The sequence below is a fragment of the Streptomyces sp. HSS9-12 genome (assembly GCF_054963655.1).
On record NZ_JBUEGC010000003.1, the window covers coordinates 114,443 to 171,592 of the forward strand.

49 protein-coding genes, 2 tRNA genes and 1 pseudogene (1 of these 52 running past the window's edge) are annotated in these 57,150 nt (G+C 71.6%); 18 read left to right on the top strand and 34 right to left on the bottom strand.

All coding sequences use genetic code 11. The features are described from left to right. Positions 1-52: 52 nt before the first annotated feature. Positions 53-454, top strand: coding sequence for a CBS domain-containing protein (locus tag ACY34J_RS02575; RefSeq protein WP_462724623.1), 402 nt, complete (start codon positions 53-55; stop codon positions 452-454). A 172-nt stretch (positions 455-626) separates the two neighbouring features. Here the strand turns inward: ACY34J_RS02575 and ACY34J_RS02580 are convergent. Beyond that, a pseudogene (locus ACY34J_RS02580) lies at positions 627-833 on the bottom strand (catalase); the annotation flags it as partial. A 131-nt stretch (positions 834-964) separates the two neighbouring features. Here ACY34J_RS02580 and ACY34J_RS02585 point away from each other — a divergent pair. Then, entirely contained in the window at positions 965-1,384 is a 420-nt protein-coding gene (locus ACY34J_RS02585; protein WP_462724622.1) for a Fur family transcriptional regulator, read from the top strand. A gap of 170 nt (positions 1,385-1,554) precedes the next feature. Here the strand turns inward: ACY34J_RS02585 and ACY34J_RS02590 are convergent. The 4 genes from ACY34J_RS02590 to ACY34J_RS02605 form a co-directional block, all read right to left on the bottom strand. Beyond that, a tRNA-Met gene (locus ACY34J_RS02590) sits at positions 1,555-1,628 on the bottom strand. 146 nt (positions 1,629-1,774) lie between these two features. Then, positions 1,775-3,811: a tetratricopeptide repeat protein gene (locus ACY34J_RS02595; RefSeq protein WP_462724621.1), complete on the bottom strand. Its 2,037-nt coding sequence runs from the start codon at positions 3,809-3,811 to the stop codon at positions 1,775-1,777. A 165-nt stretch (positions 3,812-3,976) separates the two neighbouring features. After that, positions 3,977-4,050: transfer RNA gene (locus ACY34J_RS02600), tRNA-Met, on the bottom strand. Positions 4,051-4,121: 71 nt separating this feature from the next. After that, positions 4,122-7,001 carry a UPF0182 family membrane protein gene (locus ACY34J_RS02605; protein WP_462724724.1) on the bottom strand — a complete coding sequence of 960 codons (2,880 nt, stop codon included), beginning with the start codon at positions 6,999-7,001 and terminating at the stop codon, positions 4,122-4,124. Positions 7,002-7,136: 135 nt separating this feature from the next. Between ACY34J_RS02605 and ACY34J_RS02610 the strand changes: the two genes are divergently transcribed. Continuing rightward, entirely contained in the window at positions 7,137-7,697 is a 561-nt protein-coding gene (locus tag ACY34J_RS02610) for a PPA1309 family protein (protein ID WP_462724620.1), read from the top strand. 99 nt (positions 7,698-7,796) lie between these two features. On the opposite strand, the gene ACY34J_RS02615 is transcribed toward ACY34J_RS02610, so the two are convergent. The 4 genes from ACY34J_RS02615 to ACY34J_RS02630 form a co-directional block, all read right to left on the bottom strand. Further along, positions 7,797-8,888, bottom strand: a complete 1,092-nt coding sequence (locus tag ACY34J_RS02615; protein ID WP_462724619.1) for a YlbL family protein — start codon at positions 8,886-8,888, stop codon at positions 7,797-7,799. Positions 8,889-8,999: 111 nt separating this feature from the next. Next, positions 9,000-9,200: a hypothetical protein gene (locus tag ACY34J_RS02620; RefSeq protein ID WP_462724618.1), complete on the bottom strand. Its 201-nt coding sequence runs from the start codon at positions 9,198-9,200 to the stop codon at positions 9,000-9,002. Positions 9,201-9,481: 281 nt separating this feature from the next. After that, positions 9,482-9,940, bottom strand: a complete 459-nt coding sequence (locus ACY34J_RS02625) for a molybdenum cofactor biosynthesis protein MoaE (protein ID WP_462724617.1) — start codon at positions 9,938-9,940, stop codon at positions 9,482-9,484. A gap of 80 nt (positions 9,941-10,020) precedes the next feature. Beyond that, entirely contained in the window at positions 10,021-11,157 is a 1,137-nt protein-coding gene (locus ACY34J_RS02630; protein ID WP_462724616.1) for an SDR family oxidoreductase, read from the bottom strand. 190 nt (positions 11,158-11,347) lie between these two features. Between ACY34J_RS02630 and ACY34J_RS02635 the strand changes: the two genes are divergently transcribed. Continuing rightward, positions 11,348-12,793, top strand: a complete 1,446-nt coding sequence (locus tag ACY34J_RS02635; RefSeq protein ID WP_462724615.1) for a zinc-dependent metalloprotease — start codon at positions 11,348-11,350, stop codon at positions 12,791-12,793. After that, the gene (locus ACY34J_RS02640; RefSeq protein WP_462724614.1) at positions 12,790-13,320 is read left to right on the top strand and encodes an NUDIX hydrolase; all 531 of its coding nucleotides are present in this window, start codon (positions 12,790-12,792) and stop codon (positions 13,318-13,320) included. Before ACY34J_RS02635 ends, ACY34J_RS02640 begins: the two co-directional genes overlap by 4 nt. Before the next feature lie 30 nt (positions 13,321-13,350). Here the strand turns inward: ACY34J_RS02640 and ACY34J_RS02645 are convergent, their stop codons facing one another. Then, on the bottom strand, positions 13,351-13,947 hold the full coding sequence (locus ACY34J_RS02645) for a M48 metallopeptidase family protein (RefSeq protein WP_462724613.1): 597 nt from the start codon (positions 13,945-13,947) through the stop codon (positions 13,351-13,353). 180 nt (positions 13,948-14,127) lie between these two features. Between ACY34J_RS02645 and ACY34J_RS02650 the strand changes: the two genes are divergently transcribed. Both ACY34J_RS02650 and ACY34J_RS02655 read left to right on the top strand, forming a co-directional pair. Further along, the gene (locus tag ACY34J_RS02650) at positions 14,128-15,312 is read left to right on the top strand and encodes a TOMM precursor leader peptide-binding protein (RefSeq protein WP_462724612.1); all 1,185 of its coding nucleotides are present in this window, start codon (positions 14,128-14,130) and stop codon (positions 15,310-15,312) included. A 64-nt stretch (positions 15,313-15,376) separates the two neighbouring features. Continuing rightward, positions 15,377-16,774 carry an ABC1 kinase family protein gene (locus tag ACY34J_RS02655; RefSeq protein ID WP_462724611.1) on the top strand — a complete coding sequence of 466 codons (1,398 nt, stop codon included), beginning with the start codon at positions 15,377-15,379 and terminating at the stop codon, positions 16,772-16,774. A gap of 14 nt (positions 16,775-16,788) precedes the next feature. On the opposite strand, the gene ACY34J_RS02660 is transcribed toward ACY34J_RS02655, so the two are convergent. The 5 genes from ACY34J_RS02660 to ACY34J_RS02680 form a co-directional block, all read right to left on the bottom strand. Further along, positions 16,789-16,998 carry a hypothetical protein gene (locus ACY34J_RS02660; protein ID WP_462724736.1) on the bottom strand — a complete coding sequence of 70 codons (210 nt, stop codon included), beginning with the start codon at positions 16,996-16,998 and terminating at the stop codon, positions 16,789-16,791. A 118-nt stretch (positions 16,999-17,116) separates the two neighbouring features. After that, positions 17,117-17,437 carry a hypothetical protein gene (locus ACY34J_RS02665; protein WP_462724610.1) on the bottom strand — a complete coding sequence of 107 codons (321 nt, stop codon included), beginning with the start codon at positions 17,435-17,437 and terminating at the stop codon, positions 17,117-17,119. Then, positions 17,434-17,799, bottom strand: a complete 366-nt coding sequence (locus ACY34J_RS02670; RefSeq protein ID WP_462724609.1) for a WhiB family transcriptional regulator — start codon at positions 17,797-17,799, stop codon at positions 17,434-17,436. The genes ACY34J_RS02665 and ACY34J_RS02670 overlap by 4 nt, the downstream gene beginning before the upstream one ends. Before the next feature lie 174 nt (positions 17,800-17,973). Beyond that, positions 17,974-18,309, bottom strand: a complete 336-nt coding sequence (locus ACY34J_RS02675; protein ID WP_462724608.1) for a hypothetical protein — start codon at positions 18,307-18,309, stop codon at positions 17,974-17,976. Positions 18,310-18,535: 226 nt separating this feature from the next. Beyond that, complete coding sequence (locus ACY34J_RS02680; RefSeq protein ID WP_462724607.1) at positions 18,536-20,722, bottom strand: ATP-dependent DNA helicase UvrD2; 2,187 nt, start codon at positions 20,720-20,722, stop codon at positions 18,536-18,538. A gap of 276 nt (positions 20,723-20,998) precedes the next feature. On the opposite strand from ACY34J_RS02680, the gene ACY34J_RS02685 reads away from it, so the two are divergent. Then, positions 20,999-21,244: a mycoredoxin gene (locus ACY34J_RS02685; protein WP_462724723.1), complete on the top strand. Its 246-nt coding sequence runs from the start codon at positions 20,999-21,001 to the stop codon at positions 21,242-21,244. A 97-nt stretch (positions 21,245-21,341) separates the two neighbouring features. On the opposite strand, the gene nudC is transcribed toward ACY34J_RS02685, so the two are convergent. The 5 genes from nudC to ACY34J_RS02710 all read right to left on the bottom strand — a co-directional run bounded on the left by nudC (position 21,342) and on the right by ACY34J_RS02710 (position 31,510). Next, the gene (gene nudC / locus ACY34J_RS02690; RefSeq protein WP_462724606.1) at positions 21,342-22,295 is read right to left on the bottom strand and encodes an NAD(+) diphosphatase; all 954 of its coding nucleotides are present in this window, start codon (positions 22,293-22,295) and stop codon (positions 21,342-21,344) included. A 124-nt stretch (positions 22,296-22,419) separates the two neighbouring features. Then, positions 22,420-23,820, bottom strand: a complete 1,401-nt coding sequence (locus ACY34J_RS02695) for a dipeptidase (RefSeq protein ID WP_462724605.1) — start codon at positions 23,818-23,820, stop codon at positions 22,420-22,422. A 10-nt stretch (positions 23,821-23,830) separates the two neighbouring features. Next, positions 23,831-27,412, bottom strand: a complete 3,582-nt coding sequence (locus ACY34J_RS02700; protein ID WP_462724604.1) for an ATP-dependent helicase — start codon at positions 27,410-27,412, stop codon at positions 23,831-23,833. 62 nt (positions 27,413-27,474) lie between these two features. After that, positions 27,475-30,858: an ATP-dependent helicase gene (locus tag ACY34J_RS02705; RefSeq protein WP_462724603.1), complete on the bottom strand. Its 3,384-nt coding sequence runs from the start codon at positions 30,856-30,858 to the stop codon at positions 27,475-27,477. A gap of 244 nt (positions 30,859-31,102) precedes the next feature. Next, positions 31,103-31,510, bottom strand: coding sequence for an MGMT family protein (locus ACY34J_RS02710; protein WP_462724602.1), 408 nt, complete (start codon positions 31,508-31,510; stop codon positions 31,103-31,105). A 188-nt stretch (positions 31,511-31,698) separates the two neighbouring features. Here ACY34J_RS02710 and ACY34J_RS02715 point away from each other — a divergent pair, with 188 nt between their 5' ends. Next, positions 31,699-34,494 carry a lysylphosphatidylglycerol synthase transmembrane domain-containing protein gene (locus ACY34J_RS02715; protein ID WP_462724722.1) on the top strand — a complete coding sequence of 932 codons (2,796 nt, stop codon included), beginning with the start codon at positions 31,699-31,701 and terminating at the stop codon, positions 34,492-34,494. A 70-nt stretch (positions 34,495-34,564) separates the two neighbouring features. Here the strand turns inward: ACY34J_RS02715 and moeZ are convergent, their stop codons facing one another. The 7 genes from moeZ to ACY34J_RS02750 form a co-directional block, all read right to left on the bottom strand. Then, a complete protein-coding gene (gene moeZ, locus ACY34J_RS02720; RefSeq protein WP_462724601.1) occupies positions 34,565-35,743 on the bottom strand; it encodes an adenylyltransferase/sulfurtransferase MoeZ in 1,179 nt (392 codons plus the stop codon). 59 nt (positions 35,744-35,802) lie between these two features. Next, positions 35,803-36,558, bottom strand: a complete 756-nt coding sequence (locus tag ACY34J_RS02725; RefSeq protein WP_462724600.1) for a spherulation-specific family 4 protein — start codon at positions 36,556-36,558, stop codon at positions 35,803-35,805. Continuing rightward, positions 36,546-37,499 carry an NAD-dependent epimerase/dehydratase family protein gene (locus ACY34J_RS02730; RefSeq protein ID WP_462724599.1) on the bottom strand — a complete coding sequence of 318 codons (954 nt, stop codon included), beginning with the start codon at positions 37,497-37,499 and terminating at the stop codon, positions 36,546-36,548. Before ACY34J_RS02730 ends, ACY34J_RS02725 begins: the two co-directional genes overlap by 13 nt. A gap of 149 nt (positions 37,500-37,648) precedes the next feature. Then, positions 37,649-38,749, bottom strand: a complete 1,101-nt coding sequence (locus tag ACY34J_RS02735; RefSeq protein ID WP_462724598.1) for a hypothetical protein — start codon at positions 38,747-38,749, stop codon at positions 37,649-37,651. Between the two features lie 416 nt (positions 38,750-39,165). After that, on the bottom strand, positions 39,166-40,995 hold the full coding sequence (locus tag ACY34J_RS02740) for a DUF3492 domain-containing protein (protein WP_462724597.1): 1,830 nt from the start codon (positions 40,993-40,995) through the stop codon (positions 39,166-39,168). 162 nt (positions 40,996-41,157) lie between these two features. Then, positions 41,158-42,474 carry a DUF3152 domain-containing protein gene (locus ACY34J_RS02745; protein WP_462724721.1) on the bottom strand — a complete coding sequence of 439 codons (1,317 nt, stop codon included), beginning with the start codon at positions 42,472-42,474 and terminating at the stop codon, positions 41,158-41,160. 51 nt (positions 42,475-42,525) lie between these two features. Then, positions 42,526-43,551, bottom strand: coding sequence for an alpha/beta fold hydrolase (locus ACY34J_RS02750; RefSeq protein ID WP_462724596.1), 1,026 nt, complete (start codon positions 43,549-43,551; stop codon positions 42,526-42,528). A 175-nt stretch (positions 43,552-43,726) separates the two neighbouring features. On the opposite strand from ACY34J_RS02750, the gene ACY34J_RS02755 reads away from it, so the two are divergent. The 4 genes from ACY34J_RS02755 to ACY34J_RS02770 all read left to right on the top strand — a co-directional run bounded on the left by ACY34J_RS02755 (position 43,727) and on the right by ACY34J_RS02770 (position 45,606). Further along, positions 43,727-43,963 (top strand): hypothetical protein, encoded by a 237-nt coding sequence (locus tag ACY34J_RS02755; RefSeq protein ID WP_462724595.1) that lies wholly within the window; start codon positions 43,727-43,729, stop codon positions 43,961-43,963. 155 nt (positions 43,964-44,118) lie between these two features. Beyond that, positions 44,119-44,772 carry a TetR/AcrR family transcriptional regulator gene (locus ACY34J_RS02760; protein ID WP_462724594.1) on the top strand — a complete coding sequence of 218 codons (654 nt, stop codon included), beginning with the start codon at positions 44,119-44,121 and terminating at the stop codon, positions 44,770-44,772. Between the two features lie 118 nt (positions 44,773-44,890). Next, on the top strand, positions 44,891-45,118 hold the full coding sequence (locus tag ACY34J_RS02765) for a DUF3107 domain-containing protein (protein ID WP_462724593.1): 228 nt from the start codon (positions 44,891-44,893) through the stop codon (positions 45,116-45,118). 206 nt (positions 45,119-45,324) lie between these two features. Then, the gene (locus tag ACY34J_RS02770) at positions 45,325-45,606 is read left to right on the top strand and encodes a hypothetical protein (RefSeq protein WP_462724720.1); all 282 of its coding nucleotides are present in this window, start codon (positions 45,325-45,327) and stop codon (positions 45,604-45,606) included. Positions 45,607-45,745: 139 nt separating this feature from the next. Here ACY34J_RS02770 and ACY34J_RS02775 read toward each other — a convergent pair whose 3' ends face one another. Continuing rightward, positions 45,746-46,483, bottom strand: coding sequence for a ferritin-like fold-containing protein (locus ACY34J_RS02775; protein WP_462724592.1), 738 nt, complete (start codon positions 46,481-46,483; stop codon positions 45,746-45,748). A gap of 497 nt (positions 46,484-46,980) precedes the next feature. Between ACY34J_RS02775 and ACY34J_RS02780 the strand changes: the two genes are divergently transcribed. Both ACY34J_RS02780 and ACY34J_RS02785 read left to right on the top strand, forming a co-directional pair. Next, entirely contained in the window at positions 46,981-48,573 is a 1,593-nt protein-coding gene (locus ACY34J_RS02780) for a DEAD/DEAH box helicase (RefSeq protein WP_462724591.1), read from the top strand. Between the two features lie 117 nt (positions 48,574-48,690). After that, positions 48,691-49,554, top strand: a complete 864-nt coding sequence (locus ACY34J_RS02785; protein ID WP_462724590.1) for an alpha/beta fold hydrolase — start codon at positions 48,691-48,693, stop codon at positions 49,552-49,554. Positions 49,555-49,587: 33 nt separating this feature from the next. Here the strand turns inward: ACY34J_RS02785 and ACY34J_RS02790 are convergent, their stop codons facing one another. Beyond that, entirely contained in the window at positions 49,588-50,577 is a 990-nt protein-coding gene (locus ACY34J_RS02790) for an NYN domain-containing protein (protein WP_462724589.1), read from the bottom strand. 269 nt (positions 50,578-50,846) lie between these two features. On the opposite strand from ACY34J_RS02790, the gene ACY34J_RS02795 reads away from it, so the two are divergent. Next, a complete protein-coding gene (locus ACY34J_RS02795; protein ID WP_462724588.1) occupies positions 50,847-50,999 on the top strand; it encodes a hypothetical protein in 153 nt (50 codons plus the stop codon). Between the two features lie 63 nt (positions 51,000-51,062). Here ACY34J_RS02795 and ACY34J_RS02800 read toward each other — a convergent pair whose 3' ends face one another. The 3 genes from ACY34J_RS02800 to ACY34J_RS02810 form a co-directional block, all read right to left on the bottom strand. After that, on the bottom strand, positions 51,063-51,668 hold the full coding sequence (locus ACY34J_RS02800) for a MarC family protein (RefSeq protein ID WP_462724587.1): 606 nt from the start codon (positions 51,666-51,668) through the stop codon (positions 51,063-51,065). Between the two features lie 125 nt (positions 51,669-51,793). After that, a complete protein-coding gene (locus tag ACY34J_RS02805; RefSeq protein WP_462724586.1) occupies positions 51,794-52,696 on the bottom strand; it encodes a PHP domain-containing protein in 903 nt (300 codons plus the stop codon). 71 nt (positions 52,697-52,767) lie between these two features. After that, a complete protein-coding gene (locus tag ACY34J_RS02810; protein ID WP_462724585.1) occupies positions 52,768-53,406 on the bottom strand; it encodes a DUF6758 family protein in 639 nt (212 codons plus the stop codon). Positions 53,407-53,586: 180 nt separating this feature from the next. On the opposite strand from ACY34J_RS02810, the gene ACY34J_RS02815 reads away from it, so the two are divergent. After that, positions 53,587-54,846 carry an MFS transporter gene (locus ACY34J_RS02815; RefSeq protein ID WP_462724584.1) on the top strand — a complete coding sequence of 420 codons (1,260 nt, stop codon included), beginning with the start codon at positions 53,587-53,589 and terminating at the stop codon, positions 54,844-54,846. Positions 54,847-54,857: 11 nt separating this feature from the next. On the opposite strand, the gene ACY34J_RS02820 is transcribed toward ACY34J_RS02815, so the two are convergent. Beyond that, positions 54,858-55,457, bottom strand: a complete 600-nt coding sequence (locus ACY34J_RS02820) for a suppressor of fused domain protein (RefSeq protein ID WP_462724583.1) — start codon at positions 55,455-55,457, stop codon at positions 54,858-54,860. Between the two features lie 481 nt (positions 55,458-55,938). Here ACY34J_RS02820 and ACY34J_RS02825 point away from each other — a divergent pair, with 481 nt between their 5' ends. After that, positions 55,939-57,042, top strand: coding sequence for a magnesium and cobalt transport protein CorA (locus tag ACY34J_RS02825; RefSeq protein ID WP_462724582.1), 1,104 nt, complete (start codon positions 55,939-55,941; stop codon positions 57,040-57,042). A gap of 23 nt (positions 57,043-57,065) precedes the next feature. On the opposite strand, the gene ACY34J_RS02830 is transcribed toward ACY34J_RS02825, so the two are convergent. Next, positions 57,066-57,150 carry the 3' end of a DMT family transporter gene (locus ACY34J_RS02830; protein ID WP_462724581.1) on the bottom strand. 908 nt of this gene lie beyond the right edge of the window, so the window shows 85 of its 993 coding nt (coding positions 909-993); the start codon falls outside the window, past its right edge; the stop codon is at positions 57,066-57,068.

Consider the following 57,150-nt stretch of genomic DNA (forward strand, 5'->3'; position numbering starts at 1 on the left):
CCAGGCGCCTGCGCGCCGGGATTTCGCGAAGGGGGCCACACAGGAGGTGCACATGCTTGTTCGTGACGCCATGAGTTCGATGGTCCTCACCATCGGCCCCGAACACACCCTTCGGCAGGCCGCGCGGCTGATGTCCGCGCGCCGGGTCGGCGCAGCTGTCGTCCTCGACCCGGACACCAGCGGGCTCGGCATTCTCACCGAGCGCGACATACTCAACTCGATCGGAGCGGGACAGGACCCGGACCACGAGACCGCTCACCAGCACACGACGACCGACGTGGTGTTCGCCGCGCCGGAATGGACCCTGCAGGAGGCCGCGGAGGCAATGGCGCACGGCGGCTTCCGGCATCTGATCGTGCTCGACAACCTTGAGGCGGTGGGGGTGGTGTCGGTACGCGACATCATCCGCTGCTGGGCGCCCGCGCGCAGGCAGCAGCCCCTGCTCGCGGGCTGAGCGGCGGTACCGGCCCGGTCAGACCGGGTGGAGTGAACCTCGTGCGAAGGGGCCGGACCCCGTACGGGCCCGTATGGGATCCGGCCCCTTGTTTACGGCAAGCGGGGCATCAGCCGCGCAGGGCCTGGACCGCGGCCTCCAGCCGCTTGCCGTAGTCCTCGTCCGCGTTGCGGAAGTTGGCGATCGCACCGGCGCCACGCGCGTGCACGATCCGCTCCGGGATGCTCTCGCGGTTGAAGTGCGCGAGCTTCTCCAGCAGGTGCTGGTCCTGGCCAAGGACCGGGCCGCCGATGCCCGCAGTCTCGCTGTTCTGGTTGTCCGCGACCGGGGCACCGGACTCCGTCGTCAGCGGGCCCGTTGGCTCAGCCCGCACCGTCACGTGCGCCTCCTGCGTTGTGTCCTGCCGCTTGGCTAATGCCGAGATCCTACATTGGACTTAGTCCAAGTCAAGATGGATCCAAAGACAGTACCCGTTCGGGATCCTGTCCCCTCGCTGTTAGGCTGAATGGCATGAGTGACCTGCTGGAACGACTTCGAGCACGCGGCTGGCGCCTGACCGCACAGCGCCGGGTCGTGGCCGAGGTGCTCGACGGTGACCACGTCCATCTGACCGCCGACGAGGTCCACGCGCGCGCCGTCGAGCGGCTGCCCGAGATCTCCCGCGCGACCGTCTACAACACTCTGGGTGAGCTGGTCTCGCTCGGCGAGGTCATCGAGGTCAGCACGGACCGCCGTGCGATGCGGTACGACCCGAACGCGCACCGCCCCCACCAGCACCTGGTGTGCGCGAAGTGCGGCACGGTCCGTGACGTCCACCCCAGCGGGAACCCGCTCGCCGACCTCCCGGACTCGGAGCGCTTCGGCTTCACTGTGTCCGACGTCGAGGTCACCTACCGAGGGCTCTGCCCCTCCTGCTCGTCGGCCGCCTGACCGAAACCTTTCGGCACACCGTCGCCCCGGAACCCGGCCGCACTGCCTGCCCGGCGCTTGGCGCCGCGCTTCTGCGGTTACGGCGTGGCACGCTTCGAGGAGGACGGCGCCAATGTGGCGCCGAACATGCGATAGGCCCGGATCCGATGGATCCGGGCCTATCGCTCTAGTAGCGGGGACAGGATTTGAACCTGCGACCTCTGGGTTATGAGCCCAGCGAGCTACCGAGCTGCTCCACCCCGCGTCGGTATGCCCAACTCTAACCTCGGCCCGACGACCAGCGCAAATCCTTACGGGAGGCACCCTCCGAAAGCCGCACAGCCGCCACGGCGGGGGCGACGGGCCGTCCCGCACCCGCCTTGGGCGCGGGACGGCGTCACGACGGTCGTCTTACGCCGTGAGTTCCTGCTGCAGCGCCTCGCGGAGGCGGGCGGCACGCTCGGCGACCTCCGCCGGGCCCAGCTCGACCGCCCGCGAGCACCACTGCTGCCCCTCCGCCAGATCGCCGCGGCGCGCCGCGAGCAGGGCGAGCCGCAGCGCCGCCCTGCCGTGACCCGCCGCGGCAGCGCGGGTCCACCACAAAGCGGCCTCCGGCTCGCTGCCCTCGCGGGCGAGCAGCAGGCCGAGGTTGAAGGCGCCGTTGCGGCTGCCCGCCTCGGCGGCCGTGCGGTACCAGCGCGCAGCCGCGACCACATCACCGCGGTGCGCGGCGATCATCCCGACCCGCACCTGAGCGCGCCGGTGGCCCTGCTCGGCTGCCCGCGCGTACCACTCCTCGCACTCCGCTGCGCCGCTGTCGGCCTCCGCCAGGGACCCGAGCCGCTCGAGCAGCACCCCGAGCCGGAAGGCGGCTTCCGGACTGCCGCCGCCCGCCGCGCAGCGCAGATGGCGCTCCGCGGCCCGCTCGTCCCCCTCCCGCAGCAGTGCGATGGCGACCTGCAGTGCGGCTTCGGTGTGCCCGGCCGCCGCCGCACGCTCGTACCACTGCCGGGCCGTACGCTCATCGCCGCGCCCGGTGTACAGGATGCCGAGGTTGAACGCGGCGTCGACGCTGCCCGCCTCGGCGGCCTTCGAGAACCACGGCTCCGCCCCGGCGTTGTCGCCCTGCTGAAGCAGCAGGACGGCCAGGGCGTTGGCGGCCTCGCGGTGCCCGGCGTAGGCGGCACGGCGGTACCACTGCTCCGCCTGTGGCGTACGCCCCTGCTCCGCGCAGAGCAGGCCGAGGTTGTAGGCGCCGTTGACGTCGCCGGCGTCGAGCGCGGCGCGGTACCAGCGCTCGGCCGTCTGCGGCTCGCCACGGTCGGCGTGCAGCGCGCCAAGGGCGTTGGCGGCGTTGCCGTCGCCGGCCTGGGCGGCGCGCCGCCACCAGACCGCGGCGCTGTCGGTGTCGCCGGCGTCGCGCAGCAGGAAGCCGAGCGCGCAGGCGGCCCGGGGCTCGCCGCCCTTGGCCGCGGTCAGGTACCAGCGGCCGGCCTCCTGGGTCTCGCCGCGCTCTTCCAGGAGCATGCCCAGGTGCAGCGCAGCGCGGCGATGGCCGCGCGCGGAGGCCTGGCGGTACCACTGCTCGGCCTCGCCCCGCTCCTCGGACGCGCCAGGGGCGGCGTGGTCCGGGTCGTGCCCGTCAGCGCCACCGAATGCGTCCGCGCCAAGACGGCTTGGACCACGCCGGTCCCGGCCAAGTCGGTCCGGACCGCGCTGGTTCGGCCCGCACTGGTCCGGACGGCTGCCAGCCGAACCGCGCTCGTCCAGGATGCGGGCGAGCCGGTAGGCGGCCTCGCGGTGGCCCTGCTCGGCCGCGGCGCGGAACCAGCGCTCCGCACCGACGTCGCTGCGGTGTTCCAGCAGGTCCGCGAGTGCGTAGGCACCGAGCGCGTGCCCGGACTCGGCCGACTGGCGCAGCCAGTACTCCGCCGCGGGCTCGTCGCCACGCGCGCGAAAGTGCCGGCCCAGGGCGTGGGCGGCCGCGGCGGAGCCGGCCACGGCGGCGATCCGCCACCACCCGGCCGCCTCGTCGCTGTAGCCGCGCTGGTGCAGCAGCACGCCAAGGTTGTTGGCCGCGGCGCGGTCACCCGCCGCGGCGGCGCCACGGAGGAATGGCTCGGCGCCCTCGAGGTCACCTCGGCGCAGCAGCACGGCACCCATGACGCTCATCGAGTCGGTGTCGCCCGCCTCGGCGGCCAGGCGGTGCCGGGTCTCGTCCTCCGCCTCGGCACTGACAGTTGCGGTATCGGCGGTGCCGGTGACGCTGACGGCGCCTGTGCCGATGGCGGTGCCTGTGTCGATGGCGGTGTCAGCAGCCGAGTCGGTGGCTGTGCTGATGGTGCCGCAGCTCGCAGTAACCCCCAGTGCATCAGCGTCCAGCCCTGTGGGCGGATTCACAAACCGACCTGTAACCAACAGATTTGCCTTGTCCCCCATAAGGGCCATCGTCGCACCACCTGCAACCCGCGTACACCTGGTATACCGCAGCCAGTGAAGTCACTTCGGCGTTTTGTCGACTTCCCGACACAACTACTTGCCAAACGCCCGCTCCGCGGTGTCCCTCACACAAGTGAAGGGCCCGGAGTCTGTTGACTCCGGGCCCTTCTGCAGTAGCGGGGACAGGATTTGAACCTGCGACCTCTGGGTTATGAGCCCAGCGAGCTACCGAGCTGCTCCACCCCGCGTCGGTGTGTACCTACCGTACCACGGCGCGGGACGGAGCCTGCTCAGCTGCCCGCCTTGCCCACCAGCGCCCTTACCTGCTCTTCTCGCCCGGCTTCGCCTTCTGCTGTGCGGCCGCGGCCCGCTTCAGCGCATCCTCCAAGTCCCGCTGGGCCTTTCCGTACGCCACCCAGTCCTGCTGCTGCAGGGCCTTCTGACCCGCGTCGAAGGCAGCCTGCGCATCCTTCAGGGCATCCTGCAGCGTGGTTCCACCAGCTGACGGCGGGGGCTCGGGCGGGCTGGGGGGCTGCTCCACCCCAGGCTCACTGGGGCTGGGTGCCTTGGCCCCGAAGACCACGTCCAGCGCCTGGCCGAGGGTGTTCTCAAAGGCGGTCTTGTCGCCGTACGTCACCAGGACCTTGCGCAGCAGCGGGTAGTTCGTACCGGCGCCGCGGACGTAGACCGGCTCGACGTAGAGCAGTCCGCCGTTGAGCGGGACGGTGAGCAGGTTGCCGTACACGACCTCGGAGTCACCGCGCTTCAAGATGTTGATCTTGTTGGCGATCTCGGTGTCGGAGTTGAACTTGCTCTGCACCTGCTGCGGGCCCGACACCGTGGTGTTGGACGGCAGTTTGAGGATTCTGATGTCGCCGTAGCCCTCGCGCGTCGCATCCGCGTCGACGGCCATGAACGCGCCGAGGTTCTCGCGCCGGTTGGGCGTGAAGGTCGTGGTCAGCGAGAACGCCTGGGCCTTCTGGTCCGGCATCTTCATGCTCAGGTAGTACGGCGGGACCGCGTTGCCCTTGTTCGTCGGGTCGTCCGGCACCTGCCACACCTCACTGCCGCTGTAGAACTGCGCGGGGTTGGTGACGTGGTAGCGGGTGAGCAGCTCGCGCTGCACCTTGAACAGGTCCTGCGGATACCGCAGATGGGCCATCAGCCCGTCGCTGATCTCGCTCCGCGGCTTGACCGTGCCGGGGAACGCCTTCATCCAGGTCTTCAGCACCGGATCCTGCTGGTCCCACTGGTACAGCTTCACGGTGCCGTCGAAGGCGTCGACCGTCGCCTTCACCGAGTTACGGATGTAGTTGACCCGGTTCTGCTGGGTCACCACCGCCCGCTGCCCGTCGGTCAGCGCGTCGGCCGTGGTCTCACCGAGGGTCGTCCGGGAGGCGTACGGGTAGCCGTTGGAGGTGGTGTATGCGTCGACGATCCACTGGATGCGGCCGTTCACCACCGCCGGGTAGGCGTCACCGTCGATCGTCAGCCACGGGGCGACCGCCTCGACGCGCTCCTTGGGAGTGCGGTTGTACAGGATCCGCGAACCGTCCCCGATCGCACCGGAGTAGAGGATCTGCGGCTCGCTGAACGCCAGCGCGTACGCGGCCCGGTTGACCGGGTTGGACAGGCTCACTCCGCTCTTGCCGGTGTAGGTGTAGGTCTTCTCGCCGCGGTCGTCGGAGTAGTCCAGCTCCTTCTGCGGCCCGCCGACGATGGAGTACTGCGAGGTCTTCTCGCCGTAGTAGACCCGCTGCTCGAACTGGCCGAGCTCACCCTTCGCCGGCAGGTTCTTCTCGATGAAGTCCGGGGAGCCGTTGGACGCCGAGGTGGTGCCCCTGGCCGCGACCACTCCATAGCCGTGCGTGTACTTGAAGTGGTCGTTGATCCAGTTGCGCTCGGGGATGCCGTTGATGTTCAGCTCGCGCAGACCGATGACGGTGTCCTGCTCCGGCCGGTCCGTGGTCTTGTAGCGGTCGATGTCGAGGGTGGTCGGGAACCCGTAGTAGCCACGCACCTGCTGGAGCTGCTGGAAGGTCGGGGAGACGACGTTCGGGTCCAGCAGCCGGATACTGGCGGTGGTGTCGGCGTCCGCCCGCAGCTTGGCGTTCCCCGACGTGCTCTCGCCCGAGTAGTCCGTCACCTTGGCGTGGTCGATGCCGTACGCCTTGCGCGTGGCGTCGATGTTCTTCTTGATGTACGGAGTTTCCTTGGCCTGCTCGTTCGGCTGGACCTGGAACTTCTGGACGATCGCCGGGTAGAGCCCGCCGATGAGGATCGCCGACAGCACCATCAGGCCGAAGCCGATGACCGGCAGCTGCCAGGTGCGGCGCCACAGCGTGGCGAAGAAGAGCACGGCGCAGATGACGGCGATGCAGAAGAGGATCGTCTTCGCCGGGAGGTAGGCGTTGGCGTCGACGTAGCGCAGACCGGTCCAGTTGCCCGTGGCCTTGAAGTCACTGGACTTCAGGGCCAGTCCGTACCGGTCGAGCCAGTACGCGACCGCCTTGAGCGAGACGAAGATGCCCAGCAGCACGGACAGATGGCCGGTGGCCGCGGCGGTCGCCCGCGCGCCAGGGGTCGTGAGGCGCAGCCCGCCGTACAGGTAGTGCACGAGAGCGGCAGCGATCAGGCTGAGCACGGCCGCTGCGAAGCCGAATCCCAGCAGGAAGCGGTACCAGGGCAGGTCGAAGGCGTAGAACGACACGTCCTTGCCGAACTGCGCGTCCTTGCTGCCGAACGGCACGCCGTTGACCCACAGCAGCCAGGTGCGCCACTGGCTGGAGGCGGACGCGCCCGCGATCAGCCCGACCAGAGCTGTGATCCCGAGCAGCACCCACGTCTTGTACGGCGCGATGCTCATCCGGTACCGGTCCAGGCTCTGCTGCTCGACCGACATGGCACTCAGCGGCGGCCGCAGCCGGTGGGCCAGCCAGATGTTGACGCCGACGGCGACGGCCATCAGCAGGCCGAAGACGAAGAACAGACCGATCTTCGTCCACAGGGTGGTGGTGAAGACCGAGGAATAGTCGACCGAGCGATACCAGAGCCAATCCGTCCAGAACCCGGCAAACATGACAAAGAGCATGGCCAGCACAGCCAGTACGCCCAGTGTCATGAGGAGGGTCCGGGCACGCCGGGACGGTCGGCCGACTCTGATCCGTGGCCCGGTCGGGCCTCCGCCGCGGTCCGGCATCTGGAAAGCCAAGGTGCGCACCTCGAAGTTCGCTGTCGTATGGGCGGGCCTGGCGATAGTAGGCCCCACCCATGCAACTTACTGAAGCTTTACCCGGTTCCCGATTCCGGTCACGAACCAGGCAAGATACTGACCATGTCCAACCTCCCCAGCGGCACGCCCATGGCCGCGAGCCCTCTGACCCGCGCCGTCCTCGAGATCGACGAGTACGCCTCCGGGCTCGGCTGGGACCAGCCGCCCCGCCTCTTCGCCCTCGTCGACACCGACCGGCTGCGCGCCCAGGAGCCGGAGCTCGCCGCACAGCTGGGGCTCGGCGAGAGCACGGAGGCCACCGCCGCTTCTCTCACCCCCATCGAGCAGGACGAGCTTCCGGCCGGTCAGCCGCTCGATGAGTTCCTGGGCACGATCGCCTGGCCTGATGCCGTGGCGGGCTGCGCACTGACCGTTGAGCGGCTGATGCTGCCGCCGACCGCCGAGGCGTCCGTACCCGAGGGGCTGGACGAGGAGGCGCTGGCGAGGTGGGTGGCCGACCACCCGGAGAGCCAGGAGGTCCGGATGACGGTCGGCGTGCTGCGCGACGGATCGCGTGAGACGGCGCTGCGGCTGCGCGCCAAGGACACCTCGACCGAGGTGCTCACCGGGGCGGATCTGGTGCCGGGGCTTGCCGAGGCGCTTGCCGCCACCTTCGAGGACTGACCATGGCCGGTCCGGTCCGCGCCGGTTCGTTCCTGTCCACCCGCCGCTGAACAAGGGCGAGTGGACACCCGATGTGCTCAGCGCGCCGCGCTCTTGACATCAGCCGGTGGCGCACCGCGACAGGTGCGCCGTGTCGCCGGTGCGGATCTGCTTCATGGCCTTGACCGCGTCGTTGATGGTGTCGACCCTGACGAGGGTGAGGCCGGCCGGGATGTCCCGGGCCGCGGCGGCGCAGTTGTCCTTCGGGGTGAGGAAGTACTCGGCACCCTTGGCACGCGCGCCGACGATCTTCATCTGGATCCCGCCGATCGGTCCGACCTTGCCGCTGTCGTCGATCGTGCCGGTCCCGGCGACGAACTTCCCGCCGGTCATGTCGCCGGGAGTCAGCTTGTCGACGATGCCGAGGGCAAACATCAGCCCGGCGCTCGGTCCGCCCACGTCCGCCAGCTTGATGTCGATCTTGAACGGAAACGTGTGGTCGGTGCCGGCCTGGATGCCGACGATCGCGCGGTCGTCATCCGGCGCCTTCTTCGTGGTGATCGTGACCGGCTTGACGACGCCCGGCTCCGGCTTCCCCGACTTCTCCGCCGCGGCGGCTTCCTTGGCCGGGACGACGGTGAACCGCACCTTCTCCCCCGGCTTGTGGCGGGTCACGAACTCCGCGACGTCCGCGGGCTTCTTGATCTCGTTCCCGTCCACGGTCTTGATCACATCGCCCGCGTGCAGGGCGTTCTGGGCGGGACTGTTCTTGACGACGGAGGCCACGACCACCCGGGAACTGACCGGTACGTTCAGCGTCTTCAGCGCCGCGACCTTGGCGCTCTCCTGGGATTGGGTGAACTCCTCGGCGTTCTCCTGGTTGGCCTGCTCGGCCGTCTGGCCTGCCGGGTAGAGCGTGTTGTGCGGGACGACCGCGTCATCGTGCGACAGCCACCCGTAGACCGCTTCGACGAGGTTCATCCGGTAGTCGGCGCCGGTGACCCGGACCGTCGTCATATTGAGATGGCCACTCGCCGGATAGGTCTTGTGACCGGAAATCTGCAGCACCGGCTCACCGCCGTGCTCACCGAGGGTGTTCACCGTCGGGCCCGGAGACATCTCGGAGTAAGGCACCCGGATCAGCACCCCGACGCAGAGCAGCGCGATCAGCGTCAGGGTCGAAGCGAGCAACGTCGCGGTACGGCGTGGCATGGAACGACAGTACGGGACGCGTCCGACAGTGCACTCGTGGGGCCGGTCCGTCCGGGGCCCGATTGGCGATTGCGTACGTTGCGCCGACGAGCGCGGGCGGCCGCGCGGGGGTCAGGCGGCGTCGGACTCGGGCTCGGGCTCGGAAACGACGCGGGAGTCTGAGTGGGACTTCTCCATCGCCTCGCGGAAGCGCGCATACCCGGCGAGCTCGGCAACGTCGCCGACCTTACGGTTACGCCCGGCCCAGCGAGCCCACAGCGAGGCAACCATCGCCGCCACAACCGGAATCAGCAACCAAGTGAGCGCCGCCATACCGGCCTCCCGACCCCATTACAACCGCAACTGACCGATGAGCAGATTAACCATCCGCCCGATCAACGCTCCCTGCCGGGGCCGGGTTACGCAAACGGAAGGGGTCCGTCAGTGGCCGCAGGCCCCGACCCAATCCATCGGTGGTCGCAGGCCGTAACCCAATCCGTCAGGGGGCGCAGGCGCCGACCCGCCCTCCCGTCGCCCGACCACCACCCCTCAACGACAGCGCTACGCGCCGACCCCCCCTCCCGTCGCCCGACCACCACCCCTCAACGACAGCGCTACGCGCCGACCCACTCTTCTGTGCCGTCCGAAAACTTCTGATGCTTCCAGATCGGCACTTCCCGCTTGAGGTCGTCGATCAGGCGGCGGCATGCGGCAAAGGCCTCGGCGCGGTGCGGGCACGACACGGCCACGACCACGGCCAGGTCCCCCACGGCCAGTTCCCCCACCCGGTGCACGGCGGCCATGGCCCGCACCGGGAAGTCCGCGGCGACCTTCTCTGCGACGCGGCGCAGCTCGCCCACGGCGGTCGGGTGCGCCGAGTAACCCAGCTCGGCCACGTCGGCGCCACCGTCGTGATTCCGCACGGTGCCGACGAAGAGCGCCGTACCGCCGGCGGAGTCGTCCCCGACGGCCGTGAACACCTCATCGATGGACAGCGGGGTGTCGCGGATCGCGAGAAGGCGGATCGGATCGGCTGCCCCCGCTTCACCGGGGTGGTCGTACGTAGGTGCCATGGCGTACATCGTGCCGTACGAGCCCTGATTACGGAATCCCGAATTACGGAATTACATTTCCAAAAAATGAGCCCGCCCGCCTAGACCCCGCGGCGACGGGCCTTGCGAGCGCGGCGCACCAGCGCGGCGGTACCCACCAGGGCGACGGTCGCGCCGGCGGCGCCAAGCGTCGTGGCGTCCTTGCGGCCCAGCCTGCGGCCCGCGACCGTATGCCGGCCCGCGACCTCCTCCAGCAGCTCCGCCAGGACCTCCTCGTTCGTCCACTTCGGGCGCCAGCCGGCGTCATGCAGCCGACTGCCGCTGACCACCCAGGGGTACATCGTGTACGCCAGGTCCCCGGCCGGCGACGGCGTCAGGCCCAGCCGGTGCAGCCGGGACGCGGCGCCGAGCGCGACGGCGGACGGGAGCTCCATACGACGGATGCCGGTCAGCTCCTCGACCTCCTCCTGCTCCAGCCAGCCGTCGCACCCCACGGCCAGCTCGCCGTCGACCTTCTCCAGGGCCGCGTACTCCAGCGCACTGACCAGGTCCTCCACATGGCAGAACTGCCAGGCGGGGCGAGAGCCGGCGACCACCAGCAGGCGAGGTGACTCGAAGTAACGGGTGAGGGCGGTGTCAGTACCGCCGACCAGGACGGCGGGTCTTACCACGGTGACGTTCAGGCCCGGGTGCGCGCGGGGCGCGCGGCGGCCCAGCCGCTCGATCTCCAGCAGGTCGCCGACGCCGGTGGCCTCGGCGGTGGCCCGCAGCTCCGCGTCCTCGGCGAGCGGCACATCGTTGTCCGGGTGCGCGCCATAGACCATGGCCGAGGTGCACAGGACGACGCGGTGCACTCCCGCCGCCGCGGCGGCGGTCAGGACGGTCTGCGTGCCCCGCACGTTGTAGGCGGTCCGGGCCGTGGGATCCGTCTCGAGGTCCAGGTCGAGGGCGAGGTGCACCACCACATCGACCCCGCGCAGCCGCTCGGCGATCGCCGGATCCCGCACGTCGAGCAGCTGCCACTGCGCCTCGGCCACCTCGCCGCGACGCTCGTCGATGGCCACGACCTGCTTGACCTCGTCGGACGCGGCGAGCCGCCGGGTAAGCAGAGCGCCGACACCGGACGCGGCGCCCGTGACGGCGACGACGGGGCGCCGCGCAGCCGGGGCCGCGTTATTCCGCCCCTGGCGAACATCAGGGGTGCTCGCTGCACGAACGTTGGGTTCTGGGGAACTCACCGGGCGTCTCCAGCGGTTGTCTGCAGTACGTACGCGCGCGACACGTACGGACCAGGTGGCGTCCATCCTGCCGCAGACAGCCGCCCAGGGAAGCACCCGGCCCGCAGCGGCTCCAGGTGTCTAGGCTGGGTGTGTTGTCGGGCAGTCGCCGTCGGCCCCGGGCCGGCGGCCTTACGAGCCGAGGAAACCCGTGAGTGACACCCCATTCGGATTCGGCCTTCCGCCGGAGGAGCCGGAGGACGGCGACGACGGCAAGAAGAAGGGCAATCAGGGCGGCGGCCGGGGCCCGGCGAATCCGTTCGGGTTCGGCGGTGGCGGCGGGGCGGAGAATCCGCTCGCCGCGATGTTCGGTTCGCTGAACCCGAACGACCTGGGCGCGGCCTTCCAGCAGCTGGGCCAGATGCTCTCCTACGAGGGCGGGCCGGTGAACTGGGACCTGGCCAAGGACATCGCGCGGCAGACCGTCGCGCAGGGCACGGCCGACGGCACCAAGGACACGAGCGTCGGCCCGGCCGAGCGGTCGGCTGTCCGGGAGGCCGTGCGCCTTGCGGACCTGTGGCTGGACGGGGTCACCTCGCTCCCCTCCGGCTCTGGCACGGCCGTGGCATGGAGCCGCGCCGAGTGGGTGGAGACCACCCTTCCGGTGTGGAAGGACCTGGTCGATCCGGTCGCGGAGCGGGTCGGCGCCGCCATGGGCGATGTGCTGCCCGAGGAGATGCAGGCCATGGCCGGCCCGCTGCTCGGGATGATGCGCTCGATGGGCGGTGCGATGTTCGGCACCCAGATCGGGCAGGCGCTGGGCGTACTGGCGGGCGAGGTGGTCGGCTCCACCGACATCGGCCTGCCGCTCGGGCCTGTCGGCAAGGCGGCGCTGCTGCCGCTGAACATCGAGGCCTTCGGACGGGACCTGAGCGTGCCGCAGGACGAGGTGCGCCTCTACCTCGCTCTGCGCGAGGCCGCCCACCAGCGGCTTTTCGCGCACGTGCCGTGGCTGCGCTCGCATCTGTTCGGCGCGGTCGAGGGGTACGCGCGCGGGATCAAGGTCGACACCGCCAAGCTCGAGGACGTCGTCGGCCAGCTCGACCCCACGCACCCCGAGCAGCTTCAGGACGCCCTGCAGCAGGGGATGTTCCAGCCGGAGGACACCCCGGAGCAGAAGGCGGCGCTCGCCCGGCTGGAGACCGCCCTCGCGCTGGTGGAGGGCTGGGTGGACGCGGTGGTGCACGCGGCGGCCGCTCCGCACCTGCCGTCCGCCGACCGGCTGCGCGAGACGCTGCGCCGCCGGCGCGCCAGCGGCGGCCCCGCGGAGCAGACGTTCGCGACGCTCATCGGCCTGGAGTTGCGGCCCCGGCGGCTGCGGGACGCCGCACGGCTGTGGGCATCGCTGACCGATGCGCGCGGGCTCGACGGGCGCGACGCGCTGTGGGCGCACCCGGACATGCTGCCGACGGCGCAGGACCTGGACGACCCCGACGGCTTCGTGCACCGCGAGCAGCTGGACTTCTCCGAACTCGACAAGATGCTCGGCGAGGCCGCGGGCGGCGCGGACAAGCCGAAGCTCGACAAGGACAGCGGGGACGACCAGGGCGGCAAGGGGTCCGGCAAGGACTCCGGTGAGGACGACAGCGAGCGGTGAGTCTGCTCAAGGACGCGGCGCGGGCGCTTGAGGAGTGGCCCGCGCCGGACGCTGATCAGGAACGGCTGCGCCTGGCATACGGAGACCATCTGGCCGCGCACCCCGAGGACGGGATGTGGAAGGCGTGCCGGGACGGCCACATCACGGCGAGCGCCCTGGTGGTCGACCCGGCACGTGGGCGGGTGCTGCTCACCCTCCACCGCAAGCTGCGGATGTGGCTTCAGATGGGCGGGCACTGCGAGCCGCAGGACACGACCCTCGCGGGCGCGGCCCTGCGCGAGGCCACGGAGGAGTCCGGGATCGGCGGTTTGACGCTTCTGCCCGGCGGTCCCGTGCGCCTGGACCGCCACCACACGCCCTGCGCGTGGCACCTGGATGTGCAGTACGCGGCGCTCGCACCGGACGGCGCGGCGGCTGCGATCAGCGACGAGTCGCTGGACCTGCGCTGGTTCGGCTACGACGAGGTGGCCGCGGTGGCGGACGAGTCCGTCGTCCGGCTGGTCGACCGTACTCGCGCCCTGCTCTGAGCAAGGGCCGAGGAGGTCCGCCGCGATTGGTCATTCCTGCCGGGCGGCGGGCAGGTGCGGCAGCCGCTCCGCCGCGACCACGCCTTCGAGGTATCCGCGGGCCCGTTCGGTCCGCGGATAGGCCTCCAGCAGCCGCCAGAAGCGGGGGCCGTGCCCGGGCACCAGCAGATGTGCCAACTCGTGGACGAGCACGTAGTCGATGACGTAGTCGGGCATTCCCTGGAGCCGGTGTGACAGCCGGATGCTGCCCTCGGCCGGAGTGCACGAGCCCCAGCGGGTGTTCTGGTTGGTGACCCAGCGGACCGTCGCCGGCTGGGCGCGGCCGCCCAGGTACTGGTCGGACAGCTGCTCGGCCCGCCTGGCGAGCGCGCTGTCGTCCAGCATCCGCCTGCTCTCCTGCGCCGCCAGCTTGTCGAGCATGACGGTCACCCAGCGCTGCTCCTCGGCCTCGGACATACGGGCTGGAATCAGGACAACGGTGCGGTCCCCCTCGCGATAGGCGGAGACTGTCCGGCGCCGCCGAGCGCTCCTGCGGACCTCGACCGCGCTCGTCCCGGAGCCGCGAGTCGGCTGGCTGGATGTGCTGCGCCTCACATTTGCGGCGCGCTGCGGTGGGTCGGCTGGCACGCCCCGACGTTACCTGCTGGGGGCGCGGGAAGTCCTGCCCCTCGAACGGATCGCTGGGCATGTAGCCCGCGGGGTGCACCACTTGAATGACTAATGCCCGGTCCTGTGGACAACTTTCCGCGGCGGTCGGGCGGCGCGGGCATGCTGGGAACCGTTCGGATCGATCTACGGGGGGCGACCATGCATCCGATGCTCAAGCCCGCGCTGCGGCGCGGCTGGCGAAACCGACAGACCGTACAGTTCGGCGTGGCCGCGGCGCACGCCGTGGTGGTGGGCCCGGTCGACACCGCGACGGGCAGTTTTCTGAACCTGCTCGACGGTACGCGCGGCCTGCCACTGCTGCGTGAGGAGGCCAAGGCGATGGGCCTGCCGGCCAGCCATGCAGACGAGTTGGTGGAGCGGCTGGTCGCGGCCGGACTGCTGGACGATCCCACCGCGGACGCCGGGCCGCAGGCGGGAGACCGGCACCGCGCAGGGGACGGGGGCGGGGTACGGGACGGGGGCGAGGGCTGGGAGCGGCTCCGGCCGGATCTGGCATCGCTGTCCGTGGTGCATCCCGAACCCGGCGCCGCGATACGGCGGATGGCGGCCCGGGCGGCTGTGCGGGTGCAGGTGCGGGGAGCCGGCCGGGTGGGTGCGGCGGTCGCGGCGGCTCTGTCCGCGTCGGGGGTGGGGCAGGTCGATGTGATGGACGGCGGCTGCGTGGAGCCGTGGGATGTCGCGCCGGCCGGGCTGCCGCCCGAGTCCGTCGGGGAACGGCGGAATGTGGCGGCGCGCCGTCTGGTACGGGCAGCCACCACCGCTCCCCGTTCGCGCCGGCCTATGGAGGCCGCCGGGTCTGGCGAGCCTGGGGCGGCACTGGTGGTGCTGGCGCCGCGCGACGGTCTGGCGGCGTACGCCCCGGACCCGGTCCTCGCCGAGCCGCTTGTCGCGGCGGGGACACCTCATCTCTACGCGGGTGTGATCGAGGGCACTGGCGTCGTCGGGCCGCTGGTGTTGCCGGGGGTTTCGGCGTGTGCGGGCTGTCTGGAGCTGGACCGGGCAGAACGGGAGGCTGCATGGCCGCGGATGCTCGCCCAGTGGCGGTCGGGGCGCAGCGCGAGGGTGCCCGCGTGTGACACCGCGCTGGCGACGGTGGTCGCGGGGCTGGCTGCCGCGCATGCGGTGTCGCTCCTGGACGGGCGGGTTCCGGTGAGTGCCGGTGCGCGGCTGGAGTTGGTGCTTCCGGATCTGACCTGGGAAGCACGGCCGATCGCAGCACATCCTGACTGTGCCTGCGGCGCTGCCACCGCAGCGGCTTCGGCCGCGAACGATGAGGAATCTCTCTCGGTTGCGGAGGCATGGCACGGGACAATGACCGGGTGACCGCCGCCTGCGGCGCGGCCCTGAGGGGAACCCTTGGGGGGAATGCAGTGGAGTTGGAGGGCGAATGTCTGATCTTCCCCGCAAGGCGGTGACGCGTACCGCCAAGTTGGCTGCGCTGCCACTGGGGTTCGCCGGCCGGGCCACCTGGGGGCTCGGCAAGCGGATCGGCGGACGGTCGGCCGAGATCGTCGGCCGTGAACTGCAGCAGCGCACAGCTGAGCAACTCTTCCGAGTCTTGGGTGAGTTGAAGGGCGGTGCGATGAAGTTCGGGCAGGCCCTGTCGGTCTTCGAGTCGGCGCTGCCGGAAGAGATCGCGGGCCCGTACCGGGCGGCGCTGACCAAACTTCAGGAAGCCGCTCCGCCGATGCCGACGCGTACGGTCCACGGGGTGCTGGAGGAGAGCTTCGGCGAAGACTGGCACGATCTGTTCGAAGAGTTCGAGGACAAGCCCTCGGCCGCGGCCTCGATCGGCCAGGTCCATCGCGCGGTCTGGCACGACGGCCGTGAGGTGGCGGTCAAGGTGCAGTATCCGGGCGCGGGCGAGGCACTGCTGTCGGACCTCACCCAGTTGGGCCGGTTCGCCAGGCTGCTGGGGCCGCTGATCCCGGGGATGGACATCAAGCCCCTCATCACCGAATTGCGCGACAGGGTCTCGGAGGAACTGGACTACGCCTTGGAGGCGGAAGCCCAGCGGGCGCATGCGGCGGAGTTCGCGGGTGATCCGGCTGTGGTGGTGCCCGATGTGGTCCACCAGAGCGACCGGGTGCTGGTCACCGAGTGGATGGAGGGTGTGCCTCTCTCCGAGGTCATCACCCACGGCGGGCAGGCGGAGCGGGATCGCGCAGGCCAGTTGCTGGGCCACTTCCTTTTCTCCGGCACGGCGCGCACGGGGCTGCTGCACGCCGATCCGCACCCGGGGAACTTCCGGCTTCTGGTTGGCGACGCGCCCGACGGGCCGCCGGAGAAGTGGCGGCTGGGTGTCCTGGATTTCGGCACCGTGGACCGGCTGCCCGGAGGACTGCCGCCGACCATCGGTACCGCGCTGCGTATGACGCTCGACGGAGACGCCGACGCGGTGTACGCGATGTTGTGCGAGGAGGGGTTCGTCAAGCCGACGATCGAACTGGATCCGGATGCGGTGCTGGACTACCTGCTGCCCATCATCGAGCCCGCGCGCCTGGAGGAGTTCACCTTCACCCGGAGCTGGATGCGCACCCAGGCGGCGCGGATCGCCGATCCTCGGTCACCCGCGTACGAGTTGGGCCGCCAGCTCAATCTGCCCCCGGCCTATCTGCTGATACACCGGGTGACCCTGAGCACCATCGGCGTGCTGTGTCAGCTGGGAGCGACGGTCCGGCTGCGCGAGGAACTCACTGCCTGGCTGCCCGGGTTCGCGGAGTCCCAGGACACCGACGCCGTTCCGGAGCCGGCGGCCGAGGACGGCACCGCAGCGGACTCCTAGCCGTTTGCGAGGGCTCACCACCAGGAGGAGTCGAGCCGCCCCTCGATGGCCCTGATGTTGTCCCGGGCGCAGTTCTCGCAGAAGTACTGACGGCTGCCGTTCTCGACGGAGCAGGTCCAGGTCACGGGCGGGTTCGGTCCCGCCGCGGTGACGCCGCAGCGGGCGCACACCACGTACTGGTTACCCGCACCCCGTGGGGAAGCGTGATGGTTCTGGTGGTTCACCTGTCGACGATATCCCCGGCAGCCTCAGCAGCCGGGCCGCAACGCACACGGACGAGCCACGAAGGGCGGGGCCGTCCCCGCGAGGGACGGCCCCGCATGGTTCCGGACGCTGCCGCGTCTACTGCATAACGGCCATGGCCAGAGCGCGGCGGGCGCGCAGCGAGGCGCGCTCGGCACGGCGCTGCATGCGCCGGGCGGCGGCGAGGCGCACGGCCTTGCGCTCGGACTCGGCCTCGTACAGTCGTTGCTGCATATGGGCGCGAGCCAGGGCTTCTTGGATGAGTTGCATCTCACGGTTCCTGTTCTGGCGCGAGTGGGCTGCGCCGGAGGTGGTTCGGGCTGGGGTTTCGCCGGCGGTCGGCTCGTAGGCGGACGGCTTCATCGTCGGGACCTGCTTCTGGGGGTTGTGCGTGATGGGGCGGTCGATGGTGCCGGTCATGCCGTGACCGGGTTCTTGCGCGGGCGGCCACGCGGCCGCTTCCGGGGTACGACAACGCCCTGGACGAACAGTTCGCCGCCCCACACGCCCCACGGCTCGCGCCGGTCCTTGGCGCCGATGAGGCAGGGCTCGCGCAGCGGACAGGTCTGGCAGAGCGACTTGGCGTACTCGACGTCGGCCGGCGACTCGGCGAAGAAGACTTCCGGGTCGTAGCTGCGGCAGGGGACGAGCTCGCCAAGGCGCTCGATCTCGTCGTCGAGCACGGTGAGCTGGGTCGGCTGAGTCAAGGGGACCTCCGTGGAGCCGGGCGGGGGGATCGCTTGCGAGTGCGGTACGGACGGGACGTGCGCTGGGCTGGGCACGGTCGCTGTCTTCCTCGTCTGGTCGGCCCGGCCTGGTGGGCCGGGATCCGGTCGGTACCGGGTGGCTTTCCGATTCCGCTGCCGGTGTGGACGCTGTGTTCTCGGACAACGGAAAGGGCCGCGGATCCCGGTTCGGGTTCCGCGGCCCTGGAAGGTGCCGACCTGATCTTGCGATCAGGCTGGATCTTTCCAGGGTTCGAGCCCGCGGAAGGCCCGCATCGTGTGGTGCTCGGCCGCAGAGGACGTACCGCTGGCGAAACCGCCGTCGGTCCACATCTGCTGGAGGTCGGCACCCTTGGCCGCAAGGGCATAGGCCGAGGCCGCTACCGCTGCTACTGCCGCCGGTGCCTGGGTCGGTCGCTCATTGACCGCGACAATGCCGCGCTCGACGAAACGCTCGACGAGACGTGCTTCGGCAGCGCCGGACAGACCGGTGCCACGCAGCAAGGAGACGCCGGGCAGGCAGGAGGCGATGACCTCGCGACCGGCCAGTTTGTTGATGCTGATCATTGGGCTCGCCTCCTCTCGGCGTCTCGGGGACCGGTGTGAACCAGTCCATCTGTTCGGTTCATCGTGGGCCAAGGCCCGTGCCATCCGTCTCCGGAAGGCGGTGACCCACCCCCGAAGGGGCTTCTCGCAGGCCAGTACGGCCTCGCGACGGACAAGTCCTGCCCGTGGAAGAGAACCTATGGGCAATCCGGCGGCATGCGCAAACTATTTTCGCGACGACTTTGTATCAGCCGTCCGTAGGCTCCACCTCGCCCTGTTGGCTGGGCTCTTCGCCCGCGCACAGCGCCAGCACATCCGCTCCGAACCGCTCCAGCTTGCGGCCACCCACCCCGGGGATGGCGGCGAGTTCGGACTCGTTCGCCGGCACCGCCTCCGCGATGGCCATCAGTGTCTTGTCGGTGAAGACGCAGTACGCCGGCTGGGCGAGCTGCTTGGCCTGCTCCAACCGCCAGTCACGCAGCCGCTCGTAGAGCTCCTCGTCCAGATCTGAGGGGCAGCCCTCACAGCGCATCAGCTTCATCTCGCCGGCATCGGTCAACGTGCGCCCGCACACCCGGCACTGGACCGGGCCGCGCCTCTTACGCCTGCCGCCGCTGCCGCGCTCAATGCCACCGCCCCCACCGGCCGTGCGAGCCCCGGAGCCGCTGGAGCCCGGCCGCAGTCCGTTCAGGAACCGGCTCGGGCGGCGGCCGGCACGCCCGCCCGGCGAACGGGACAGCGCCCAGGACAGGGTGAGGTGCACGCGGGCGCGTGTCACTCCGACGTACAGCAGCCGGCGCTCCTCCTCGATCTGTTCGTCGGTCTTGGCGTGGGTGATCGGCATCGTGCCCTCGGTGAGGCCGACCAGGAACACCGCGTCCCACTCCAGGCCCTTGGCGGCGTGCAGCGATGCCAGCGTGACGCCTTCGACGGTCGGCGCGTGCTGGGCGCCGGCCCGCTCGTCGAGCTCGGCCACGAAGTCGGCGAGCGTGGTGACCTCCACGCCCGCCGCGGCGCGGCTCGCACAGAACTGCTCGGCGAGGCGCACCAGCGCCGCCAGCGACTCCCAGCGGTCCCGTACGGCGCCGGATCCTGCGGGGGGCTCGGTCGTCCAGCCGCGAGTGGCCAGCACGGCCCGCACCTGGGAGGGCACATCGGCCTCGTCCAGCCCCGGCTCCGAGGACCCTCCGGCGCGGGCGGCGCCACGCAGCAGCATGCCCGCCTCCCGTACCTCGGGCCGCTCGAAGAACCGCTCCGCGCCCCGCATCTGGTAGGGCACACCGTGGTCGGCGAGGGCCTGCTCATAGACCTCCGACTGCGCGTTGACGCGGTAGAGCACGGCGATCTCGCTCGCCGGGACACCCGCATCGATCAGCTCACGGATACGGCGGGCCGTGCCCTCCGCCTCGGCCGGTTCGTCGGGAAACTCGGTGTAGACCGGCTCGGGCCCCGCCTCACGCTGCGAGATCAGCTCCAGCCGGTGCTCGGCGGCCCGGCCCCGGGCCTGCGCCAGCAGGCCGTTGGCGAGGTGTACCACCTGGGGCGTGGAGCGGTAGTCGCGCACCAGCTTCACGACCGTGGCATTCGGGTGGCGGGTGCGGAAGTTCAGCAGATGGTCGGGCGTCGCACCGGTGAAGGAGTAGATCGTCTGGCTGGCGTCACCCACCACGCACAGGCTGTCCCGGTCACCCAGCCACAGGTCCAGCAGCCGCTGCTGCAGCGGGCTGACGTCCTGGTACTCGTCCACGACGAAGTGCTGGTACTGGCGGCGGACCTGGTCGGCAATGTCGGGCCGGTCCTGGAGCACGCCGACGGTCAGCAGCAGCACATCCTCGAAGTCGATGACGCCCCGGTCCCGCTTGAGCTGCTCATATGTGCCGTAGATCCGCCCGAGTTCCGCGGGGTCGCGGGGCGCCTCCCGGGCGGACTTGGCGACGGCCGCTGGGTAGTCCTCGGGCACGGTCTGGGTGACCTTCGCCCACTCGATCTCGGCCGTGACGTCCCGCAGCTCGTTGCGGTCCAGCCGGATACGGCATCGGGCGGCGGCCTCGGCGACCAGCTGGATCTTGCGCTCCACGAGCCGCGGCAGTTCTCCGCCGACCGCCCGCGGCCAGAAGTACTGCAGCTGCCGCAGAGCGGCCGAGTGGAACGTACGGGCCTGGACCCCGCCCGCGCCGAGCTGCCGCAGCCGGCCGCGCATCTCCCCTGCCGCCCGGTTGGTGAAGGTGACCGCGAGCACGCTCGTGGGCTGGAGTATCCCCGCACGCACGCCGTAGGCGACCCGATGGGTGATCGCGCGCGTCTTGCCCGTGCCGGCCCCGGCCAGCACGCACACCGGACCATGCAGGGCCGTGGCGACCTCGCGCTGCTCGGGGTCGAGCCCGTCGAGCACCGCGTCGGCATCGCGTGGCGGAGCCGCGTACTCGGTTGCCATGGGGTCCTGTGGGAACAGAGTGGATGGCGTAGCTGCTGTCACCCCGCCATGCTGCCAGGTCGCCGGAGACGGCCGTGGCCGTTGTCCACAGCTGTGCCCTTCCGGTCGTACTCATACGCGGCCCTGTGGACGGCGTCCCGGGTGAGCGCGGACACATCCGTGAGAATGCCGGGAATGGCCGGTCAAGGTTGCATGTTCTACCACCGGCATCAGACCAAGGACGCCAGAGAAGAACCTGACCGACACAAGGGAGCGCGAGGACCGATGCAGGGACCACTGCAGGGCACTGTGACGATGTTCAGCACCACGTGGTGCGGCTACTGCCGCCGGCTGAAGAGCCAGCTGGACCGCGAGGGCATCGCGTACACCGAGATCAACATCGAGCAGGACCCCGAGTCGGCCACGTTCGTGGAGAAGGTCAACAACGGCAACCAGCTGGTGCCGACCGTGCTGTTCTCCGACGGCTCGGCCCTCCCCAACCCTTCCCTGGCCCAGGTCAAGGAGAAGATCGGCGTCGCCTGACCGTCGCCCGCCGGGCGCCCGCCCGGCCGCCCGGCATTTCGGCGCGAGATTTCCCGCCCACCTGCCCCCTGGAGGGGCCGGTGGGCGGGTCCGTCTTTCAGCGCGGGACTCCCGCGGGCAGCGGCTTCCCGTACCACATCTCGATCAGCCTCCCCGCGATCGAGATCCCGGACGGCGGCAGCACCTCGCCCGAAGCGAACGCGGCCTCCAGCTCATCCCGTGAGAACCAGCGCGCCTCGTGGATCTCCTCCCCGTCCACCTCGATCTTCGAGGACAGGGCCCGCGCCATGAACCCGAGCATCAGGCTCGACGGGAACGGCCACGGCTGGCTGGCCACGTACTCCACCTCGCCGACCGCCACCCCGGCCTCCTCCGCGACCTCGCGGACCACGGCCTGCTCGATCGACTCGCCCGGTTCGACGAACCCGGCGAGCGTCGAGAAGCGGCCCTCGGGCCAGTGCACCTGCCGCCCGAGCAGAGCCCGGTCCTGGTCATCCGTCACGAGCATGATCACGGCCGGGTCCGTACGCGGGTAGTGCTCCGCGCCGCAGGCCGGGCAGCGGCGGATGTGGCCCGCCGCCGCGACGACCGTGCGCTCACCGCAGCGTGAGCAGAAGCGGTGCAGCCGCTGCCAGTTCTCCAGCGCGACGGCGTGCACCAGCAGCGCGGCGTCGCGGTCGGACAGCAGCGCCCCGGCCTCCCGGAGCCCGGCCGGCCGCGCCGACTGGTCCATACGCCCCGGCAGCGCGTCCTTCTGCAGTGCGAAGTAGCGCACCCCGTCGGCGTCCCGGCCGAGGAAATACCGGTGCGTCTCGGTCGGCGGGGCCTCGAAGGACGGCGTCATGACCAGCTCGGTACGGCCGTCCGGGGTGTCGTCGATCAGCGCCTGGCCGCCGGAGACGACGAAGACGCGCGTGGTGGGGTGGCTCCAGGCCGCGGCGAGCCATGCCTCGTCCAGCCGGTGGTGCGCCGCGCGGTCGATCCCGCTCGCGGCGGTGAGCGGGACCTGCGGGATCTGCGGAACGGCGGTCCGGTCGGTCCAGGTGGTCACAGCAGCTCCAACTCTCCCTGCGAGACAGATCCCGAGACGGGCGGGACAGGTCGTACATCGAGTCGTACACCGAGGCGCACGAGCCGGTGCCTGATCGATGCGACGGTGATCGCCGTCTGATCGATCAGTCGGCCCGGCCATTCTCCGCCAGATCGCCCCAAAGGTACGCGGCGGTTTCGACACCCTTCACGAGGAGGTCCAGCTCCACCTTCTCGTTCGGTGCGTGCCAGCCGTCGGACGGCACGGAGATCCCCAGGAACAGCACCGGCGCCCCGAGTACGTCCTGCAGGTCCGCGGCCGGGCCGGAACCGCCCTCACGGGTGAAGAGGATCTTCTGGCCGAACGCGCGGCCCATGGCCCTGGCGACGGACTGCAGGGCGGGGTGATCGAGCGGGGTCAGGCAGGGGCGGGTCGCACCCCAGAAGGTGATCTCGTGCCGGATCCCGGCGGGGAGCTGGGCCGCCACCCAGTCGCGTACGGCCTGCTGCACCTTCTCCGCGTCCATGCCGGCGACCAGCCGGAAGGAGAGCTTCAGCTGGGCGGTGGACGGCACGATGGTCTTGCCGCCGGGCCCCTGGTAACCGCCGCTGATGCCGTTGACCTCGGCCGTCGGGCGAGCCCAGATCCGTTCCAGGGTGGTGTGGCCCCGCTCGCCGAGCGCGGCGTGGGAGTGGGCGCTGCGCAGCCAGGCGGCCTCGTCGAAGGGCAGCTCGGCGAAGAGCGCGCGCTCGCGGTCGGTCAGCTCGGTGACGCCGTCGTAGAAGCCCGGGATGGCGACGCGGCGGTCGTCGTCGTGGAGGGCGGCGGCGAGCCGGGCGGCCTCGGTGGCGGGGTTCGGCACCGCGCCGCCGAAGGAGCCGGAGTGGATGTCCTGGTCCGGCCCGTACAGGTCGATCTGGCAGTCGGTGAGGCCTCGCATGCCGGTGCACACCGTGGGGGTGTCCTCGGACCACATGCCGGTGTCGGACACGATCACGGTGTCGCAGGCGAGGCGGTCGGCGTGGGTCCGTATCAGCTCGGGGAAGTGCGGGGAGCCGGACTCCTCCTCGCCCTCGATCAGCAGCTTGAGGTTGACGGCAGGGGCGGTGCGGCCGGTCGCGGCGAGGTGGGCGCGTACGCCGAGGGTGTGGAAGAACACCTGGCCCTTGTCGTCGGCGGCGCCCCGGGCGTACAGCCGGCCGTCGCGGATCTCCGGCTCGAAGGGCTCGCTGTGCCAGCCGTCCTCGCGGGCGGCCGGCTGCACGTCGTGGTGGCCGTACACCAGCGCGGTGGGGGCGTCCGGGTCGCCGGACGGCCACTCGGCGAAAACGGCGGGCGCCCCGGGGGTCTCCCAGACCTCCACGACCGGAAAGCCGGTCTCGCGCAGCTTGGCGGCCAGCCAGTCGGCGCTGCGCCGTACGTCGGCCGCGCGGTCCGGGTCGGCCGACACGGAGGGGATGCGCAGCCACTCGGCGAGGTCGTCGAGGAAGGCGGCTCGGTGTTCGTCGATGTAGGCGCGGACGGCGTTGTCCGGGGTGTCGCTCATGCACGCGAGCCTATCTGGCCTGCGGGCGGGCGTTCACTGCGGATACGTCCCGCGCTCCGGCCGGATCCCCGCTCCGGTCCACGGTGGGTGGCGTCCCGTCGAGCAGCAGACGCTCGAGGGCGGCGCGGTCCGGCAGACCGGGAGGGCGGACCACCTCACCGCTGCGGACGTACAGAAATGCCGCGCTGACCGCCGACAGCGGCAGATCGTGCTGCTCCGCCCAGGCGAGGCGGTAGACCGCGAGCTGAAGAGGGTCGCCGGACCGGGCGCGGCCGGTCTTCCAGTCGACGATCTCGTAGGCGTCGCTGCCGTCCGGGCCCGGCTCCCGGTAGACGGCGTCGATCCGGCCTCGGATCACCCGGCCCGCGAGCGTGATCTGGAACGGCGCTTCGACGCGGTGCGGGGTGCGGCGGGCGTACTCGGTGCGCTCGAACGCCTCCTTCAGCGCCGCCAGATCCCGCTCGTCGGCGATCTCGACGTCCATCTCGTCGTCGAAGCCGCCGGGCAGCTCATCCGGGCCGAGGAGGGGCAGCGGCAGTTCCTCGAAGCGGGACTCCACCCAGGCGTGGAAGCGGGTGCCGCGGCGCGCGGCGGGGTGCGGGGGCCGTGGCATGGGTCGGGCCAGCTCGCGCGCGAAGCCGTCGGCGTCGGCGGCGAGGTGCAGCAGCTGTGACGCGCTGAGGGACACGGGCAGCGGTACGTCGCGTACGCCCGCGCGGGCGCGGCGCAGTTCACCTGTGAGGGCGTCCAGGTCCCGGTCCCAGGAGGCGACGCTTCGAGCTTCCTCCGGCGTCAGCGCGGGCTCCTCGCCGGCGGGGGCGGTCCCGGGCCCGGAGGCACCGGCCCCTTCGGCGAGGCGCGGCCTGGGCACCGAGCCGGTCGCAGCATCGGGGGCCGGTGCGGAGGGGCGTTCGGTCGGCCAGGCGTCCCAGTCGGCGGTGTCGGCGCCCTCCTCGTCAGGGTCGTCCTCCGGCTCGTACGGGCCGTCCTCCGGGGGCCAGTCCGGGTCGTAGGCGGGGGTCGGCTCGCTGGGCGAAACAGGCGCGTCCGCGCCCGGCGCGCAGCCCGGACCGTCCGCCCCGTGCCCGGTGAGGCGTCGCAGATGTGCCAGCACCGTGTCCGCCGCGCGGCGGCGGAGCTCCAGTGCGCCCGGGTCGAGCGGCAAGGGCCACGCCTGGTCGGCCACGGCCTCCCTCAGGGCAGGGTTCTCCTCGCCCTCCTCGGGCCGCTCCGCCCAGGCCTCGACCTCGCCATGCCCCGCCTCGCAGTGCTCGCGCAACGCCTCGAGGAACGCGGACGGGCCGCGCGGCCTCTTCTGGTTCGGCCCCCACCAGTGGCCCGAGCCGACCAGCAGCGAGCGGGGGCGGGTAAACGTCACATAGCCCAACCGCAGCTCCTCGGTGGCCTGATGGTCTTTCATCGCGGCCTTGAAGGCGGCCATCCCCTTGCTGTCCCATGCCCCCATCTCGGGCAGGGTGGCGGCGTCGCCGCGCAGCGCGTGCGGCAGCACCTTGGCGTTGGAGATCCACGACTCGCGCGCCTGCTCGCTCGGGAACTGCTTGGCGACCAGCCCCGGCACGGCCACGACGTCCCACTCCAGCCCCTTGGACTTGTGCGCGGTAAGCACCTTCACCGTGTTGTCGCCGCCGGGCAGGGCGTTGTCCAGGCCCTTTTCGTGCTGCACGGCCGTGCGCAGGAAGCCGAGGAAGGCGAGCAGGGTGGCCTCACCGTCCAGGGCGGCGAAGGACGCGGCGACATCGAGGAAGTTCCCCAGCGTCTCGCGGCGGCGGGCGGCCAGCGCATGCGGCGAGGCGGACAGCTCGACCTCCAGGCCGGTCGTGGCCAGCACCCGGTGCAGTACGTCCATGAGCGGGTCGCCGAGCGAGCGCCGCAGATCGCGCAGTTCGGCCGCGAGCCGTGCGAAGCGGACCCGGGCCTCCGGGGAGAAGGGCAGCCCGTCGTCGGGGCCGTCCGCCTGCAGGAACGTGTCGAGCGCGTCGGCGAGGGAGACGACCTCGGCCGGGTCGACGCCCGCGACCGCCTCGGCCAGCCGCCGGTCAGGATCGTCCCCGGGGTCGTCCGTCTCGTGCCGTACGAGCGCCCGGGCGCGCCGGCCCAGCAGCGCCAGGTCGCGGGGTCCAATACGCCAGCGGGGCCCGATCAGCAGCCGTACGAGCGCGGCGTTGGCCGTCGGGTCCTGCAGCACCTGGCAGACGGCTACGAGGTCGGCCACTTCCGGCAGGTGCAGAAGGCCGGACAGGCCCACCACCTCGACCGGCACGTCGCGCTCCACCAGCGCGCCCTGGATCTGCGCGAAGTCGGCGGCCGTACGGCACAGCACCGCGATCTCGCCGGGTGGCGTGCCCGTCCGGATCAGGTGGGCGATGGAGTCGGCCAGCCAGGCCAGCTCCTCGGCGTGGGTGGGCAGCAGCGCGCAGCGGACTGTGCCGTCGCGCTCAGCTCCGGGCGTGGGGCGCAGCGCCTGCACGCCCGCGTGGAGCGCGCGCAGCGGGCTTGCGAGCCGGTTGGCGAGGCCGAGGAGGCGGCCGCCGCTGCGACGGTTCTCGCTGAGGGCGAAGCGCTGCGCCGGGCGGCCGTCGGCTCCGCGAAAGTGGTCGGGGAAGTCGTCGAGGTTGGCGACGGAGGCACCGCGCCAGCCGTAGATCGCCTGGCAGGGGTCGCCGACAGCGGTGACAGCGTGGCCCGTTCCCTCGCCGAAGAGGCCAGAGAGCAGGATCCGCTGGGCGACCGAGGTGTCCTGGTACTCGTCGAGCAGCACGACCGCGTACTGCTCGCGCAGGATCCGGCCGACCTCGGGGTGCGTACGGACCAGGGTCGCGGACAGGGCGATCTGGTCGCCGAAGTCGAGCAGATCGCGGCGGCGCTTCTCCTCCCGGTACGCGCGGACGAGTTCAAGGAGTTCCAGGCGGGCGCGGGCGGCCTCGGGCGCCTTGCGCAGGTCGGCGTTGCTGAGCCCCGCGCCCTCGAGGAGGCCCAGCAGCTCGGTGTCGTACGCGCGCAGGTCCTCGGCGGGGACAAGATGCTCGGACAGCTCGGCGTCCAGGGCGAGCAGGTCCTCCACAAGGCCGGGGAGGGACTTGGTGAGCGCCGGATACGGGCCGGGGGCACTGCGCAGCACGCGCGCGGCGAGCTGGTAGCGCGTGGCGTCGGCGAGCAGCCGGGCGGTGGGCTCGAGCCCTATGCGCAGCCCGTGCTCCTTCAGAAGCTGCCCGGCGAACGCGTGATAGGTGGAGATCTGCGGCTCGCCGAGCACATCGTCGAGGCCGGCACCCTCGTCGTGGCCGCCGGCCTCCGCCACACCGGCTTTGACCAGGGCCTTGCGGACCCGCTCGGACAGCTCGCCCGCGGCCTTGTTGGTGAACGTCAGCCCGAGGACCTGCTCGGGCGCGACCCGGCCGGTGCCGACCAGCCAGACGACGCGGGCCGCCATCACCGTCGTCTTCCCGGAGCCGGCTCCGGCCACGATCACCTGCGGAGCGGGCGGCGCGGTGATGCAGGCCGTCTGCTCCGGAGTGAACGGGATGCCGAGGAGCTCTTTGAGCTCCTCGGGGTCGGTGATGCGCGCTGACACCCGAGTGAGGCTAACGGGGCCCACTGACAACCCGGGCCGGCCATCCACACCGGCCGAGGGGCTCACTCCACGATGTGCCGGCCCTCGGGCTGCGCGGTGCAGGAGCTGCGGAACGTGCAGTGCTGGCAGTGCTGGCCGGTGCTCGGCGCGAAACGCTCGTCGAGGACCCGGCCCGCCGCAGTGGCCAGCAACTCCCCCACCCACTCCCCCTCGAGGGCCTGCTGGGCCTGCACCGTGGGCAGCTGCTCGCCGCCGTCGCGCTTGGGCGCGCCCAGGCGCAGATGTACCAGCTCCGCGCCCCCTGGCTCGGGCGTACGCCCCCCGAAGGCGCTGTCCACCGCGCCCTCCCGTACGGCGAGCTGGTATACCGCGAGCTGCGGGTGACGGGCGACCTCAGGGCCGCTGGGCTTGGTCTTCCCGGTCTTGAAGTCGACCACGTAGGCCCGGCCCTCGCCGTCCGCCTCGACCCGGTCCATGCTGCCGCGGATGCGTACGGTGTTGGGGCCGGCCTCCAGAGTCACGTCGAAGTCGTGCTCCGTGGCGACGGCGGACCGGTCTGCGCGGTCCATCACATGCCACCGCAGGAACCGCTCCAGCGCGGCTCTGGCCTGCTCCTTCTCCTGCTGCGACTTCCACGGCGCATCGAAGGCGAGGGCGTCCCACACGGAGTCCAGCCGCTCCATGAGGACGGCCAGGTCCGCGGGCGTACGGCCGGAGGCCACCTCGTCGGCCAGGACGTGCACCACGTTGCCGAAGCCCTGCGCGGTGGTGGAGGGGGTGTCGGCCTTCACCTCGCGCCCGAGGAACCACTGCAGCGAACAGGTGTTGGCCAGCTGGTCGAGGGCGCTGCCGGAGAGCGCCACGGGGTGGTCGCGGTCGCGCAGCGGGACCTCGCTGTGCGTGCGCTCGTACAGGCCCCACCAGCGGTACGGGTGCGCCGACGGTACGAGCGGCTGGTCGTGGTCGTCCCGCAGCGCGGCAAGCCGGGCCAGCCGCTGGGCGGCGGCGTCGCGCAGCGCGGGCGAGACCTGGGGGTCGACGGTGGTGGCGCGCAGTTCGGCGACGAGTGCGGCGACGGACAGCGGCCGGCGGGGGCGGTGGGCTATGTCGATCGGCTCGACGCCGAGTTCGGTGAGGAAGCGGGACGGCTGGTCGCCGTCCTCTGCCGGGGCCTTGACGGCGGTGACGACGAGCCGCTCCTTGGCGCGGGTGGCCGCCACGTAGAACAGCCGCCGCTCTTCGGCGAGCAGGGCACCGGGGGTGAGGGGCTCGGCGAGGCCGTCGCGGCCGATCCGGTCGGCTTCGAGGAGCGAGCCGCGGCGCCGCAGGTCCGGCCACAGGCCCTCCTGCACGCCCGCGACGACCACCAGCCGCCACTCCAGGCCCTTGGAGCGGTGTGCGGTCATCAGCCGTACGGCATCGGGGCGGACAGTGCGGCCGGAGAGGGTGTCGGCGGCGATGTCCTGCGCCTCGACCTCCTCCAGGAAGTTGAGGGCACCGCGGCCGCCCGTGCGCTCCTCAGCGCGGGCCGCGGTCTCGAACAGCGCGCAGACGGCGTCGAGATCGCGGTCCGCGTTGCGGCCGGCGGCGCCGCCGCGCAGGACCGCCCGCTCCAGGCGCTGCGGCCAGGGCGTGCCGTCCCACAGCTCCCACAGCGCCTGCTCGGCGGTGCCGCCGCCGGCCAGCAGTTCGCGCGCCTTGCGCAGCAGCAGCCCGAGCCGCTGGGCGCCGCGGGCGTACGCCGGGTCGTGGGCCACCAGCCGCTCGGGCTCGGCGAGCGCTTCGGCGATGAGCACATCGGATGGCCGCGGTACGGGCCGGCCCGCGGCCCGCTCCTCGTCGCGCAGCGCCCGGCCGAGCCGCCGCAGATCGGCGCTGTCCATGCCGCCGAGCGGCGAGGTCAGCAGGCTGATCGCGGTTTCGACGTCGATAGCGCCCGCCGGCTCGGGGGAGGCGCTGGAGTCGGCCGGTCCGTTCTCCGCGGCCGTGACCGGTGGGGTCCCTCCGTCTGCCGGGCGCGGTCCCGGCAGGGCCGCCGTCGCGGCGACGCGGAGCGCCGTCAGCAGCGGGGCGACCGCCGGTTCGTGGCGGAGCGGGAGGTCGTCGCCGTCGACCTCCACGGGCACGCCGGCGGAGGCAAGGGCACGGCGCACGGAGGGAATTGTGCGCCCTCCGGCGCGTACGAGCACCGCCATCTCGTGCCATGGCACGCCGTCCTCCAAGTGGGCGCGGCGGAGGATGTCGGCGACGTTGTCGAGCTCCGCGCCCGCCGTCGGATAGGTGAAGACCTCGACGCGGCCGCCGTCCCGTGCGGCTGCCAGGTCGCGGTGAGCGCGTACGGCGTCCGCCGGCAGTCGGGTCAGCGGCATCCGGCGGGTGATCAGCCGGGTGGCGGCCAGCAGAGCGGCACCAGAACGACGGGAGGTGCCGAGCACCTTGACCTCCGCGGGGCTCCCGTCGGCCCGCGGAAAGGATCGGGGGAAGTCGAGAATGCCGTTCACATCGGCGCCACGGAAGGCGTAGATCGACTGGTCCGGGTCACCGAAGGCCACGAGCGTCCGGCCGGGCCCGCGTCCGCCACACCTCTGGGGGTTCCCGGCCAGTGCGCGCAGCAGCCGCACCTGCGCCGCGTCCGTGTCCTGGTACTCGTCGACGAAGACGGCGTCGTACCGGGCGCCGAGCTCCGCCGCGACCTCCGGACGCTCCGCGAGCAGCACGGCCCGGTGCACCAGTTCGGCGTAGTCGAGCACCCCCCGGGCGTCGAGCACGTCCAGGTACTCCGCCAGGAACGCGGCCGCCGCGCCCCAGTCCGGCCGCCCGGTCCGCGCCGCGAACGCGCCCAGCGCCTCCGGCCCGAGCCCCAGCTCCCGGCTGCGCGCCAGCACCGCGCGCACCTCGTCCGCGAAGCCGCGGGTGGTCAGGCAGGAGCGCAGCTCGTCGGGCCAGCGGACCGCGGCCCGCCCCTCCCGCTCCAGCTCAGCCTGCCCGGCGAGCAGCTCGCGGACCATCACGTCCTGCTCCGGGCCGGACAGCAGCCGCAGCGGGTCGACGAACAGCTCGACGTCCTGGTGGGCGCGCACCAGCGCGTAGCAGTACGAGTGGAAGGTCGTCGCCTGCGGCCCGCGAGCCCCTCCCAGCCGGGCCGCCACCCGGTCCCGAAGCTCGACCGCCGCCTTGCGACTGAACGTGAGGACCAGAATCCGCTCCGGGTCGGTCCCACCCGCCACTCGCTGGGCGACAGCCTCCACAAGGGTGGTCGTCTTGCCGGTGCCCGGCCCGGCGAGTACAAGGAGCGGCCCGCCGGGATGGTCAACCACGGCGCGCTGCCGTGCGTCCAGAACAGGAGGATCCACCGGCGCCGGCGCGGTGCGCACCAGCCGGTACACGCCAGGGTCCGGCTGCCGTACCTGCCGGTGCGGCGAAGCGGACGAGGAGGAGGAGCTCACGTGGATCGCCGGTTCTGGTGGGTGTTCTGAGAGTGCTGGGCGCTGTGGGGCAGTGCAATCGTATGAGCCCTGTGAGACGCCGGGGAGGGCTGTGTGCTGCGAGCTCCTGACGCTACGCCCCTGGAAGGGCGGGCCGCAGCGCGTCCGGCCCATCCCTCCGGCCCATCCCTCCGGCTCGTCCCGTACTGCGCGTACCGCGCGAGGGCCTGTGATCAGCATCCGACCGGTCGAATGGCGGAAGCTGTCAGATATGAGCTCCTTCGTGCTCTCCACCAGCCGCGGTGCCACCGGACGCGCCATCCCAGCGGGCCCTTGCCGTGTCGATCTTCGGCAGGTGGCCGGCGGCGGCACGGGCTGCCTCGCGCAGCGGGGTGCCCTCGGCCCGGTAGTGGCCGAGGGCTCGCAGCTCGTGCCCGGGCAGCAGCACGCCGTCCGCCCGTACGACGCGCCACCAGGGCACGCCGCCCCCGTACAGGGCCATCACCCGGCCGACCTGCCGCGGGCCTCCCTCCGCCAGCCACTCGGCGACGTCCCCGTATGTCATCACCCGGCCGGGCGGAATCAGCTCCGCGACTTCCAGCACCCGCTCCGCGTACTCCGGCAGCTCTCCCGCGGTCTCCGCGGCGCCTTCCGACGTCCTCTCCCGACTCATTCGTCCCATCCTGCCGCACACCACCGACAGCGGCCGGGCTCCGCCGCCGCGGCCCCTGCGTCCCAAGCCCTGCCGACGCGTGCACCACACCGCGTCAAGGCGTACTCTCCGCCTCCTGCGCCCCCGAATCGCACCCTGATGACCCCCGCCGGTCTTCGGTCATGCCACCATCTTCCGGGCGGTGAGTGGTGATACGAGATAAAGAGACGGCCGAGCAGAGTGCCCAGCCTCCGGAGGAGGCCGGCATCTCTGGCGCGTCGTCGCGCCCGCATGCCGAGGGCACCGGGGCCGAGCCGCACGACCGCACCCCCATGGACCGCGGCACCCCCACGGACCGCGGCTCCACGGACCACCCCCCTGCGGACGGCGGCCCTGGCGACCGGAAGGCCGAGGGAGCCGAGGAGCCCACGGACAGCGTCTCGGGCGACGAGCCGCTGCTCCCCGCGCGCGTGCACCGCCCCTCCGACCTGGTACGGCTGCTGCTGGGCATCCTCGGCATCGCCATCGTCCTGGCCATCGCCGCGTTCGCGCACGGCACGACCCAAGGCCTGGAAAAGGACATCGGCAAGGGGGCCGGCCACACGCCCCCGCTGCTGATCAGCTTCACCGGCTTCGCCTCCAGCGTCGCCGTCCTGATCGTCCCGGTCGCCTTCGCCGTCGAGCGGCTGATCAAGCGAGACGGTCTGCGCATCGCGGACGGCGTGCTGGCGGCCGTACTGGCGCACGGCATCTCGCTCTCCACCGATCTGTGGGTCGCCCGGGCCGCCCCCGAGTCCATCCAGGACGCGCTCACCCAGCAGGCGCCGAGCGGCACCATCACCGACCCCGTGCACGGCTACCTGGCACCCGTCATCGCCTATATGACGGCGGTCGGGATGGCGCGACGGCCCCGCTGGCGGGTGGCCCTGTGGGCGGTTCTCCTGCTCAACGTCTTCACCGTCCTCGTCGGCGGCTACGCCACACCGTTCTCGATCATCCTCACCGTGCTGATCGGCTGGGCAGTCGCGTACGGCACGCTCTACGCGGTCGGCTCCCCGAACGTGCGGCCAACCGGCCAGACTCTTCTCGCCGGCCTGCGACGCGTCGGCTTCCACCCCGTCAGCGCGCTGCGCGCCGAGGACGGCGGCGACGCCGACCGCCCGGACCGGGGCCGCCGATATCTGGTCACGCTGGAGGACGGCCCCCCGCTCGACGTGACCGTCGTCGACCGCGAGCAGCAGGCGCAGGGCTTCTACTACCGCGTGTGGCGCCGGCTCGCGCTGCGCGGCATCACCGAGCGCCGCAGCCTCCAGTCGCTGCGCCAGGCCCTGGAGCAGGAGGCGCTGCTCGCCTACGCGGCCATCGCGGCCGGCGCCAACGCCCCCAGGCTCATCGCCACCTCCGAACTGGGCCCGGACGCCGTGATGCTCGTCTACGAGCACACCGACGGCCGCACCCTGGACGCGCTGCCCGACGAGATGCTCACCGACGATCTGCTGCGCAGCACCTGGGAGCAGGTGAAGGCGCTCCAGTCGCGGCGCATCGCACACCGCCGCCTGGTGGGTGACGCGATTTTGGTGGATCGTTCCGGCGCGGTGGTCCTGACGGATCTGAGCGGCGGCGAGATCGCGGCCGGCGATCTCGTACTGCGGATGGACATCGCCCAGCTGCTGACAACGCTGGGACTGCGGGTCGGCGCCGAGCGTTCGGTGGCGGCCGCGGTGGACGTCCTGGGGCCCGACACGGTCGCCGACAGCCTGCCGCTGCTGCAGCCCATCGCCCTCAGCCGGACCACCAGCGCCACGCTGCGGCAGCAGGCCAAGGAGCGGGCGCAGCGGGAGCGTGAAGCGGTGCTGGAGGCGTCGCGAGCCGCGCGTGAGGCGAGCGGCGGCGCCACGGCCGCGGAACCCCACCGCGGTGCCACACGCGCGGAGCGCAAATCCGTACGGGCCGAGAAGAGCGCCGAGAAGAAGGCCATCGACGAGGCGATCGAGGAGGCCCGCGAGGAGGATCTGCTGGTGCAGATCCGGAAGCAGATCCTGCTGATCCGGCCACAGGCACCGGTCGAGCCGGCCCGGCTGGAGCGGGTCAGGCCGCGCACCCTGGTCAGCTTTATCGCGGGCGCCTTCGCCGCGTACTTCCTGCTCTCCCAGCTGACGCACGTCAGCTTCAAGGACGTCATCAGCGAGGCGAACTGGGCCTGGGTGGCGGCGGCGCTGGCCTTCGCGGCGCTCACCTACGTCGCCGCCGCGCTCAACCTCCTCGGCTTCGTCCCCGAGAAGGTGCCCTTCGTCCGTACGGTGCTGGCGCAGATCGCCGGGTCGTTCGTGAAGCTGGTCGCCCCGGCGGCGGTCGGCGGTGTCGCGCTGAACACGCGCTTCCTGCAGCGGGCGGGCGTACGGCCCGGGCTCGCGGTGGCCAGCGTCGGCGCCTCCCAGCTGGTGGGCCTCGGCCTGCACATCATGCTGCTGATGACCTTCGGCTACATCACCGGAACCGAGCGCACCCCCTCGCTCTCGCCCTCGCGCACGGTGATCGCCGGGCTGCTGACGGCGGCGGTGCTGGGTCTGATCGTCACAGCCATCCCGCCGCTGCGGAAGTTCGTCTCCACCCGGGTCCGGTCACTGTTCGCGGGCGTCGTGCCGCGGATGCTGGACGTCATGCAGCGGCCGCAGAAACTGCTGACCGGCATCGGCGGCACGCTGCTGCTGACGCTGGCGTTCGTGATGTGCCTGGACGCCTCGATCCGGGCGTTCGGCGGGGAGCTCAGCTACGCGAGCATCGCCGTCGTCTTCCTGGCGGGCAACGCGCTGGGCTCGGCCGCCCCGACACCGGGTGGTGTGGGCGCGGTCGAGGCCACCCTGACCCTGGGCCTCATCGCGGCCGGGCTGCCGAAGGAGATCGCCACGCCCGCGGTGCTGCTGTTCCGGCTGATGACCTTCTGGCTGCCGGTGCTCCCGGGCTGGCTGTCCTTCACCCACCTCACGCGCAAGGAAGCGCTCTGAGCAGCCGCCACAGGCGAGGGGCCTGCTCACCCCCGGCGAGCAGGCCCCTCGATCCGTCGTGTACGTGCCTTTAGTAGACAGGCTTCGACGGCTCGATCTGGTTGACCCAGCCGATGACGCCGCCGCCGACGTGCACCGCGTCCGCGAAGCCCGCGTTCTTCAGCACCGCCAGCACCTCAGCGGACCGCACACCGGTCTTGCAGTGCAGCACGATCCGCTTGTTCTGCGGCAGCCCCTGCAGCGCATCGCCCATCAGGAACTCGTTCTTGGGGATCAGCCGGGCACCGGGAATCGAGACGATCTCATACTCGTTCGGCTCCCGGACATCGATGATGTCGATGTCCTCGCCGGAGTCGATCCACTCCTTGAGCTGCTTCGGCGTGATGGTGGAGTCCTTCGCCGCCTCCTGGGCCTCCTCGGAGACCACACCGCAGAACGCCTCGTAGTCGATCAGCTCCGTAACCGTCGGGTTCTTCCCGCACACCGCACACTCCGGGTCCTTACGGACCTTCACCGTGCGGTACGTCATCTCCAGAGCGTCGTAGATCATCAGACGCCCGACCAGCGGCTCACCGATACCGGCCAGCAGCTTGATGGCCTCATTGACCTGGATCGAACCGATCGACGCGCACAGCACACCCAGCACACCGCCCTCGGCGCAGGAGGGCACCATGCCCGGCGGCGGCGGCTCGGGGTACAGGCAGCGGTAGCAGGGACCGTGCTCGGACCAGAACACCGACGCCTGGCCGTCGAAGCGGTAGATCGAGCCCCACACGTACGGCTTGTTCAGCAGCACGCACGCGTCGTTGACCAGGTACCGGGTGGCGAAGTTGTCGGTACCGTCAACGATCAGGTCGTACTGGGAGAAGATCTCCATCACGTTGTCCGCCTCGAGGCGCTCCTCGTGCAGGACGACGTTCACATACGGGTTGATGCCCAGCACGGTGTCGCGGGCGGACTCCGCCTTGGAACGGCCGATGTCCGACTGGCTGTGAATGATCTGACGCTGCAGGTTCGACTCATCGACCTCGTCGAACTCAACGATGCCCAGGGTGCCGACGCCGGCCGCCGCCAGGTACATCAGCGCGGGGGAGCCCAGGCCGCCGGCCCCCACACAGAGCACCTTGGCGTTCTTCAGCCGCTTCTGCCCGTCCATCCCCACATCCGGGATGATCAGATGGCGGGAGTACCTGCGGACCTCGTCGACAGTGAGCTCGGCAGCCGGCTCAACCAGGGGTGGCAACGACACGGGGACTCCGTTGGTCGGTGAATACGTTTGTTCTGAATGCAACAGTGCCACGGCTCATCTCATTCCGAGACACCTCGTCCGATGCGCGAGACGATTTCGTCCCAGAAGCCGGGAAGTGCCTCCCAGGGGGTTGAGCTGGGCCCCTGGTCCAGCCGATCGGTGAACCAGACGGTCCCCGCACCCTGCCAGCGGGCGATCCGGAACGCCTCCTCCAGATGCGTCCGCGGTACGCCGTGGACGAGGTGGCAAAAGCGCTGCGGCGCGCATTCGGCCGTCCACTCCGCCACCTGCGACCAGCGGTAACGCGACCACGCCCCGGAGAACGTGACCAGCTGGTCCGCCCATTCCGCATACCCGGGATACGGGTGCATACCGTGCCCGAACACCACATACGCCTCTTCGAGCAGCGCCCGCAGGGTGCCGACCGTGCGCCGCGTCTCCCCAAGGGCACACCGCTCGGTCGGGCAGCGGTCCAGATAGAAGCCGTCGACCTTGTACCAGTCGAGGAAGTGGTGCGCATCCGAGATCAGCTCGGCGAAGGGGCGGGTGCCGTGCCGCAGATCGAGGTGACCGAGAACACGTACGCCCGCGTTGGTCAGCCGGCCCGCGGCCTCCAGACAGTGCGGGTCGGGGCCATAGCCGGGCCCGCGCGCGACATTCAGCACGGCCCAGTGCAGGGGCGCCCCGGGCCGGGTCAGCTCGGCCCACTCGGTGGGGGCGACCAGGGGGTGGGCGTAGCCGGGCGCGCCGAGGCCGATCCCGGCCGCGCCCGTGGTCGCGGTCCGCTCGACGCCGGTGGAGATTACATACGACATGCCGCCTCCATCCAGATGTCCGCCAGGGATTCCTCCAGGGCGATGCGCGGCCGCCAGCCGAGCCGGTCGCGCGCGGTGCGGATGTCGGCCTGCTGCCAGCCGCCGCAGCCGTCCGGGTAGGGGTGGGTGGGTGGCACCCCGCCCAGCTGCGGGTCGCCCAGGCCCTGCAGCCCGGGGCGGCCCGGAGGGAGGTCAAGCTCGTGCAGCGAGCCGCCGAAGCCGGCCACGCGGGCCAGGACGGCGGCGGCGTCGCGCAGCCGTACGGCGCGGCCCGTGCCGATGTTCACCACACCCTGCGCGGCGGAGAGCGACGCCGCGTGCACGGCCCGGGCCACATCCCGTACGTCCACGAAGTCGCGCTGCACGCCGATCCCGCTGAGCTTGAGTTCGCTGTCGCCGGACTGCATCGCGCGCCGCAGGGCCTCGGCGATCCGGCCGAGGGGGGATCCCGCGGGGGTGCCCGGGCCGGTGGGTGAGAAGACGCGCAGCACGACGGCGTCCAGATCGGAGCCGAGGACCAGCTCGGTGGCCGCGAGCTTGCTGACGCCGTACGGGCCGCCGGGGCGCGGCACCGCGTCCTCGGCGGTGGACGAGCCGTTCTGCGAGGGGCCGTACTCGGAGGCGCAGCCGATCTGCACCAGGCGCGCGGCGCAGCGGCTGCGGCGCAGCGACTCGCAGACGGTCGCGACGGCGACGGTGTTGTGCCGGGTCAGCTCGCGGGCGCCACCGCGGGTGGCACCGGCACAGTTGACGACGACTCCGGGGTGTACGGCGTCGAGGAAGCGAGTCAGTGCGCCGGGGCTGCCGGTGGAGAGGTCGAAGCGGACGTCGGCGTCGTCGCGGCGGCCGAGGGCGGTGAGTTGGACGGCGGGGTCGGCCAGGAGGCGCTCGGCGACGTGCCGTCCGATGAACCCATTGGCTCCGAGCAGCAGCACTCTCATCGTGCGGCCTCCCGGTCGGCGTGTCCGGCGGCCGGCGCCGCGGGCTGTGCAGTCATCTCTCGTTCTCCTCGGGGGAATTGCGGAAGGTTTGGGGGGAGGCCGGCACCCGCACGGACGGGCGCGGTGGGGGGGTGGCGGGCGCGGTGGGCTCAGCGCTGTGCCGCCGGGGTACCGGAGTGCACCGAGGCGCGGGCCAGTGCGACGGTGGCGAACGCGAGCAGCCCGGTCGCGGCGGTGGCGCAGGCAGTGAGCGGGACGACGCCGGGGCCGTACGCCGCCACGGCCGCCTGGACCGGTGCGCCAAGGGCCCCGATACCGGGCAGCCGGTCGGCCAGGGCGGTGCCCACTGCCGCGGCCTCTCCGGCGCAGACGGCTGCGAGGCCGGTCATGGCGGCCGCGCGACGGCCGTGGACCGCCAGCAGCCGGGCGACGAAGAACAGGGCACCGAGCGCGACGGCGGAGGCGAGAGCGATCGGATCGACGTACGGGCCGTGGCCGCCCGCGGCGCGGAGGGCCACTCGGGCGGCGAGCAGGAGGGCTGTGAGGATCAGCAGGAACAGCCCGACGGTGGCCGGCAGAAGGGGACGGATGCCGGCGGCGAACTCCTCCAGGCCTCGGCTGGCGGCCAGCCGGCGCCGGGCACCTGCGGCGAACCAGCGGGCGCACCAGGCAGCGGGTGCGACGGCGAAGGTGAGCCCGAGGGCGGCGGCCACATCGCCCTGGTCGTAGCCGTACGCGGGGCTGCCGGCGATCGCCTTCCCGTGGAGTGCGTCGCCGAGCAGCGCGTCGCCGAAGGCGAGGTAGCCGATCAGCCAGCAGGTCAGCAGCAGGCCGATACCCGGTCTGCGGCGGCGGGTGCTCAGCGGCCCGCGCCGCAGGCACAGCCACAGCGCGATGGTGACGACGGCGGCCCCTGCCGCCGCGATGCCGAGCCGTACGGCCGGCTGGGCCCCTGCGGTCAGCTCGACTCCGGCGACGGCTGCCGCGCACCCGGCGCCCGGCACCAGGTGGAGCGCGGCGCGCACACCGCGCACGCCCTGGTCGGCCACCGCGGCCGGCGCGCCCCCGGCGGGTGCCTCATCGCGCGGCACGCGCGCATACAGCTCTTCCGCGAGGGAGAACACGTCACGATGCCGGAACCGCGCGGCGGTCCGGTCGGTCACTCCGTGGGCCTCCAGTCCGGCGGCGATCTCCAGGGGATCGACGGCCCGCGCACACAGCTCCCGATGCCGGTGCATCAGCGCCTTCACGGGGTCCGCGGCTCCCCGCCGCACGACTTTCCGCGCTACGGCGCCACGCCCCGCATCTCCTCCCCGTGCGCGGCGGTTCTCAGCCACGCCAGAGGCCGCGCGTCCCTCGACCACCGACGAGTCAGCCCCGGTATGGGCCGGTTCAACGCCACTGCTCTGCGGAGCTGTTGGGGCCTCGCCTTCCGAATCTTCCGCAGTTCGCTCGGAGCCGACCCACGGGTCCATGGGGTGATCCGTGAGCAGGGACCGTGAGTGCTGGTTCCAGGGACCGGGACTGGCGGGCTTACGGGGCGCGTATTCCGCGGTGGGCGCCTGGTCGGCGGGGTGCGCGCCCTCATCCGCACCGGCGCGTGTGGCGGGAGCCGGCGCCGGGGTCGGTAGGCCGGGTGACTGATCGGCCGCAGGGGAGGATGTGGTCATGCCTCGGCCTCTCTGAGCGTGGCGCCGGCGAACACCGGCTGGGCGTCGGGACGGGAGACGACAGCGGCCGCCGCCCACCGCGGGGCGGGACGCGTGCCGGGTACGGGGGCGTCCGGCCGAGTCGAGCCGCCGGACCGGCCCACCGCCCAGCGGCCGGGCACAAAGGCCTCCGCGGGCCGTGCGAACGGCAGCGGCCCGCCCTCCGCGCTCACCGCCTCGCGTCGCACCGGACAGTGCGACATCAGCTCCAGGTAGATGCCACGAAATGCCGCGATGTTCTGCTCGACGGTGAAGAGTTCGAGCGCCCGGGCGCGCGCCGCCGCGCCAAGCCGTGCGCGCCGCTCCGGGTCGCGCAGCAGCGCCAGGCATGCGTCCGCAAGTGCCCGCGGGTTGCGCGGCGGCACCACCAGCCCCGTGCCGCCGATGACCTCGCACACCGCCCCGACATCCGTCGACACCGTCGCCCGGCCGCAGAACATCGCCTCGACCAGGCCGACGGGGAAGCCTTCGACGACGCTGGACAGCACCACCACACTGCCCGCGGCGTACGCCTCGGGGAGCCCCGGCAGCTCCGGGTCGCCGATCTCCTCGAAGGAGACCGGGTTGTCGCCGACGGTCACCGCGTTCTCGGCCTCGTCGGGGAACAACTGGGCCGCCAGGGCCCGGCAGTGGGCTGCGTACGCGGCCGCCTCCGGGCGACCGGGCCCCGGCACGGCGACGATCCGCAGCCGCGCGTCAGGCTCGGCCCTGTGCACCTGTGCGAAGGCGTGCAGCAGCGCGATGAGGTCCTTGGCCGGCTCGATCCGGCCGACCCAGACCAGCGTGCGGTCGTCCCAGGAGTCCAGCGGGTCCAGGGAGCCCGGGGAACCCGGAGAGTTCCGTGAGCCGGGCGAGCGTCCGGATGCCTCGGCGGCCTCCTCCCCCACCGCCGCGAAACGGCTCGCGTCCATCCCCGGGTAGACGGTGCGCAGCTTCCGCGGGTCCGCACCGCACCGCTCCTGCCAGCGCCGCGCGTGCGTGTTCCCGGGGGTGATGAGCGAGGCCTGCCCGTACACCTCAGCCGCCAACAGCCCGTGGAAGGAGGCCAGCAGGGCGCGCACGGGCCCGGTGAGGGGCGCGCCCGAGTGCGTGAGGTAGTGCTCGCGCAGCCGTACGCCGTACTCGGTGACCAGGAGCGGAACGCCGAAGAAGCGTTTAGCCAGCAGCCCCGGCAGCGCGGCCGCACCACCCGGCACCGCGTGACACAGGTCCACCCCGCCGAGGCCCTGTTCGCCCTGCCCGTACCAGTCCAACGACAGTGGCCTCAGGGCGCGTTCCAGGATGTCGGCGACGGTGAGCAGGTCCGGCAGCTGCGCGCCGTGCGCGACCCGGAGTGCGCCGGGCGCGCGGCAGGCTGCCTCCAGGGTGCGTACGGCCGTCTCTGAGCGGAGCACCGTGCCCAGTCCCCCGTGGTCGCGGGCGAGTTCGGCGAGGCCGTACAGACCGTTGGCGAAACGGTCCTCCTGAGCGGCGGAGCCGGGGGCAGCGCCCACAGGCCTACGGCAGACGGCCGCCGCCAGATCACCGAAGTGCGCCGCGAACCGCCGGCGCGCGCGTCGCCCGTGCGCGCCCCCCGCCTCGGCCGGGCCCCACAGCGGAGCCGTGCGCACCCGGCGCACCTGCGGCGGCAGTTGGAGCCGGCCCTCGGCCTCCTGCCGCTCACTGCGGCTCAGCGCATAGACCTCGAACTCGTGGTGCGCGAGCCCTCGTACGAGACGGTCGCACCATACCCTCGCCTCACCGTTCGCATATGGATACCCACCCTCCGTAAGCAGTCCAATGCGCATGAGTGCACCCCAGATCTTCGTAAAGGGAACCGCCAGGTGGCAGCGGGAAGACCGTATGCGGACAGAAGGGTGGCGCGATGGACGGTTGTCCATCGCGCCACCAAAAGGGGTGAACGCCCGTGACTTTCTCGCCTCAGCGGCGTTGTCCGCCCTTCCCCGGAGCTACGGGAAGGGCCACGGATTGGGCTTGCAGGTGGCGCCGTTGGTGGTCAGGAACTTGGTCTGCTGCATCATGACCGGGGCGAGCGCGCCCGGCCGGGGGCATCCCTCGTGGTTGTGTCCGAGCCGGTGGCCCGCCTCGTGATTGATGAGCATCTGGCGGTAGGAGAACATCTTGTCGCCGTAGGTCTTCGAGCCCTGCGCCCACCGATAGGCGTTGATCATGACGCGTTCGGTGGAGGCGGAGTCGCAGGACACGTTGTCCTCGGTCGTGTCGAGGCCGGACTTCGCACACCATTCCGCCGTCGTCCCCGGGCTCGCCAGGGTGATCACGAAGTCGGCCTTGCCGGAGGAGACCCGCTCGAAGGTACGGGTTCCGCCGTGGCCCCAACTGCGGTCGTCGTTGAGGGTCTTGTGTACGGCCTCGGCGAAGAGTTCCCCGTCGAGCCCGAGGCCCTTCTCCACATCCACGCGGTAGCGCAAGACCTGCCCCTTGCCGGGTGCCTTGTCATGGCCGGGGACGGTGGTGAACGCCCCTGAGCCCTTGAGCGTGGGGGCGAGCGGATACTTCGTGGCCATCTTCTGCGCATACGAGGCAGGAGCCGCGGTCGGCTCGGTCCGCTCCGGGGTGGGGCGGTGCTCGGAACGCGAGGCGTCCTTCTCGTCGGCGCGCGGCAGGTCGCCGGCCGTCTGGGACACGCCGCCCCTCCCGGGGTTGGCGACTTGTCCCGCCACGACGACCGCGAGCACGGTGGTGACGGCTGCCGCGGCGACGCCCGTGAACGTACGGCCCTTGCCGCCCTTGGCGGTACGTCGCGCGCCGTCCTCGCCGACGTCCGGGCCGACGGGGTCGTCCGCGGGGCCGACCGGGGCGACGGGGCCCGCGCCCGCCTCCGGATCCCCGCCGAAAGCCGCCCGTTTCGGCTTCGCCGCGCCCGGAGCACCGGCCGCGAAGACATCGTCGTCGAAGGCGTCGATGTACTCCTGCCGCGGCTGCGGCACGTACGTACTCGCCCCTGGGCGCCGCATGGTGCTGCCGGCGGGCCCCCCGGGGAACCTCCCGGCAGCGGAGGCGGACGCCACAGGACCGCCGGGGGCGGGACCGCTCATGGGTGTGGTCGGCAGTGTGCCCCAGCCGCCGCCCGGCTCGCGGTGCTCCGGGTGCCCGCCCCGGGCCTGCGAAACGATCGGCACGCCGTACGGCGGGGTCGCGGTGGGGGACGGTCCGGCGAGCGCACCGTGGCCCGGTCCGGCTACGCGGCGCCGCCGCCCCGGACCTGGCGCGGCGGAAGCGTCGTCCGCCCCCGCCGGCGTCTCCATGGTCTCGGCCGCTTGCGTCCGGCCGCGGCGACTGTGACGTCCCACCCCCGCTCAGCTCCCACCCGCATCGGCGGCCCTGTCGGCCGTCCTGACCACATTCCTCGCACGGGACCCTCCGGACGCGCCGGATGCCTCCGCCAGCAGTTCGCGGAAGCCCCGCGCCACCGCCTCCGGGTATTCCATCATCGCAACGTGCCCCGCCTCCGGCAGGGTCAGCAGCCGCGAGTCGCGGAAGGCGGCGGATGCCCGGCGCGCCATCCGGAACGACACCAGCCGGTCACGCCCGCCGTAGATCAGCAGCGTGGGCGCCAGGACCCGCTCGGCCTGCCGCCACAGCGAGTGCTGGCCGCCCAGGGTGTACGCGTCCACGACACCACGCGCCGAACGGGCCATCACATCCCAGAAGTACGGCAGCGCGAGCCGCCGTTCGTACTCCTCGACCGCGGCCGCGAAGCGTTCCGGCTCGACCCGCCCGGGGTCTCCGTAGCACAGGGCCAGCACCTCGCGGGTGCGGCGCTCGGCGGTCCAGTCCCTGGTCATCCGCGCGAACAGCGCCGCCACCCCGGGCACCGCGAGCAGCCCGGTCGGCAGCGCGGAGCGCTGCGGGAACAGCTCGGGCAGCGCCGGGGAGACCAGCGTCAGGGTCCGTACGAGATCCGGCCGGACAGCCGCCACCCGGGTGACGACGGCACCGCCGAGGGAGTTGCCGAGGAGATGTACGGGGCCGCGCCCGGAGGCGTCCAGGAAGCGCACGACGGCACGCGCATGGCCCGAGATCGAATAGTCGCCGTCGTCCGGCGGTGCGGAGTGACCGAAGCCGGGAAGGTCGAGGGCTTCCCCGTCGACGTGGTCCTCGAGCTGGGCCATCAGGGCCGACCAGTTCAACGAGGACCCGCCGAGGCCGTGCACGTACAGCGCGGGCGGCAGCCCCGCACGGACCGGTGGCCGGAACCGCACGGCCAGGGTGAGCCCCGGCAGAGCGACGGTTCTCAGCTTCTCCCCCGCGCCCACCAGTACGCCGTTCTCGGCGGTTACCGCTCGGTCGGTTGGGGTACCCGGGAGCTCGGTCGAAGGCATGGGCCAATGTTACGAGACGATCACGCGGCCGCTTGTGTGTTCGCGGTCACAGAACAGCCCCCGCGTAGCGCAGCCGACGCATGGCGGCGGCCATGCCGGGGAGGGTACGTAGCGCTGGAACGCGGCCTCTCCTAGGCTCGGGTAGAGGGCGCTCGCCCTGGAAAGGGGAGCCACCATGTCTGTCGATCCAACCGACCCGGAAACCTTCGAGAACGACGTCCCCGAAGAGCTGCCGGAGTTCGACGTCGAAGTCTCCGAGGCGGACGCCGCGGAGCAGCACATGGAAGTGCTGGATCACCAGGACATCCGGCTGCCTGAGCACGTTCCGGAGACGGTGAACCCAGCGGATGCGGTCGAGCAGGCCCGCGTAGTCGAACTCTATGAGGACGAGTACCAGGACGAGTACTGGTGACCTGCCTCTTTTGTCAGCGTCGAACAGTGTCCGGTACGTGAAATTCTCGGCCCGCACCGCGCGCACTCGGGTTACCGAAAAGTACGATGGCGGGCGCGTCGCAGCACAACGACAAGACTGCGACATCGCGCACGGAACGACCCATGGGAGGCGGCGTGACAGCCATCGAGCAGACCGAGGCGCGCCCGCGAGGCACGCGCCTGCCGCGCCGAGCCAGACGCAACCAGCTACTGGGCGCCGCCCAGGAGGTCTTCGTCGCGCAGGGCTACCACGCGGCGGCGATGGATGACATCGCCGAGCGTGCGGGTGTCAGCAAGCCGGTGCTCTACCAGCACTTCCCCGGCAAGCTGGACCTCTATCTCGCCCTCCTGGACCAGCACTGCGAGTCCCTGGTGAAGGCGGTGCGCGCGGCGATCGGTTCCACCACCGACAACAAGCAGCGGGTCGCGGCCACCATGGACGCGTACTTCGCCTACGTCGGCGACGAGGGCGGTGCCTTCCGCCTCGTCTTCGAGTCCGACCTCACCAACGAACCCGCCGTCCGCGACCGGGTCGACAAGGTCAGCCTGGACTGCGCCAAGGCGGTCAGCGAGGTCATCGCCGAGGACACCGACCTGCCGCCCGAGGAGTCGATGCTGCTCGCGGTCGGGATGTGCGGCATGGCCCAGATCACGGCGCGTTACTGGCTCGGCTCGGGCCAGAAGCTCCCGCGCGACGCTGCGGCCAAGCTCGTCGCGTCGCTGTCCTGGCGGGGCATCGCCGGCTTCCCGATGCACGGCGCCGGCCAGCAGTCGGCGTCTCAGCGCTGACCGTTGTTCGCTCCAGGCGTGCGGGCACGGCGGCTTGGCGGTCCCCGTACCGGGCTAATGTGTGGTGCGTACGGCGCGGCGGACCGCGCACATCACTGACCGTCGGAGGGACAAAGCCGTGGAGGTCAAGATCGGCGTGCAGCACGCGCCCCGCGAGATCACCTTGGAGAGCGGGCAGTCTGCCGAGCAGGTCGAGCGCGCGGTGGCCGATGCGCTCGCCGGCAAGGCGCAGCTGCTGAGCCTGGTGGACGAGCACGGCCGTAAGGTCCTGGTTCCGGCCGACCGGCTGGCGTACGTGGAGATCGGCGAGCCGACCACCCGCAAGGTGGGCTTCGGCGCGGTGTAAGACGCTTTGACCGCGGGTCTTCAGCCCGCGGAACTTCAGGAGGGCAGAGCCAAGACGGCGGCCGGGTGGTCATCGATCACCCGGCCGCCGTCTGTGCGTTCCCTGCCGGCTGAGTGTGGAGGATTACGCTCCAGAGGCCGGGGGTACGACCCCGCGTGGACCGGTTTGGACCTGCCTGTCGGCTGCCGTGCGGGAGGGACATCGTGATGATCTGGGAAGCGCTCGGCTCGGCCCTTATCGGCCTCGCGGTCGCCTATGCCGGGACCCGTCGGCTCCCCGAGCGGCTCCCGTCACCGCGGCTGGTGCTGGCCACCGGTGCGGTCGCCGGGCTGGCCGGCGGCCTGCTGACCCGCACCGCGCTGGGGGACGGGCATCCGCTCACCACGCTGGTCGGGGCGCTCGCCGTGGGCGTCGCGCTGCTGTCACTGCTGATCCGGCCCTCGGGGCCCAGGCGCCGATCACCCGCGGTCCGTCCGGCTGACGGATGAACCGGCTGGTGGCCGGGCCGGCCGACAGCCGAACGGACGACGGCTGAACGGACGACGACCGAACGGACGACGGCTGAACGGCTGAATACGGCCGACAGCAGCCGCCCCGGGCCCCTCGCGTACCAGCGGTAAGGCGGACTCAGGCCGCCAGACCGAGCGCCGCCATCCGCTTGGTGTGTGCCTCGGTGATCCGCGAGAACATCTTCCCGACCTCCGCGAGGTCGAAGCCGTCCGCCACTCCCCCGACGAGCATCGTCGACAGCGCGTCCCGCTCCGCCACGACCCGCTGCGCCTGGCTGAGCGCCTCGCCCATCAGCCGCCGCGCCCACAGCGCCAGCCGCCCGCCGACGCGCGGATCGGCCTCGATCGCGGCCCGGACCTTCTCCACCGCGAAGGAGGCATGGCCGGTGTCGTCGAGCACCTGGAGGACCAGGCTCCGGGTGTCGGAGTCCAGCCGGACCGCGACCTCGCGGTAGAAATCGCTGGCGATCGAGTCGCCGACGTACGCCTTGACCAGGCCTTCCAGCCAGTCGGAGGGGGCGGTCTGCCGGTGGAACTCGTCCAGAGCCGTCGCGAACGGCGCCATGGCCTCGGTCGGCGTCTCGTCGATCGCCGCCAGCCGGTCCCGCAGTCGCTCGAAGTGGTGGAACTCCGCGGAGGCCATCGCCGCCAGCTCCGCCTTGTCCTCCAGCGTCGGCGCCAGCTTGGCGTCCTCGGCGAGCCGCTCGAAGGCCGCCAGCTCGCCGTAAGCCAGTGCGCCGAGCAGATCCACCACGGCAGCCCGGTACTGCGGGTCGGCGGATGCCTGCGCCCAGTCCTGGGCGGCGAATCCGGTGTGCGCCCCGGCCATGGCGGGGGTGTCGTCAGACGTCTCCATGGAGCGCACAATAGCCCGTCCGTACGGGAGGGAAGGTCCTGGTCAGGTAGGCGCGGGAGACCGCTTCCGAAGATTGCCCCATCACAGATGCGCCATTCCGGGGTACAGTGCTATGGAGCCCGTCGAATATCGGCGGGTTGTCCCATGCTGTGTTTCGGGAGCAGCGCGCTCCCGTGAGGCCCAGCGGATGCCCGGTCGGTGGCCCGATCGGCTCCAACCCCGACCGCCCTCCGCGCGGAGCGTATGACCGTACGCACCGCCGAGTGAGGGGCCCGCTCGCGGCGCGAGTGGATGTGCGAGAGCCAGTGGTCCTGCGCCAATGCGGCCGCCCACGGCCGATCGATTCCCGGCGCGGTACGACCCTCCTCGCCACCTTGTGCCGCGTCTCACAGAAGAGGCAGACAACCCTGACTACGTTTCGAGAACTCGGGATCCTTTCCGAGACAGCCGAGGCCCTTGAGGCCGTCGGCATCACCACCCCGTTCCCCATCCAGGAGATGACGCTCCCCGTCGCGCTCGCCGGCAGCGACGTCATCGGCCAGGCCAAGACCGGCACCGGCAAGACGCTCGGCTTCGGGCTGCCGCTGCTGGAGCGCGTGGTCGTCCCGGCGGACGTCGAGGCGGGCCGGGCCCGGCCCGAAGAGCTCGCCGACACCCCGCAGGCGCTTGTCGTCGTCCCCACCCGCGAGCTGTGCACGCAGGTCACCAACGATCTGCTGACCGCCGGCAAGGTGCGCAACGTCCGGGTGCTGTCGATCTACGGCGGCCGGGCCTACGAGCCCCAGGTCGACGCCCTGAAGAAGGGCGTCGAGGTGGTCGTCGGCACCCCGGGCCGGCTCCTCGACCTGGCCGGCCAGCGCAAGCTGGACCTGTCCCGGGTGAAGACACTGGTCCTGGACGAGGCCGACGAGATGCTCGACCTGGGCTTCCTGCCCGACGTCGAGAAGATCATCCAGCTGCTGCCGGCCAAGCGCCAGACGATGCTGTTCTCCGCGACCATGCCGGGCCAGGTCATCTCCCTCGCCCGGCGCTACATGTCGCAGCCCACACACATCCGCGCGACCGCGCCGGACGACGAGGGCGCGACCGTCGCCAACATCACCCAGCACGTCTTCCGGGCGCACTCGCTCGACAAGCCGGAGATGGTCGCGCGCATCCTGCAGGCCGAGGGCCGCGGGCTTGCGATGATCTTCGCCCGTACGAAGCGAACCGCTGCCGACGTCGCCGACCAGCTCTCGCGGCGCGGCTTCGCGGCGGGAGCGGTGCACGGTGACCTCGGCCAGGGGGCGCGCGAGCAGGCGCTGCGCGCCTTCCGCAACGGCAAGGTCGATGTGCTCGTGTGCACCGATGTCGCTGCCCGCGGCATCGACGTCGACGGTGTGACGCACGTCATCAACTACCAGTCGCCCGAGGACGAGAAGACCTACCTGCACCGCATCGGCCGCACCGGCCGCGCGGGCCGGTCGGGTACGGCCGTCACGCTGGTCGACTGGGACGACATCCCGCGCTGGAAGCTGATCAACAAGGCGCTTGACCTGCCGTTCGACGAGCCGGAGGAGACGTACTCCACCTCCCCGCACCTGTACGAGCAGCTGAACATCCCCGACGGCACGACCGGCGTCCTGCCGCGTGCCGAGCGGACGCGCGCCGGGCTCGCCGCCGAGGAGATCGAGGACCTCGGCGAGACCGGTGGCCGCAGCCGCCGCGGCGGGGGCCGGCGCTCGGCGGCCGAGGAGGAGCGTCCGAAGCGCACGCGTGCGCCGCGCCAGCGGCGCCGTATGCGGGGCGGCGTGCCCGTGGACGGCTCGGGGGCAGAGGCCGCCGTCGACACGGCTGAGTGCGGCGCGCCCGCCCCGGAGGCGGAGTCCGCCGAGGGGGGCGCCGGGCCGCGACGCCCGCGCCGCCGTCGGCGTACGCGCGCCGGTGTCCCGGCGGCCGCGACCGCTGAGGCGCAGGCCTCGTCGGGCGCTGACGCCGCCGCCGACGCTCCGGCAGCCGGGGCGGCCGCGGAGGCTACGGAGCGCAAGCCGCGCCGTCGCCGCCGCACTCGCAGCTCGGCGCCGAAGCCCGAGGCCACCGAAGAAAGCTGACCTCCGCCCGGACAGGCCCGCCCACCCTCCCCGCGAAGGGGCAGGTGGGCGGGCCTGGCAGCAGGCCGTTTTCCGCCTCTGGGGTGCCGCGGGAAGCGCGGCCGATAGCCTCTGCGCATGAGCAGGCCGCCCATCCTCACGCTGCCGCCGTGCGCTCGCGCGTACCGGCTCCAGACCGTGCGCGGTGACTTCGCCGTCCACGAAGCCCTACCGCCCGCCGGGAACCCCCAACGGGGCACCGCGCTCCTGGTTCCCGGGTTCACCGGGAGCAAGGAGGACTTCATCGCGCTGCTGGAGCCCCTCGCACAGGCCGGTTTCCGTACGGTCGCGGTCGACGGACGCGGGCAGCACGAGACGGGCGGGCCCGCAGACGAGAGCGCCTACGCCCAGGCAGAGCTGGCCCAAGACGTGCTGGCGCAGGCCTCCGCACTCGTCGACAGCGAGGGCGTCCACCTCCTCGGTCACTCACTCGGCGGGCTGATCACCCGTGCCGCTGTGATCCACGACCCCGCCCCCTTTCAGTCGTTCACGATCATGAGCTCAGGCCCGGCCGCGATCAACGAGACCCAGCAGGCCCGTACGAAGCTTCTGATCGACGCTCTCGGCGTCATGGACATGGAGGGCGTCTGGCAGTCGATGCGCGAACTGGACCCGCCGGAAGCCGCGGAGCCCACGACGCCGCCCGCCGTCGCCGCGTTCCTGCACCGCCGGTGGATGACCACCGTGCCCGAGCAGCTGGTGGCGACCGGCCGGCAGCTGATCTCGGAGCCGGACCGGGTGGCGGAGCTGGCCACCGTGCGGCTGCCCAAGCACGTGCTGTCCGGGGAGGCGGACCACGCCTGGCCGGTGCCGCTGATGGACCTCATGGCCATACGGCTGGGTGCCCACCGCACCGTCATCCCGGGCGCGGAGCACTCCCCCGGCGCCGAGCAGCCGCTGGCGACGGCTCGCGCGCTGGTCGACTTCTGGCTGAGCGTCTGACGCCCAGGCCCGCCCTGCGGCGCGCCGAGGGGCTCAGTACTGGGCCTGAAGGTGCTCCCAGAAGCCGTCTCGCAGGGCCCGCCGCAGATCGGCGTGGCCGCGCAGGGAGTGCCGGAGCAGTCCCTCAGCGGCGGTCAGCAGCTCCTGGTCGACCGAGCCGGGCAGCATCGGGTGGCTGGCCAGCAGCTCGGCTAGGGTGTCGCGGCCGCGTTCGGCCAGCCACTGGGCGGCGACGCGCGCACCGACGAAGCGCACATCGTCGCGGGCCGGGGCCGGGGCCGGGCAGGGCGCGGCCGGCGACGCGCCCGCCAGCCCTGTCGCGCCGGTCACGCCGGTGGCCCCTGCCACGCCGGAGGACTCATACCCGACGGGCCGCCGCGTCACATACGGCTTGCAGAAGTCGAGGTCGAAGGTGCGCTGGCTGTCGACCTCCCACAGCAGCGGATCGGCCTGGTTGCGGCCGACGACCGCCTCGATGCCCCACAGGTGCACCCGCGCCCCGTAGCTCTGCGCCGCCTCGACCGCCGAGACCAGGTCCTCGTCCCCGCCGATGAGGACCGCGTCACTGATCGCGCGATGCCGGGAGAGGGTCTCCAGGTCCGTACGGATGAGGGAGTCGACGCCCTTCTGCTGGTTGTTGGCGTTGAGGTTGCCGAGCCGGACCTTGACGTCGGGCAGCTCGGCGATCCGCTGCTGCTCGCTGGTGTGGATGCGACGGCGCGCACCGTCGTACCAGTAGATGCGCAGCAGCCGGCTGTCGGCCCCGAAGATCATGCGAGACTTGTCGATGAAAGCCGCGATCAGCCCCTCGGCGTCGAGGTCGAAGGCCCGGCGGTCCTCCGTTCCGGCGACCAGCCGCCCGACCGCCGCGTACACATAGCCCGCGTCCGCGAAGACCGCGTGGATGGAAGGCGTGGTGGACACCTTGGCCAGCACGCGCTCGAGCAGCTCGTTCGTGCGCGCGACGGCGTCGGCGACCGTGGCGGGGTCCAGATGGCGGCCCGAGGGCTGTGCGTCGTTCATACCGGCTTCATTGTCCGGGTGGCCGCAGCGAGGGCACAACCGGCCGCATGCCCCGCCACCGCCTCGCCGCACTCTTTAGCGACTCGAAAAATTTCCTTAGCGTAGGGAATCTTTGTCGGGGTACCCATTGTTGTCACATACAGAACGCGCGCCCCACAAGCTGCGCATTCCACTCTTAACGGTCGAGCAACGGCCCTGACCCAGCGCGGGATCACTCTGGACCCGCGGCAGCAGTTCTCCATCAGGAGGATCAGACGAAGGGAGAAGCCATGCGCTTCGAGATCATGCGCCTCGACGACATCGACGGCACCGCCGTGGACACCACTGTCGTAGACGCCGCCTCCGTCAACCGGATCGTGCAGCAGGCCGCCGAACTCGGCCAGCGCATCTACATCCGCCCGGCCGGCACCGCGGCCCGGTAACGCCCGCCCCCCGTAGGCCCGACAGCGCCCCCGTCCAGGCCTCGCGGGGGCGCTGTCGCGTTCTCACGCGCCGTGGATGAACTGGGTCACGCCCCCCGCGATCTGCTGCACGGCGATGGCGGAGAGCAGCATGCCGGACAGCCGGGTGACCAGCACCACACCACCGTCCTTGATCACGCGGATGATCAGCAGCGAGTAGCGCATGGTCAGCCACAGCACCACATGCATCGCCGCGATGGCCACCCACACCGACACATGCCCGCCGAAGCCGTGCGCGTTCTGCACCGCGAGGATCACGGTCACGATGGCCCCGGGCCCTGCCAGCAGCGGCATGCCGAGCGGCACAAGGGCGACATTGACGTCCTTGGCCTGGGTCGGCTCGTCGCTCTTGCCGGTCAGCAGGCCCAGCGCGATGAGCAGGAGCAGCAGCCCGCCCGCCACCATCAGGGCCGGTACGGAGACATGCAGACAGTCGAGGATCTGCCGGCCGCAGATCCCGAAGACGGTGATCACGCCGAAGGCGACAAGCACCGCCTGCAGGGCCATCCGGCGCTGGACCCTGGCCGCCCGGCCCGAGGTGAGTGCGAGGAAGACCGGCGTGATGCCGGGCGGATCCATGATGACAAAAAGCGTGACAAAGACGGACCCGAAGACAGCGAAGTCGAACACGTGACTGGCCTTGCAGAAAGCGGGATCAAAACGGGGGCAGAGAGGGCGCAAGCAGTCAGCGGCCGCACGACGGATCATCGTGCCCGGGCCGCGACAGCGGGCGAACTCCGCGGGGCTTGAAGGACTCAGCCGCCCGTGCCGGGAACGGGGAAGGCGCCGGTCGCGCGGCGCACGATCTCCCCGTAGACCTCCGGGTCGGTCGTGTACTCCCCGAGCCGGCAGGTCTTGCGACTGCCGTGGTAGTCGCTGGAGCCGGTGGCCAGCAGACCCAGGTCGGCGGCCAGGCCGCGCAGCCGCGCCCGCGTGGCACGGTCGTGGTCCATGTGGTCGACCTCGATGCCGTCGAGTCCGGCTGCGGCCAGCTCGGCGATGACGCTCTCCGGCACGCACTGGCCGCGCTTGACCGCCAGCGGATGCGCGAAGACGGTGACCCCGCCGGCGGCCTTGACCAGGCGGATCGCCTCAAAGGGGTCCAGCTCGTGCTTCTCGACGTACGCGCGGCCTCCGGTGGCGAGCCAGTCCGGGGTGAATGCGTCGGAGACGCTGTCGACGACGCCCAGCTCCACGAGGGCGGTGGCCACATGCGGCCGTCCGACAGCCCCGTCCCCGGCGATCTCCGCCACCCGCTCCCAGGTGACCGGCACGCCCAGCTCCTGCAGCTTGGCGACCATGGCCTGGGCCCGCGGTACGCGGTCGTCGCGTACGAGCTCACGCTCGCGGGCCAGCTCGGGCTCCTCCGGGTCGAAGAGGTACGCCAGCATGTGCAGGCTCACCCCCTCCTGGCCGGGAGCCGGCGAGGTGGAGTCGCCGTCGGCGGAGCGGGGAGCCAGACGGCAGGAGAGTTCGGCGCCGGTGACGAGGGTCAGCTGCGGCGGCAGAGCGGCGATGGCCTCGGCGTGGCCGCCGACGGTGTCGTGGTCGGTCAGCGCGACGACATCGAGGCCGGCCGCGGCGGCATGCCGCACCAGTTCGGCCGGGGTGTCCGTACCGTCCGACGCAGTGGAGTGGGTGTGCAGATCGATGCGCACGGCACAAGCTCCAAGCTGCGATCGGCGGGCGGGGGACGCTTCAGTCTATCCGGACCGCCAGGGGGCTCCGGTCACGTCAGGATGCGGGGAGACAGCGCCCCGATCGGCAGCAGATCCATCTCGGCCCCCGCGTTGCGCAGATCGGTGAGCACCAGTTCGTCGTACAGCAACAGCCCGGACTGCTCGGGCCAGACGACGGCCCACAGCCACAACCCGCACGCCTCACCGGCGAAGACCGCGCGGTCCTCGGGCGTTCCCGTGACCAGCCACAGCGGCGTCGGACGGCCGGCGGCGAGGACCTTGACCGGGGGCGGCTGGTCGACACGCATCTGCGGGCCCGGATCCGGGCCCGGGATTCCGGCATAGCGGGCACCGAGCCCGACGCCCAGTTCCTCCGCGATGAGCAGCAACTCCCCCATGCCGCCCAGGGGTCCCGGCCCGGAGCACGCCACCGCGGTCGCCCGGCCGCCGCTACGGTCGTCACCCGCGTACGCGGCCCCCGTGAACAGCCAGCCCACCGGCAGCGGCCACGGCATCCACACCGGTACCTCGGCCCGGTTCACAACGACGCCGAGCGCTTCGACGCTCGGCGGGAGTACCGGCTGCAGTGGGTGCACGACACCATGCACGTCGCACTGCCAGGAGTCGGCGAAGAGACCGGGTGCCCGCACCCGGCCACCACACTTCGGGCAACTGGGTTCGCCCCTCATAGGCTCCAACGGTCCTCCCCGGCCGTCACCTCGTCAAGGACGATCACCCGTCCGGATGCCCTGTGCACAACCGGATGCCCTGTGCACAATTAGATGCATCTTGCATTAGTTAGATCCTCTAACTTACTATGTGCGTGAGGCAACCATCTCTCTGACGGCGAGCGGCAGAAAGGACGTGGCATGCACAACAGTGCACGCGGAGGGGACGGCAAGGACCCCTTCGGCGAAGGCAGCGGCGGCATCCTGCGCCAGCCCAAGGCCGTCTGGGCCACGGCCGGTGCGGCCGTCGTCGCCTTCATGGGCATCGGCCTGGTCGACCCGATCCTGCCGTCGATCGCGCGGGGCCTGGCGGCCACGCGCAGCCAGGTCTCGCTGCTGTTCACCTCGTACTTCCTGATCACTGCTTTCGCGATGCTCGTGACCGGCTTCGTCTCCAGCCGCATCGGCGGCCGCAAGACGCTGCTGGCCGGCCTCGCGCTCGTTGTCGTCTTCGCCGGGCTGTCCGGCACCTCGCACTCCGTCGGCGAGCTGGTCGGCTTCCGGGCCGGCTGGGGGCTGGGCAACGCGCTGTTCGTCTCCACCTCGCTGGCGGTCATCGTGGGCGCGGCTGCCGGCGGAAGCGCAGCGGCGATCCTGTTGTACGAGTCGGCGCTCGGCCTCGGCATGGCCTGCGGACCGCTGCTCGGCGCCCTGCTCGGCGACATGAAGTGGCGCTACCCCTTCTTCGGCACCGCCGCGCTGATGGCCATCGGGTTCATCGCCATCACGGCCTTCCTCAAGGAACAGCCGAAGCCCGCCCGCAGGACCTCGCTGCTGGATCCGGTCAAGGCCCTCGGCCACAGCGGGCTCGCCACCACCGCCGCCTCCGCCTTCTGCTACAACTACGCGTTCTTCACCGTGCTGGCCTTCACGCCCTTCGTGCTGAACATGTCCCCGTACCGGTCAGGCGCGGTCTTCTTCGCCTGGGGCGTGCTGCTGGCGGTCTTCTCGGTGCTCCTCGCGCCCCGGCTCCAGGAGCGCTTCGGCTCGCTGAAGGTGCTGGGCGGCTCGCTGGTGCTGCTCGCCGTGGATCTGCTGGTGCTGGGCTACGGCAACCACACCACCGCCATGGTGTGCACGATCCTCTCCGGCGCCCTTATCGGAGTGAACAACACCGTGTACACGGAGCTCGCGCTCGGCGTCTCGGACGCGCCGCGGCCAGTGGCCAGCGCGGGCTACAACTTCGTCCGGTGGTTCGCCGCCGCGGCCGCCCCGTATCTCGCTCCGAAGATCGAGGAGTGGACCGACGTCCGCATCCCCTTCGTGGTCGCGGCGATCGCGGCCGTCGTGGGCGCCCTCATCGTCTGGGCCCGGCGCGGGGCGCTCACCCTGGAGGCCGAGAAGCTGCCCCCCGAGCACGGCGAGAGCGCGGCGGCCACCGCCGCTGTCCGGAGCGCCTGACCGGCTCGGTCTCAGTCCCCGAGCGGGACGCCGGCGCGCAGCGGATCGCGCAGGTCCGTGCCGTGCGTCAGCCATCGCTCCTGCAGCGCACCCGCCCCATGGACCCGCTTCCAAGCCGCCTCGTTCGGCGTCATCGGCAGCAGCGGCAGGAACCGCACCGGGTCCATGGGCGGGTCCAGCTCCAGATCCGGTACGAGTCCGCCGGGCTCGGCCACCAGCACGGAGCTGAAGGACGCCCCGGGCCACAGCGGCTCCCCGAGGTCCAGCGACGCGCCCGGCGCCACCACGACCCCCTCGACCTGCGGTGACGCGGCCAGCACGGCAAGCGGCCGGAGCACCTTGTCGGTATCGGCGCGTCCCGCCCGTACGGACAGCACCAGCTCGGCTCTCGGGCCGCGTACGGGGTCGGCGACCACTGCCGTCGGGTCCGTCATCGGCTGCGCGGACATGCCAAGCGTGGCGTAGCGGACGACGTCGCTGCCTTGGGTCTCGTCCGGAAAACGCAGCACTTCAATGCGGTCCGCGCCGAGGAAGGTCACCCCGGCCCGCGCGTCCGGCTCACCGAGGGCCGTACGAAGCCGGGCTTCGACCAGCGCGAGAAGGTCTGACATGCCGTGAGCATAGAACGCGTATGCAACAGGCAAAGGAGGGACTTGACACAACAGGCAGCTGATAGTCTTGGCGGCTGGTCCGGGCAGCACGAAGCGGCACCGCTCATCAGCCCGGCTCGTCAGTCGCGCGGTGCATGTCGCGATCGGTAATTCCCCCACGGGGGACCGGCCGGAGGAGGTGGGACTGCGGTGGATCCGAGTCGACCGTGCAATACCAGCTGCTCTTCCGCGCCGCGCCCGTTTCTCGCAGTCTGAGGCCCGGAGCCTCCCAGCCTCAGCTGGGTGGTACCCCGCAACTCGGTGACGAAACTCACGAGTTTCCTGGCGCATCCCGGAAGAGCGACCTCGTTTCGCCCTGATCCGAAACGCCGTCACCGCGGTGCGGTGGCACAGCATGCCGCATGAATGTAAGTCCCTTGCATTCCCATGTGCGGCAGTTGTGTATCCCGCCGCCGACGGCCGGCCCGCTGAGGAGCCTGCCATGTCGATGATCCGTGACCTGCGAGCAGCCGTACGCCCCGCCCTGCGCGGGGGCCCCTCGGGGTATGGCACCGCCGTCGACTCGACGGCGGCCAGCTCCGTCGTGGACTGCGCCGTCTACCTTGACGGCCGCCGCGAGCGGGAGCACCTCTCCCCGAGCGAGGCCATGGCCAGGGTGCGCTCGACCGGTGGCTTCGCCTGGATCGGTCTGCATGAGCCCAGCGAGCAGGAATTCGCCGGTATCGCCCAGGAGTTCGGGCTGCACCCGCTCGCGGTCGAGGACGCGGTCCATGCGCACCAGCGGCCCAAGCTGGAGCGCTACGACGACACGCTCTTCACGGTGTTCAAGACCATCCACTACGTCGAGCACGCCGAACTCACCGCGACCAGCGAGGTGGTGGAGACCGGTGAGGTGATGTGCTTCACGGGCCGGGACTTCATCATCACCGTCCGGCACGGCGGCCAGGGCTCGCTGCGGGCGCTGCGGCACCGGCTGGAGGACGACCCGGAGCTGCTCGCCAAGGGCCCGTCGGCCGTGCTGCACGCGATCGCCGACCAGGTCGTCGACGGCTACATCGCCGTCGCCGATGCCGTCCAGGACGACATCGACGAGGTGGAGATCGAGGTCTTCAGCTCCGGATCGGGCGGCGGCAGCACACGGGGCGGCGACGCGGGGCGGATCTACCAGCTCAAGCGGGAGGTGCTGGAGTTCAAGCGGGCCGTCTCCCCCCTGCTGCGGCCGATGCAGCTGCTGTCGGAGCGCCCGATGCGGCTGGTCGACCCGGACATCCAGAAGTACTTCCGGGATGTCGCCGACCATCTGGCCCGGGTCAATGAGCAGGTCGTCTCCTTCGACGAACTGCTGAACTCGATCCTTCAGGCCAATCTCGCGCAGGCGACGGTCGCGCAGAACGAGGACATGCGCAAGATCACGGCATGGGCGGCGATCATCGCGGTGCCGACCATGATCTGCGGGGTGTACGGCATGAACTTCACATACATGCCAGAGCTGCACTGGAAGTACGGCTATCCGCTGGTGATGGCCGTGATCGTCGGGATCTGCGCCTCGATCCACCGCGGTTTCAAGCGCAACGGCTGGCTCTGAGGGGCCGGCCACGGCCCCTCGGCTCAGCCCGCCGGACTGAGCCCGTCTCGCTCAGCCCGCCCCCGCCGGTCACCCATGATGACGAGCGCCAGTCCCGCGAGGATCACC

Excerpts from the sequence above, each read along its gene's own strand:
- ACY34J_RS02730 (WP_462724599.1), bottom strand. The coding sequence starts at position 37,499 with ATGAGAGTGCTGCTGCTCGGAGCCAATGGGTTCATCGGACGGCACGTC.
- ACY34J_RS02655 (WP_462724611.1), top strand. The coding sequence starts at position 15,377 with ATGTCTGATCTTCCCCGCAAGGCGGTGACGCGTACCGCCAAGTTGGCT.
- ACY34J_RS02790 (WP_462724589.1), bottom strand. The coding sequence starts at position 50,577 with ATGAACGACGCACAGCCCTCGGGCCGCCATCTGGACCCCGCCACGGTC.
- ACY34J_RS02585 (WP_462724622.1), top strand. The coding sequence starts at position 965 with ATGAGTGACCTGCTGGAACGACTTCGAGCACGCGGCTGGCGCCTGACC.
- ACY34J_RS02625 (WP_462724617.1), bottom strand. The coding sequence starts at position 9,940 with ATGGCACCTACGTACGACCACCCCGGTGAAGCGGGGGCAGCCGATCCG.
- ACY34J_RS02780 (WP_462724591.1), top strand. The coding sequence starts at position 46,981 with ATGACGCTCCCCGTCGCGCTCGCCGGCAGCGACGTCATCGGCCAGGCC.
- ACY34J_RS02695 (WP_462724605.1), bottom strand. The coding sequence starts at position 23,820 with ATGAGCGACACCCCGGACAACGCCGTCCGCGCCTACATCGACGAACAC.
- ACY34J_RS02740 (WP_462724597.1), bottom strand. The coding sequence starts at position 40,995 with ATGCGCATTGGACTGCTTACGGAGGGTGGGTATCCATATGCGAACGGT.
- ACY34J_RS02680 (WP_462724607.1), bottom strand. The coding sequence starts at position 20,722 with ATGGCAACCGAGTACGCGGCTCCGCCACGCGATGCCGACGCGGTGCTC.
- ACY34J_RS02605 (WP_462724724.1), bottom strand. The coding sequence starts at position 7,001 with ATGCCGGACCGCGGCGGAGGCCCGACCGGGCCACGGATCAGAGTCGGC.
- ACY34J_RS02710 (WP_462724602.1), bottom strand. The coding sequence starts at position 31,510 with ATGAGTCGGGAGAGGACGTCGGAAGGCGCCGCGGAGACCGCGGGAGAG.
- ACY34J_RS02595 (WP_462724621.1), bottom strand. The coding sequence starts at position 3,811 with ATGGCCCTTATGGGGGACAAGGCAAATCTGTTGGTTACAGGTCGGTTT.
- ACY34J_RS02810 (WP_462724585.1), bottom strand. The coding sequence starts at position 53,406 with ATGAGGGGCGAACCCAGTTGCCCGAAGTGTGGTGGCCGGGTGCGGGCA.
- ACY34J_RS02650 (WP_462724612.1), top strand. The coding sequence starts at position 14,128 with ATGCATCCGATGCTCAAGCCCGCGCTGCGGCGCGGCTGGCGAAACCGA.
- ACY34J_RS02755 (WP_462724595.1), top strand. The coding sequence starts at position 43,727 with ATGTCTGTCGATCCAACCGACCCGGAAACCTTCGAGAACGACGTCCCC.
- ACY34J_RS02795 (WP_462724588.1), top strand. The coding sequence starts at position 50,847 with ATGCGCTTCGAGATCATGCGCCTCGACGACATCGACGGCACCGCCGTG.
- ACY34J_RS02785 (WP_462724590.1), top strand. The coding sequence starts at position 48,691 with ATGAGCAGGCCGCCCATCCTCACGCTGCCGCCGTGCGCTCGCGCGTAC.
- ACY34J_RS02610 (WP_462724620.1), top strand. The coding sequence starts at position 7,137 with ATGTCCAACCTCCCCAGCGGCACGCCCATGGCCGCGAGCCCTCTGACC.
- ACY34J_RS02775 (WP_462724592.1), bottom strand. The coding sequence starts at position 46,483 with ATGGAGACGTCTGACGACACCCCCGCCATGGCCGGGGCGCACACCGGA.
- ACY34J_RS02675 (WP_462724608.1), bottom strand. The coding sequence starts at position 18,309 with ATGATCAGCATCAACAAACTGGCCGGTCGCGAGGTCATCGCCTCCTGC.
- ACY34J_RS02820 (WP_462724583.1), bottom strand. The coding sequence starts at position 55,457 with ATGTCAGACCTTCTCGCGCTGGTCGAAGCCCGGCTTCGTACGGCCCTC.
- ACY34J_RS02725 (WP_462724600.1), bottom strand. The coding sequence starts at position 36,558 with ATGTCGTATGTAATCTCCACCGGCGTCGAGCGGACCGCGACCACGGGC.
- ACY34J_RS02615 (WP_462724619.1), bottom strand. The coding sequence starts at position 8,888 with ATGCCACGCCGTACCGCGACGTTGCTCGCTTCGACCCTGACGCTGATC.
- ACY34J_RS02620 (WP_462724618.1), bottom strand. The coding sequence starts at position 9,200 with ATGGCGGCGCTCACTTGGTTGCTGATTCCGGTTGTGGCGGCGATGGTT.
- ACY34J_RS02825 (WP_462724582.1), top strand. The coding sequence starts at position 55,939 with ATGTCGATGATCCGTGACCTGCGAGCAGCCGTACGCCCCGCCCTGCGC.
- ACY34J_RS02575 (WP_462724623.1), top strand. The coding sequence starts at position 53 with ATGCTTGTTCGTGACGCCATGAGTTCGATGGTCCTCACCATCGGCCCC.
- ACY34J_RS02745 (WP_462724721.1), bottom strand. The coding sequence starts at position 42,474 with ATGGAGACGCCGGCGGGGGCGGACGACGCTTCCGCCGCGCCAGGTCCG.
- ACY34J_RS02815 (WP_462724584.1), top strand. The coding sequence starts at position 53,587 with ATGCACAACAGTGCACGCGGAGGGGACGGCAAGGACCCCTTCGGCGAA.
- ACY34J_RS02750 (WP_462724596.1), bottom strand. The coding sequence starts at position 43,551 with ATGCCTTCGACCGAGCTCCCGGGTACCCCAACCGACCGAGCGGTAACC.
- ACY34J_RS02770 (WP_462724720.1), top strand. The coding sequence starts at position 45,325 with ATGATCTGGGAAGCGCTCGGCTCGGCCCTTATCGGCCTCGCGGTCGCC.
- ACY34J_RS02665 (WP_462724610.1), bottom strand. The coding sequence starts at position 17,437 with ATGACCGGCACCATCGACCGCCCCATCACGCACAACCCCCAGAAGCAG.